The sequence below is a fragment of the Actinoplanes sp. NPDC026670 genome, assembly GCF_040638175.1.
GTDB lineage: Bacteria > Actinomycetota > Actinomycetes > Mycobacteriales > Micromonosporaceae > Actinoplanes.
Genome location: NZ_JBEZXU010000040.1, coordinates 47,124 through 97,741, shown reverse-complemented (window position 1 = coordinate 97,741; position 50,618 = coordinate 47,124). Strand labels below are relative to the sequence as shown.

Here is a 50,618-nt window from a genome sequence, read left to right as displayed (position 1 = left end):
TCTCCGCCCCCGTCCCCGGGGGCGGGCCACACCACCCCCCCCCCCCCCCCCCCCGGGGGGGGGGGGGGGGGCGCCCCCCCCCCCACCCCCCACCACGCATCGGCAACCGCGGGTGTGCGTGGCAACCTGCGGCGCAATCCGGACCACAGACCACCACGCGCCGCCACCCACGGACTGCGTGGTGACCCGTGGCGCAATCCGGACCACAGACCACCACGCGCCGCCACCCACGGACTGCGTGGGTGACCCGTGGCGCAATCCGGACCACAGACCACCACGCATCGGCAACCGCGGGTGTGCGTGGCAACCTGCGGCGCAATCCGGGCCTGAAGGCACCGCACATCGTCGGCAGCGGGAGTGCGTGGCGACCTGTGGCGTATTCCGGACCACAGGCATCCACATGTCGCTGGCTGCGGGTTGTGTGGTGACCGGCGGCGGATCTGCGTCGACTGAGCGCTCGGACTGGTCGAATCCGGCCCCACATGCGGCATGATCAGTGGCCCTGGATCGGCGAACGCGCTGCAGGCGGGCGGGCGCGGCAACGCCCCGCCCGCCCGCAGCGTTTCCGGGACACTCGGGTGGAAGCGTCCCGGTGGGACCGCACTCCGGCCAGGCGGTCCGGATCGACCACGCTCAGGGCGGTGAGCGTGGCCACGCCTTGCCAGGCAGTGTGCGCGCCGCTTGTTACGGAAAGCCACCCCTGCCACAGCGGACAAATAACTCAAAAGCCCCCTGAATCCGCATTTCTCCTGCGAAGATCAACTCCGTTGACGTGATCTACAGCGGGGGTTTGCCGTGCGCAACGAGGAGAGCCGGAGCACGCCGGTCATCAGCAGGCCGGTGCCGCGACCGGTAACCAGAGGGCCACAGCCGGCCCGCCTCCCCGTCGCCGAACCCGGCCAGACCGGCACGCTCCCCCTGGAACTCGTCCGCCGCGACATTGCCGGCGACCACCCCGGCGTCCCGCTGATGCTGCGAATCCGGGTACTTGACACATTCGACGGTGCCCCGGTCGCGGCGGCCGTTGTCGATCTCCGGCACCGGGAGCCCGACGGCGACGGCGAACTCCGCGGCGCTCAGGTCACCGACCCCGAGGGCTACGCCGAGTTCCGCACCGTCCACCCCGGCCGCGAACCCGGAAAGCCCGTCCAGATCACCACCTCGGTCCACGTGGGCGGCTACCTCGCCGGCGGCCGAACCGTCACCTACTCCGGCCCTCTTTACATCCCGGAACAGATCGCCGGCCAGGTGGCCGCCGGCCTGGCCCCCGTCGAGGACCCCCAGCCCACCGCCGGCGGACTGCTCAACGTGGTCCCTCGAGACCGGTTCGACCTGTCCGCCGGACTGCTCGCCACAATCACCGTGACCGTCGGCGACGAGATCACCGCCGACCGGGCGTCCTGGTGACTGACCGCCGCCCGCAGACGATTCTCTGGTCGCTCTCGAAGGCACGGTGATCAGCCCCGCAGGTAGGCGAGAACGGCGCGGACCCGGCGGTGGTCGTCGCTGTCCGGCGGCAGTTCGAGTTTGGCGAGCAGGCTGTTGATGTGTTTGGCGACCATGGCCTCGGTGACGACGAGTTCCCGGGCGATGCCGGTGTTCGAGCGTCCCTCGGCCATCAGCGCCAGGACCTCGCGCTCGCGGGCGGTGAGCCGGTGCAGCGGGTCACGACGCCGGCCCAGCAACTGCCGGACGACCTCCTGGTCGACCACGGTGCGCCCGGCCGCCACCCGCTCGAGCGCGTCGACGAACTCGGCGACCTCACCGATGCGGTCCTTCAGCAGGTACCCGACGCCCGCCTCGTATCCGGAATCGATCAGCTCGGCGGCGTAGGTCTGCTCCACATACTGGCTGAGCACCAGAACCGGAAGCTTCGGATCGGCCTTCCGCATCTCGATGGCGGCCTGGAGACCCTCGTCGCTGAACCCGGGTGGCATCCGCACGTCGGTGACGACCACGTCCGGCCGGTGCTCGGCAACCGCCGCACGCAGGGCGACGGCATCCCCGACCGCAGCGACCACCTCGTGCCCGAACCGCCGCAGCATGCCGGCCACCCCTTCCCGAACGATCACGCCATCCTCAGCGATGACCACTCTCATGCAGCCGCCTCCGGCACGATCACGCCACCGCCCACGATGACCACCCTCATCCGGCCGCCTCCCGCCCGTCCACGCCGTCCCCCACGATGGCCACCCTCATCCGGCCGCCTCCCGCCCGATCACGCCGCCCCCTCGATGACCACCCTCATCCGGCCGCCTCCCGCCCGATCACGCCGCCCCCCTCGATGACCACCCTCATCCGGCCGCCTCCCGATCACGCCTTCCCAAGATGGCCACCCTCATCCGGTCGGCTCCGGCACCGGGATCTCCACGCGCAGCAGCGTTGGGCCGCCGGCCGGACTCGACAGGTTTACCGTTCCGTCGAGGACCGCAACCCGGTCGGCGAGCCCCATCAGACCGGAACCGGCTGCCGGGTCGGCGCCGCCCCGCCCGTCGTCGTGGACCCGCACGATCAGGCGCCGGCCGGTCAGGAATGCCTCGACCCCCGCCCGCTCGGCGCCGGCGTGCTTGGCCACGTTGGTCAGCGCCTCGGACACCACGAAGTAGGCGGTCACCTCGACCGCCGACGGCAGCCGCCCGGGTAGGCGCAGGTCGAGGTCGACGGGCAACGGTGCGACGGATGCGACCTCCCCCACGGCCGCGGCCAGGCCGCGATCGGTCAGGACCTTCGGATGGACGCCCCGGATCAGCTCCCGCAGATCAGTGAGTGCCTGCTTGGCGAGCAGGTGTGCCGCGGCGAGCGGCTCGGCCCCGGGCGCGTCGGCCGGAACCTCCAGACGGGCCATGCCGAGCTGCATGCTGAGCGCGACGAGCCGCTGCTGAGCACCGTCGTGCAGGTCGCGCTCGATGCGCCGGCGCTCCACCTCGAAGGCGTCGACGAGCCGCGCCCGCGAACGGGTCAGCTCTCTCAGCCGCGCCTCGTCGGGCGGTGTCAGCATGGCCCTGGCCATCGCCGCGCGCGCACCCGCCCAGGCGATCACCGGGTAGATCAGGATCGGCCCGAGCAGCAGCCCGGCCAGTGTGGCCGGCAGGGTGGACGAGAGCGGCTCGTCGGCGATGGTCCACGGTGCGCCGATCGAGATCAGCAGTGTGTAGGCCACGCCGACCAGGACCAGCAGGTCCATCCAGCTCAGCATCGCCGCCGCGAGCGCCGCGTAGAACAGCTCTCGCCAGGTCGCCTCCTCCCGCAACCGCAGGGTGACCCAGGCCCGCAGGCCGGCCCGCGGAGGCGGCAGGTGCGGGTCGGGCAGCTCGTCGTGGTCGACCAGGCGGAGCCGGCGCCGCTCGACACGGGCCACGACGATGCCGGAGAGCAGACACCCCACGTAACCGGCGACGCCGACGACCACCGCGGCCAGCAGGGTGCCGACGACGAGCATGGCGACGACCGCCGCGATGGTCGCCGCACCGAGCAGCGAGCCGCTCGCCAGATAGGCGAGCGAACGCCATGGCCAGGACGAACGCAACAGCTCCGTCGGCCGCAGGGTGAGCGCTTCGAGCGCGTTGCGGGGCTGCATGACCGGCACGCTACCGGGCGGCCGGGCCGGTGTCGGTAGTGCTGGGTTTACCTTCGAGTGTGGACTCCGCGTGACTGTGCCGGGGCCGCCGAGCCGGTTTGCTGGTCGGCATGACGGATCACGCAACACCAGCGGTCGAGCTACGGGCGGCGACCAGGACGTATGGGACCGGCGAGCGCGCGGTGACGGCTCTCGACCGGGTGGACGCCCGGTTCGAGCCGGGCACCTTCACCGCGGTCATGGGCCCGTCCGGGTCGGGCAAGTCCACACTGCTGCACTGCGCGGCAGGGCTGGATCGGCTGTCCGGCGGTGAGGTGGTCATCGACGGCGTGCCGGTCGGTGGCCTGACCGAGCGGGCGCTGACCCGCCTGCGGCGTGCCCGGGTCGGCTTCGTCTTCCAGTCGTTCAATCTGGTTCCGGCGCTGACCGCGGCGCAGAATGTGGCGTTGCCACTGCGCCTGGCCGGGCGCCGTCCAGAGCCGGGCGCGGTGACCACGGTGCTGGCCGAGGTGGGTCTGGCCGGCCGCGAGGAGCACCGGCCGTCCGAGCTCTCCGGTGGCCAGCAGCAGCGGGTGGCGATCGCCCGTGCGCTGGTGTCCCGGCCGGCGGTGCTCTTCGCCGACGAGCCGACCGGAGCGCTCGACGCGGCGTCCGGCACCGCCGTGCTGCGCCTGCTGCGCGAGGCGGTGGACCGTCATCGGCAGACGATCGTGATGGTGACCCACGACCCGCTGGCCGCCGCCACCGCCGACCGGGTGCTGTTCCTGGCCGACGGCCGCGTGTTCGACGAGTTGCCCGGCGCGGCCGGCGCCGAGCGGATCGCCCTGCACATCGCCCACGCCCAGCACACGGTGGTGACCCGGTGAGCGCGGCGTGGGCGATGGTCCGGCACCGGTTCGCGAGTTTCGCCGGCACGTTCGTGGCGGTGTTCCTGGGGGTCGCGGTCGTCGCCGGGTCGGCGGCGCTCCATCTGAGCTCGCAGCCACAGGCGCCGGCCCGCTATGACCTGGCACCAGTGTTGATCACGCCACCCGACCCGGGCACCGGTGACGACCGTGACCGGCGGTCCTGGACCCCGGCACAGGCGACCGCTCTTGCCACCCGGCTGGCTGAACTGGAGGGGGTGACGGCGGCCGTCCCTGATCCATGGTTCTACGTGCAGCGCCTGGAGTCGGGCCGGCCAACCGGCGACGCCCAGGCTGCCCTGCTCGACGGGCACGCCTGGTCGTCCGCGGCCCTCGGCGGCTACCGCCTGACCGACGGCCGCGCCCCAACTGCTCCCGGTGAGGTGGTGATCGGCACCGGTAAGGATCCTCGCGAGATCACCACCGCCATCGCTGCTCCCGACGGGAAGGGAAGCGGCAGCACGACTGGTCCCGGCCAGGAGCGGGCCGGAGGCAGCACGACTGATCCCGGCCAGGAGCGGGCCGGAGGCAGGACAACTGGTTCCGGCCAGGAGCAGGCCGACGGCAGCACAACTGGTCCCGGCCAGGGGCGGGCCGACGGTGGCACGAATTCTGCTCAGGCCGGAAACGGCGACGCGACCACCGGCGCCAGCAGGAGCGGTGACACACCCGAAGCTCGCCGCAGTGAGAATGGTGGCTCGACCAGTGTCCGCGGAGAGTGGCAGGCAGCGGTTGCCGCGGGGTCGGTTACGGTGCTCACCTCGGCCGGGCCGGAGGAGTGGCGGGTCACCGGGACCGTGGACGGTCCTGGGTTCTATGTGGCGGACCGGGAGGCCGCGAGGCGGGCGTCCGGTGTTCGGGTGATCGGGCTGACGGTGAGCGGGGATCCGCAACGGGTGACCGATGCGGCGGCCGCCGTGGTGGCGGCGGAGGGGGTGGTCCGGGCCGGCGCTGAGCGGGACGCGCTGGAGCCGAACTCCGTCACCCGGATCCGTTGGATCGGCGCGCAGTTGCTGATCGCGCTGGTGACGCTGGGCGCGTTCGCGACCGTGTTCGTCGTGTCGTCGACGTGTGCGCTGAGTGCGGCACAACGACGGCGCGAGCTGGGGCTGCTGCGGGCGGTCGGTGCGACGCCGGGGCAGGTGCGGCGGATGATGTATGCCGAGACGGCTCTGATCGCCCTGATCGCCGGGTTGCTGGGCGCGCCCGCCGGGATGACGGCCGCTCCCCTGCTGGCCGGCCCGATGGTCAGCAACGGACTGGAGCCTGCCGGTTTCACCGTGACATGGCAGCCCGCGGCACTGGGCGGGGCGGTCCTGCTCGGGCTGATCGTGGCGCTGGGCGGGGTGACGGCCGCGGCCCGGCGGGCGAGCCGGATCGCTCCCCTCGACGCGCTGCGTGAGGCGTCCGCCGACCCCCGGTCGATGACGCCTACCCGCTGGGTGGTGGGGGTCCTCTGCGGAATCGGCGGCGGGGTTCTGCTGGCCGCGATGCCGTCGCTGCCGCTGGAGACACGCAGCTCGGCGGGGCTGGGCGCCGCGATGCTGCTGCTGTCGGGGGCGGCCTTGTTGTCGCCGGTGCTCATCGTTCCGCTGGTTCGGGTGGTGGCTCGCCCATGGCGGGACACCGCCACCGGAATGCTGGTCCGGGAGGGAACGCTGACCGGGGTTCGCCGGGTCGCGTCGACAGCGGCTCCGGTGCTGGCGACCGTGGGGCTGACCGTGCTGCTCGCCGGGACGGTCGCGACGATCGAGGTGGCAGCCGGCATCGACGAGACCGCCCGTTACCCGGCCGGCAACGTGCTGGTTCCGGACGGCACGCCCGGGCTGTCGGCAGCCGCGGTCACCGCTCAGGGGGCCGAACCGGCGTTCACCACTCGTCTGCTGATCACCCACGGCGACATGACCGCCGGACGGGATGCGACCGGGCGTGGCGACTCCCTGGTGCTCGACCGGCTCAGTGCCGCGGAGCTGGGCGTGCGAGCCGGTGATGGGGTGACGGTCCGGTTCGCCGACGGGGCCGAGGCGCGGCTGCCGGTGCAGGCTGTGGCGGACGAGACCAGCGTTCCGCAGGAGCTGGTCCGGCGGCATGACCCGGATGCTCTGACCAGCATGATCATGCTCGATCGGGAAGCCGTGCCGGTTCCGGGCGCGCAGAGTGTCGCGATCCACGAGTTCGTCATGGCGGAGATCGACGAGGAAGGCCGCCTGATCGACCTGTTCCTGCTGGCGCTGATCGGGCTCTCCGCGGGGTACACCGCCATCGCGGTCGGCAACACGTTGCTGATGGCGACGGCGGCTCGCCACGGCGAGTTCCGGGCGCTTCGGCTCGCCGGGGCCGGGACCGGCCAGGTGCTCCGGGTCGTCGCCGCGGAGGCGCTGCTGGCGGTCGCGGCCGGGGCGGTCCTCGGCGGGCTGGTCGCGGTTGTCTCGCTGGCCGGAGTCCGGGCTGCGGTGGAGGACGAGATCGGCCGCGACATCGACCTGGTCCTGCCATGGGGCGCGACCGCGGCGGTCACCACCGCTTGTGCGGCTCTCGCGGTTCTGGCCGCCGCGTTCCCGATCCTCCGAGGCAGACGCAGCGATTCCTAGACGGCCGGGTGCCAAGGAACGCTCACCCCAGAATGCCCGGCTCGCAGGCACGGCGAAGCACGAACACCGGACCGGCGTGCCGCCCGGGGACGGCGGGATCGGCGGACGGCCGGGAAGTCCGGCTGGTAGCCGCCGGCTGGTCCGTGAAGGTGACGGTCCGATGGTCCGTGAAGGTGACGGCCCGTTGCTCCTTGAAAGTGACGGCCCGATGGTCCGTCAACGTGACGGCCCGCTGGTCAGTGAAAAGTGACGGCCCGACAGTCCGTGGAAGTGACGGCCCGACGGTCCGTGCAAGTGACAGCTGGTCACAGCAACGAGAAGAGGCTTGGCGTGGGACGGTCAGACGGGGCGGGGGGCTGCTGGGCCCCGGCGGCGCTTGGTGGGGCTCGGAGAGAAGCGGTGGGCCGCGGTGAGGGTCCGGGTGGACCAGCGCATCGCGTCCAGGGACAGGCCCGCCAGGTCGCCGGAGCCCCATTCGCCCTCCTCGTAGGCGCGGACCGCCCGCAGGACGTCGCCGAGGCGGCCCGAACCCACGGTGAGGGCGTCGGAGACCTCGGTGGTCAGGGGCAGCTGCTCGGCCATGGCGGCCGGGGTCATGGCCATCAGCCGGGCCATGCCGGTGACCAGGCCGGCCACGAAGGCGGCGCCCGGGTCGGCACGGAAGCGCGGGGCCAGGCTCTCGCACAGACGGGCCTGGGCGAGAGCGGTGAGGAGCTGCTCCTCGGGGGCCTCGGCGACGTCGTCGACGACCATCAGAGTGGCCCAGCGGCGGATCCGGTTGAGGCCGACGAGCATGACCGCCTGCCGGACCGACGAGATGCGGCTGACCACGCCGGCCGCCACCGAGTTGCTGACTCGCAGCACGCGCAGGGCGAGGGCCGGGTCGCTCACGATGATCGAGGTGATCTTCTCGAGCGGCACGTCGGGGGACATCAGGGCGGCGACGAGTTCGAGGCGGCGCAGCCGGGACGGGGACAGGCTGGGGGTGCTGAGGACCTGGGGGCGGCTCAGCGCGTACCCCTGCCGCAGCTCCATGCCGTACCGGTCGGCGATGGCGACCTGTTCCTCGGTCTCGAGGCGTTCGGCGACCAGCTCGATGCCGGGATATTCGCGGCACGCCGCGACGATCTCGTCGAGGCGGCTGAGGTCGCCGTCGAGGAGGTCGAGTTTGACGTACGACGCGAGGCCGAGGAGCTGCTCGTGACCGGAGCCCCAGACGAAGTCGTCGAGTGCGATCTTGTATCCGGCCTCACGAAGGGCGGTGAGCCCGGTGATCACCTCGTCGTCGACATGGACCGTCTCCAGCACCTCGAGCACCACCTGTTCGGGGCCGAACGGCAACGGGAGCCGCCCGGTCACGAACTCACGGGTGAGGTTGATGAAGCACGGCCGGTTGCCGGCCACTTCGGCGATACCGAACTCGGTGAAAGCGTTCACCATGACGGCGCTGGTGGCGTATGTGTCCTGCCGCCCTGACGCGACGTCGTCCATACGGCCACGGAACAGCAGTTCGTAAGCCACGACGACGCCCTGGACGTCGAAGATCGGCTGACGTCCCACGTGTACCGCATCCAACACCGGGATTCCCACGCCGGTGCATTCGGCAGACAAGCAGCCGACCTAAAGAAAGACGCGATGAAACAAAGGCGAAACGGAGCCTTCCACCGGCGCCGCCACGCATGTTGGGATGAGACAGCCGTCACAACTCATCGGTAAGAAGGGTTCCACCACATGCTCAACCTCTCCGTGCTTCTGGAGGACAGCGCCCGTAACCACCCGGAGCGCGCCGCTGTGGTGCTCGGCCCGCAGCGTCTGACATACGCGCAGGTGAACGCAGCGGCGAATCAGGTGGCCGGACTCCTCCGGTCGCGTGGCATCCAGCCTGGTGACAAGGTCGCGCTGACCTGCCCGAACCTTCCGTACTTCCCGATCGTCTATTACGGCATCCTCAAGGCCGGCGCGGTCGTGGTGCCGCTGAACGTCCTGCTCAAGGGCCGCGAGATCGCCTATCACCTGCGTGACTCCGGCGCGAAGGCGTACTTCTGCTTCCAGGGCACTCCGGAGCTGCCGATGGGCGCCGAGGGTTTCGCCGGTTTCAACGAGGTCGACAGCACCGAGCACTTCTTCCTGATCACCGCGGACCCGGCGGCAGCGTCGCCGATCGAGGGCGCGGAGACGATGGGCGCGGGGCTGGCCGGGCAGTCGCCGGTCTTCGAGACGGTGCAGCGGTCGGAGACCGACGCCGCGGTGATCCTGTACACCAGCGGAACCACCGGTCAGGCCAAGGGCGCCGAACTGTCCCACTCGAACCTGGTGCTGAACGCGCTGACCTGCAACCGGCTGTTCGGCACGCAGCCGGCCACCGACACGCATCTGCTGGTGCTGCCGTTGTTCCACTCCTTCGGCTCGACGGTGAACATGAACGCCGGTTTCTCCACGGCGTCGACGCTGGTGCTGCTGCCCCGTTTCGACCCGGATGCGGCGGTTCAGCTGCTCCAGAGTGAGAACGTCACGTTCTTCGCGGGTGTGCCGACGATGTACTGGGGGCTGCTCAACGCGCTGAAGGAGGGCGTGGACGTCGAGCGGATCGCGGCGAACATGCGGATCGCGGTGTCCGGCGGCTCCAGCCTGCCGGTGGAGATCATCAAGGCGGTCAAGGAGCGGTTCGGCGTCACCATCCTGGAGGGGTACGGCCTGTCCGAGACCTCCCCGGTCGCGACGTTCAGTGCCCCGGGTCACGAGCCACGTCCCGGTTCGATCGGCATCCCGATCTGGGGTGTCGAGGTGAAGCTGATCGACGCGGACTGGAACAGCGTCGACAACCCGGACGAGATCGGCGAGATCGCGATCCGCGGCCACAACATCTTCCGCGGCTACATCGGCCGGCCGGAGGCGACCGCCGAGGTGATGCGGGACGGCTGGTTCCGCACCGGTGACCTGGCCCGCCGGGACAAGGACGGCTGGTACTACATCGTCGACCGGGCCAAGGACATGATCATCCGGGGTGGTTTCAACGTCTACCCGCGGGAGATCGAGGAGGTCCTGCTCACCCACGAGGCGGTGTCGCTGTCCGCGGTGATCGGCGTGCCGCACGAGAGCCACGGCGAGGAGATCAAGGCGTTCGTGATCCTGAAGCCGGGCGCCACGGCCACCGAGGAGGAACTGGTGGCCTGGGGCCGGGAACAGATGGCCGCCTACAAGTACCCTCGGGTCGTCAAGATCGTCGAGTCGCTGCCGATGACGGCGACCGGCAAACTGCTCAAGCGCGAGCTGAGCTGATCGACTCCGCGAGACGAGGCGTCCGGCGGTCCCCGCCGGGCGCCTCGTTCAGCAGCGGCGAGGTGGCGGGAATCGCCGTGGCGGGCCGGCGGGAAGCTTGCGCCGATAACGCACAGTGGACGTGCGATCCCACAGCGAGAGGCGACACAGCGTGACAGCAGTTCAGGCGCCACCACGTGCGGCGTTGACCCGCCTCGCAGGGCTACGGCACACCTCGCCCGGCCGCCTTCAGTTGCTGCTCGCCGTCCTGCTCGTCCTGGCCACCCTGACCGGCCTCGTCGCCGGGCTGACCGCCAGCTCGGCCGCGACCGGCACCGCCGATCTGCGTGATCGCGCCCAGCCGCTGCTCGCCGAGGCGGAGACCGTCTGGTCGTCGCTCGCCGACGCCGACGCCACCGCGGCCCAGGCGTTCATCACTGGGGGGCTGGAGCCCCCGCAGCTGACCCGCCGCTACGACGAGAAGCTCGCCGCCGCCGCGACCGCCCTGACCTCGGCTGCCCGCCGGGTGCCGGAGGGCAGCAAGGGCGCCGAGGCGATCCGGAGCATCTCGACCGGTCTCGGCGACTACACGGCGCTGGTCGCCACCGCGCGGGCCCTCAACCGGCAGGGCAAGCCGGTCGGCGCGTCCTACCTGTCGACCGCCTCGCAGCTCAACCGGGAGACATTGCAGCCGCAGGCACAGGCGCTGTTCCAGCAGGCCCGGCGGGAGGCCGCCGACGGTTACACCGACTCGCGCAGCTCCTGGTGGCTGATGCTGCTGCTGGTCCTGGGGGTGGTCCTGGGGGCGGCGCTGATCGCAGCGCAAGCGCACCTGAGCCGGACCACCCATCGCACGTTCAACGTGCCGCTGCTGACCGCGACCGGGCTGACCGTGCTGCTGGCCCTGGTCTGCACCGGGGTCTTCGCGCACCAGCAGGCCCGGCTGACCAGCGCCGACCGCGACGGCTCGGCGCCCGCGGAGGCGCTGGCCGAGGCTCGGAACCTGGTGTTGCGGGAGCGGGCCGACGAGGCGCTCACCCTGGCCGCGCGGGCCGGAAAGGGCCCGCTGGAGAAGGACTTCGCGCAGTTGCGGGAACAGTTCGTGGTGTCCGGGCCGGAGTTCGACGACGTGGCCGGGCTGATGACGAAAGCCGCGCAACAGCACGACGCCTACCTGGCGATTCATGACGAGATCCGCAAACTGGACGACAACGGCGACTACGAGGGCGCGGTGAAGCTGGCCGTCAGCGAGGGGACGGCGACGACGTTCGACGGGTTGACCACGGTTCTGGGCGAGGCGATCGCCGATCGGCGGGCTGCGTTCGACGACGAGGTCCGCTCGGCGGGGCGTGGGCTGGGCGCGCTGACCGTCCTCGGCCCGCTGCTGGCACTGGCGATCGCGGTGTTCGCGATGATGGGACTGCGAGCCAGGCTGGAGGAGTACAGGTGAGCGGCAGCGAGACTCCCGGCCAGGACAGCGGAATGCGGGCCCACGAAATGCACGACCGCGAAGTGCAGGCCCACGGAATGCAGGACCGCGAAGTGCCAGACCGCGAAGTGCCAGACCGCGAAGTGCCAGACCGCGAAGTGCCAGACCGCGAAGTGCCAGACCGCGAAGTGCCAGACCGCGAAGTGCAGGGCCGCGGCGCACAAGGCCGCGGTGCACAAGGCGAGGGCAGGACAGCGGGCCGGGTAGGAAGGGCGCCGGTGATCCGTACCGTAATGGCTCTTGCCCTCGCCGTGACCGGGCTGGCCGCCTGCACCGACGCCGGACCGGAGACGACGGCGAAGCCGGAGGCCAGCGCGACGCCGTCGGCGAGCGTGCCGGCGACCGCGACCGCGCCGTCCTGCGATGCGCGGGCGAGCTTCCGGCCGACGAAGGGCACCCAGATCACGGCCGGCAGCCACATGCAGACGATCAAGGACCGGGGCCGGCTGATCCTGGGCACCAATCAGGGCAATGTGCTGTTCAGTTCGCGTGATCCGTTCACCGCGAAGATCGAGGGTTTCGACGTGGACATGGGCCGCGAGATCGCGCGGGCGATCTTCGGCGACCCGGATCGTCTGGAGATCCGGGTGGTGGCGAACGCCGACCGGATGGACCGGGTCGCCGACGGCACCGTCGACCTGGTGATCAGCACGATGACCACCAACTGCGCACGCTGGGAGAAGGTCGACTTCTCCACCGTCTACTACGAGTCGGGGCAGCGGGTGCTGGTCGGCAAGGACTCGCCGGTGCAGAAGATCGAGGATCTGGGCGGCCGGCCGGTCTGTGCGGTGTCCGGTTCGACGTCGCTGGACAATCTGGCGAAGGTCGACCCGCCGCCGGTCCGGGTGACCCGGGCCGACTACGGGTCGTGCCTGGTCGCGTTCCAGCAGGGCGAGGCGGAGGCGGTCTCCACCGACGACACCATCCTGGCCGGGCTGGCGGCGCAGGATCCGTACGCGAAGGTGGTCGGCCCGAGGTTCACCGAGGAGCCGTACGGGATCGCGATCGCCAAGGACCATCGGGAGTTCACCGAGTACGTCAACGCGGTGCTGGAGCGGATGCGCTCCGACGGCACCTGGGCGAAGGTCTACGACCGCTGGCTGGGCGCCTCCGGCCCGGCCCCGCAACCGCCCGCGGCACGCTACATGCAATGCCCGCCGGCCGGAGCCGATCCACGGTGCCCGCGATGACGACGCATGCCGCCGAGACCGAGCCGGCACGGTGCCGATGATGACGATGCTTGCCGCCGAGACCGAGTTGGCGCGCCTGGAGAAGGCGGTCGCCGCAATCGCCGCGAACCTGGTCGAACTGGACCAGAACCCGGACCGTCAACAGCTGGGCCGGATCCAGCTGACCGGCCGGACCGCGACCGCGTGGGCCGACGCCGGCGACGCCCTGGCCCGGCTCTGGCAGGGCCACCGGCAGCTCGGCGAGGTGATCGACCGGGCGCGGGCGCTGCGTTCGCAGCGGCGGATGAGCGACGCCGACCGGGCCGCGTTCCAGCACGAGGTGCTGGGCAGCTCGATCACCCTGTCGACGGCGACGGTTCCGCTGGCGCAGCGCGGGCTCCTCGGCTCCGGCCAGGTGACCTCCACCAGCACTCCGGCGGAGTTGCTGGCCGCGATGGAGGCGGCGTTCGCGACGGCGGTCGCGGTGGTCACGAGCGCCGGCGACGCGTGGCGGCGGGCGACCCCGGCCGCCGCCGAGGCCGCCGACGCGCTGCTGCACGTGCGGGACCTGACCCGGCAGACCGCCGGCGGGCTGGCCGCCGAGACGTTCCGGCTGCTCGACGAGGCGGACCGGCTGCTCGGCGATCTGACCGGCACGCTGCTGTCGGATCCGCTGGGCGCGGACGTATCAGGCCTGGACCGGGTGCGCACGCTGATCGCCCGGGCGGACGCGGAGCGGACCTCCGCGGCCGAGCTGCGGGCCTCGCTGTCGCAGCGGCTGCGCGACGCCCGGTCGGTCGTCGCCGAGATCGAGGCGGCCCAGACGTCCGCGGACGCCTCCCGCGACGCGGTCGCCGGGCGTTTCCCACCAGACAAGATCATTACGGTACGGGGTACCGACCCGCGCCCGGAGCTCGCGGCGATCGACGCGCTCGCAGCCGCCGGGCACTGGGCGCTGATCAGCCCCCGTCTGTCGGCCTGGAACCGGCAGGCCCGGGAACGGCTGGCCGCGCTGCGGTCGGCGCAGGCCCACCACACCGGCCTGCTCGCCGAGCGCAACGAGCTGCGTGGCCGCCTGGACGCCTTCCGGGCCAAGGCGCTGAGCCGTGGGCTCGGCGAGGACCCGGTGCTCAGCCCGCTCGCCGAGACAGCACGTGACACCCTGCATCACGCGCCCTGTGATCTCGCGGCGGCGCGGGCCGCAGTCGAGAAGTACCAGGATGCCCTCTCCGCCACCATCGCCGCCCGGGAGGCCCGATGACCTGCCAGCGACCCAACTGTTCCGGCACGATCGAGGACGGCTACTGCAACGAGTGCGGTCTGGCGCCGGTAGCCGCGCCCACTCCGGTTCCGGCGACCCCGGTCGCGGCCCCCGTCTCCGGCGGGTGTGCGCGTGCCGGCTGCGACGGGACCATCGAGGACGGGTACTGCGACACGTGCGGGCTGGCCCCGGTGGGCGGCGCGCCGGCGGCGCCCGCGCCACGTCAGGGCACCGCCGCCTCGACCCGCAGCACCAGCGCGCTGTCCACCCGTACCAGAGGAAGTGGCCGGACCTCCGGAAGCTCCCGGACCGGATCGGCTCGCCGGTTCGGTGGCGGCCTGGTGGAGATCGCGCCGATCCGCACCGCGGATCCGGCGACCGCGGTGATGTCCGTGGCCGAGGTGCCGGAGTCGAAGCGGTATTGCGCGAAGTGCGGCAAACCGGTCGGCCGGGCCCGCGGCGACCGCCCGGCCCGCTCGTCGGGTTTCTGCGCCAACTGTGGCGAGGCGTTCAACTTCACCCCGAAACTGGCCAAGGGCGACCTGGTGGCCGGGCAGTACGAGGTGGTCGGCCCGCTCGCGCACGGCGGCCTGGGCTGGGTCTACCTGGCCGTCGACAAGAACGTGTCGGACCGCTGGGTGGTGCTCAAGGGCCTGCTCAACTCCGGTGACGAGGACGCGCTGGCGGCCGCGGTGGCCGAGCGGCGGTTCCTGGCCGAGGTCGAGCACCCGAACATCGTCAAGATCTACAACTTCGTCGAGCACGACGGCGCCGGCTACATCGTGATGGAGTACGTCGGCGGCAAGTCGCTCAAGGATCTGCTCAAGGAGCGCCGCGACAAGGGCGTGGTCGACCCGCTGCCGGTCGACCAGGCGCTCGCCTTCGTGCTGGAGATCATGCCGGCGTTCGGCTACCTGCACGACCGTGGCCTGATCTTCTGCGACTTCAAGCCGGACAACGTGATCCAGTCCGGCGACCAGATGAAGCTGATCGACCTGGGCGGCGTGGTGCACGTCGACGACCAGGAGGCGGCGATCTACGGCACGGTCGGCTACCAGGCGCCGGAGATGGCCACCGACGGCCCGTCCGCGCAGTCCGACCTCTACACCATCGGCCGTACGCTGGCCGTGCTCACCACCGACTTCCGCGGCTATCAGAGCACGTTCGCGCACAGCCTGCCGGACCGTGGCGAGTTCGACGTCTACCGCAAGCACGAGAGCTTCTACCGGCTGCTGCGGCAGGCCACCCACACCGAACCGGACCAGCGGTTCGCCGACGCCGCCGAGATGGCCGAGCAGATGCTGGGCGTGCTGCGGCAGGTCCTGGCCGAGGGCGGCACGCCGCATCCGGCGATCTCCCGGCAGTTCACCGGGGAGCTGCGCACCGACCTGCGCGACGACCGGGCCCGCTGGCAGGACCTGCCGATGCCGCTGGTCGACCTGGGCGACCCGGCGGCCGGCATGATCGCGTCGATCACCGCCGCCGACCCGGCCACCGTGCTGGCCCAGCTGGCGACCGCCCCGCAGGACTCGCCCGAGGTGGGCCTGCGGCAGATGCGGGCGCACATCGACCGGGGTGACGCCGAGTCGGCGGCGGCGGTCCGCGACACGATGGACCCGGACTGGCGGGTGGACTGGTACGACGGCCTGCTCGCGCTCTCCACCGGCGACCACGGCCGGGCCCGGCAACGGTTCGACGCGGTGTGGTCGGCGCTGCCCGGCGAGCTGGCCCCGCAGCTGGCTCTCGGGTTCACCGCCGAGCTGGCCGGGGATGCGGCGGCCGCGTGCGGGTACTACGACGTGGTCAGCCGCACCGATCCGGCGTACACGACGGCGGCCGCCGGGCTGGCCCGCTGCCGGCTGGCGAGCGGGGACCGGGCCGGGGCGGTGGAGGCGTACAACCGGGTGCCCGGGACCTCCTCGGCGTACCCGATCTCGCAGGTCGGCGCGATCCGGGCGCTGGTCCGGTCGCACCGGGAGGCGGTCGTCGACGTCGGCTCGCTGACCACCGCGGCCGGCCTGATCTCGCGGCTGGAGGTGGAGGCGGCGCAACTGGCCACCCTCCGGGCCGAACTGCTCGAGCAGGTGCTGCGTACTCTCGGCGGCGGCGCCAAGATCGCCGGGGCCGATCTGGCCACGGTGATCGGCGGCGAACCGGCCGAGCGGCAGCCGGAACGGGACGTGCGGTTCGCGCTGGAGTCGGCGTACCGGGAGATGGCCCGGGCGACGCACGGCACGGAGAAGATCCGCCTGGTGGACCTGGCGAACGCGGTACGGCCGCGGACGCGTACGTGAGAGGGGCGGAACCGCGCTCATGACCCTGACGACCGACTGTTCCTCCTGTGAGGACGAGCTGGCCTCCGGCGCTACCTTCTGCGAGGTGTGCGGGCGTAGGCTCGCCGAACCGCCCGTCCCCGAGGTCGCCGCCGAAGCCCCGACGGCGGCCCGCAAGGACTGCATGCGGTGCGGAGCGGCGGGCTCCGTGGGCGACGACGGGTACTGCGAGGAGTGCGGCATGATGGCCGGCCGGTCCCGCGATCATCTGGAGGCCGACGGCGGCGTGTCCGGGGCGGCGGTGAGCGACCGTGGCCGCCGTCACCACCGCAACGAGGACGCCATGTGGCTGGCCGTCGGTGAGGACGCCGCCGACGTGGTGGTCTCCGACGGGGTGTCGGCCTCGTTCGACCCGGACGCCGCCTCCGACATCGCGGTCCGCGCGGCTGGGGAGCTGCTGGCCGGCGCCCGGCACCCGGACGTGCCGTTCGTGGCGGAGAACCCGGACGAGACCGTCGACCTGGAGGGCCTGGAACGGCCGCCGGGCGCGGTCGGCCTGGCCGGCGCGGTCGCGCACGCCATCACCGGGGCGGCCGCTGCGGTCGCCTCGCTGGCGCACACCGGCGACCCGCGCCGCGCCGCCGCGAACCCGGCCTGCACGATCGTGGCCGCCGCGGTCCGTGGCCCGCACGTCGGCTACGGCTGGGTCGGCGACAGCCGGGTCTACTGGCTCGGCCCGGAGGGACCGGCCGAGCAGCTCACCGAGGACGACTCGTGGGCCACCCACGTGATCGCGATGGGCGCCGACCCGGTGAGCGCGATGAACGATCCGAAGGCGCACGCCATCACCGCCTGGCTGGGCGCCGACGCCGGGCCGGTCCGGCCGCGGGTGCGGTCGTTCACCGCGACCGAGCCGGGGCACCTGCTGCTGTGCAGTGACGGCCTGTGGAACTACCTGGTCGACCCGGGCGAGTTCGGCGACCTGGTACGGGAGTGCCTGAAATCGGCGAACAGCCTGCTCGGCGCGGCACGGGCGATGGTCGCGTACGCGAACGCGGCCGGCGGCGCCGACAACATCACGGTCGCGGTGATCCCGGTCCGCCCGGCGGTCACCGAACCGGAACCCGAGACCACCGACCTCGACACCACCAACGCGTAAGGAGTCCCGAGAGTGTCGTACACCGCCGAGGCCTTCCAGAACGAGTACCTCGCCCTGGGTGCGAGCGAAGTCAACGCGATCGTGACCGTCACGTCGACAGGTGGCGAGGGCGGCCGCCGGACCGGTGGCGCGACCGAGATCATCATCGTCGACGCGTCCGGGTCGATGCAGGCCGAAGGCCGGATCGGCGCCGCCCGGCAGGCCGCCAAGGCCGCCGTCGAGTGCATCGACGACGGTGTCAATTTCGCCATCATCGCCGGGGTGAGCACCGCCCAGCAGCTGTTCCCGGCCCCGGGCCAGCTGGCGGTCGCCTCACCGGAGACCCGGGCCGCGGCCGCCCAGTCCATCGACCGGCTACAGGCCAACGGCGGCACCGCGATGGGCGCGTGGCTGCTGCTGGCCGCCCAGCTGTTCGCGCAGCGGCCGGGTGACATCAAGCACGCCATCCTGCTCACCGACGGCGACAACGGCGAGCGGTACGGCTACCTGGACAGCGTCCTCGACCAGATCAAGGAGCAGTTCATCTGCGACTGCCGGGGTGTCGGCGCGAACTGGAAGGTCGCCGAGCTCCGCAAGATCGCCGACAGGATGCTCGGCACGGTGGACATCGTGGCCCGCCCGACCGAGCTGACCGCCTCCTTCCAGCAGATGATCACCGCGGCGATGGGCAAGACCTCGGCCGACGTGCAGCTGAAGGTGTGGACCCCGGTGAACGCCTCGGTCCGTTTCGTCAAGCAGGTCGAGCCGCAGGTCGCCGACCTGACCGGCAAGCGGGTCGAGGACGGGCCGCGGGCCGGCCGTTACCCGCTCGGCTCGTGGGGCCAGGAGAGCCGTGACTACCACATCTGCGTGGACGTGCCGGCCGGCGCGTCCGGCGACGAGATGCTGGCGGCCCGGGTGCACATCATGGAGGGCGACACCGAGCACGCCCGCGGCCTGATCCGGGCGGTGTGGACGGACGACACCGCCCTGTCCACCCGGATCAACCGGCAGGTCGCCCACTACACCGGGCAGGCCGAGCTGGCCGACGCGATCCAGGCCGGCCTGGCCGCGCGGGAGGCCGGCGACGACCGGACCGCGACCATCAAGTTCGGCCGGGCCGCGCAGCTCGCCCACGCCAGCGGCAACAAGGCGACCGAGGAGCTGCTGGCCAAGGTGGTCGAGATCGAGGACCCGGTGACCGGCACGGTCCGGTTGCGCCGCAAGGTGGCGGCCGAGGACGAGATGGCCCTGGACACCCGCTCGACGAAGACCGTGCGGGTGGGGCGCGGCCAGTGATGTACACCTGCCCGAAGGGTCACGCCTCGGCCGAGGGCGACTTCTGCGACACGTGCGGGACACGCATCGACGGCGCTGTCCCGACCGTGCCGCTGGTCACCGTCCCGGCCGGCGAGCAGACCGCCGCACCGGTCAAGGAGAAGTGCCCGAACTGCGGTTATCCACGCAGCGGCCCGTTCCGGTTCTGCGAGGACTGCGGGTACGACCACAGCACCGGCCGGGTCCCGCAGATCGACCCGCCGCCGGTGGTGGCGCCGGCCGGCCCGTGGACGGCGACCGTCGTCCCCGACCCGGACTACTTCGCACTCAACGACATCGAGGGCGTGGCCTTCCCGGCCGGGGCGGTCCCGCAGACGATCGAGCTGGCGCCGCCGCAGGTCCGGATCGGGCGGCGCAGCACGTCGAAGGGCACCTCACCGGAGGTGGACCTGGGCGCCGAGCCGTCCGATCCGGGGGTGTCGCACAACCACGCGCTGCTCACGTTCAGCACCGACGGCACGTGGCTGGTGTCCGACGTGGGCTCGTCGAACGGCACCTGGATCAACGACGAGGACCAGCCGCTCGGCTCCGGCCAGTCACGCACCCTGAAGGACGGTGACCAGGTGCACGTCGGCGCCTGGACCACCATCACCCTGCACGCGCCGGTCTAACGGAGCACGGCCAGGGCGGCGTCGCCGATCTCAGCGCTACGGCTGTAGAGCGACGCCCCCGGGCCGGGCGTGGTCCGCCCGTCCAGCCCGCGGTAGTCGCCGCCGGCCTCGGTGACGATCAGCGAGGTGGCCGCGAAGTCCCAGATCTTGCCGCTGGTCTGCACGGCGACGTCCAGGTCGCCGCGGGCCACCAGCAGACCGGGATGCAGCGACCAGGGCCGCTCGTCGGCGACGTCGATGAGGGCGGCGACGTCGTCGCGGTCCCAGTCGGGGACCACGCCGAGACGGCTCGACGCCAGACCGGCGGGGCCGCCGCCGGCGACCGTGATCTTCTGCTCGCCGGTGATCCGGCCGTCGACGACCCCGGCCTGCCGGGCCCCCTCGCCACGCACCGCCCAGAAGATCTGCCCCTGGGCGGGCAGCGCCGCGACCCCGACGGTGACCTCGCCCCGCTCCTCGAGGGCGATCAGCACCAGCCAGCGGTCGTCACCCTCGACGAACAGGTGGGTGCCGTCGATCGGGTCGATGATCCACCGGCGGCCCTCGGCGCCGAGGGTCTCCCCGTGCTCCTCACCGAGGACGGTGTCGGCGGGGCGGGCGCCGGCCAGGACCTCGCGGATCCGGTCCTCGACGGCCCGGTCGGCGGCGGTCACCACGCTGCCGTCCTGTTTCAGCTCGCGGGGCAGGTCAGCGAGGGCCGCGAAGTGCCGCAGCCCCTCGGCGGCGCCGGCGAGCGCGGCGGCATGGGCGATTTCCAGATCATCAACGTAGTCGGCCACGAGCTCCATCCTGCCCGGGGCGCCGCTCGGGGGTGGTCGGCTGAGCCGACAAGTTCATGAGAAAATCACCGCACCCATCGAGGAGTTCGCGTGACCGAGTGCACCGCCCCCGCGGCCGAGGAATCACTGCTCACCGAGTTGCGGCAGGACGGTCCGCCGTCGTTCGGCGCGATGTTCCTGGCGCGCGCCGGCCGTACCCCAGCTGAAGTCGCCTATCGAAGGCTACCGGGAGCCGGCGGCGGACCGTGGGTCCCGCAGACCTGGGCCGAGACCGCGCAAGCGGTCCGTGAGATCGCCGCCGGCCTGATCGCGATGGGCCTGCGATCGCAGGAACGGGTCGCGATCGTCTCGGCCACCCGCGTCGAGTGGATCGAGGCGGACTTCGCGGTGATGTGCGCGGGCGGCGCGACCACCACGGTCTACCCGTCGTCGTCGGCCGACGAGGTGGCGCACATCCTGACCGACTCGGGCAGCCGGTTCGCGTTCGTCGAGGACGAGAAGCACCGGGCCAAGGTGGCGCCGCACGTCGAGCAGGTGATCCTCTTCGGCGAGCTGGCGGAGCTGCGGGCCCGCGGCCGTGACGCCCTCGGCGTCGACGCGCAGCTGGTCGACCGGACGACCGCAGCGGTCCGGCCCGATGACCTGGCGACGCTGATCTACACCTCCGGCACCACGGGCAAGCCCAAGGGCGTGCGGATCGCCCACGGCGCGTGGGTCTATCAGGGGCTCGCGATCCAGGCGATGGGCATCGTGCGGCCCGACGACGTCGGCTATCTGTGGCTGCCGCTGTCGCACGCGTTCGGCAAGGCGCTGCTGGCCTGCCAGCTGTCGGTCGGGTTCGAGTTCGCGGTCGACGGCGACGTCAGCCGGATCGTGCAGCGGCTCGCCGAGGTGCGGCCGACCATCATGCCGGCCGTCCCGAGGATCTTCGAGAAGGTGTATGCGGCGGTCAATGCCACGGTCGGCGGCGGTCTCAAGGGCCGGCTGTTCGCGTGGGCGGTCCGGGCCGGGCACCGCAACCGGCTGGCCGACCGGCTCGTGCTGGCGAAGGTGCGGGCCCGGTTCGGCGGCCGGATGCGCTATTTCATCTCCGGCGCGTCGGCCCTCTCCCCCGACATCGCGGCCTGGTTCGGCGCGATCGGCCTGCCGGTCGCCGAGGGTTACGGCCTGACCGAGTCGTGCGCCACGACGATCTTCAACCGGCCGGACGCCCCGGAGTACGGCACGGTCGGCCGCCCGCTGCCCGGCACCCGGGTGCGGATCGCTGAGGACGGCGAGATCCTGCTGCGCGGCCCCGGCCTGATGAGCGGTTACCACCACCGCGACTCCGGCGACGTGCTGGTCGACGGCTGGCTGCACACCGGCGACATCGGCGAGATCACCGAGCGCGGCTCGCTGCGGATCACCGACCGCAAGAAGGACCTGATCAAAACCTCGAACGGGAAGTACGTGGCGCCGCAGGCGATCGAGACGAGGTTCAAGGCGCTGTGCCCGCTCGCCGGTCACATCGTGGTGCACGGCGACAACCGTAAGTACATCACCGCCCTGATCGACCTGGATCCCGACGAGGCGGCGAAACGGCCCGGCTCGGACGACTACGCCGCGTTCGTGGCCTCATCCGAGGTGCGAGCGGAGATCTCCCGCGCCGTCGACGAGCTGAACGCCGGCCTCAACTCGTGGGAGACGATCAAGAAGTTCGTGATCCTCGACCACCACCTCGACGTGGAGAGCGGCATCCTCACCCCGTCCATGAAGATCCGCCGGCGGGCCGCCGAGGACCGCTACCGGTCGCAATTGGACAGTCTCTATCAGTAGGGTGTGATCATGCATCGCAGCCGCCTCTTCGGGATCTTCATCGACACCCCCTCCGCCGAGACGCCGGCCGCCGCGTCGTTCTGGGCCGGCGCGTTCGGCGCCACCGCCACTCCGGTGCCCGGCGAGGAGGAGTTCATCGCCCTGGTCGGCGCGCTGCCCGGCCTGGCCGTGGACGTGCAGTCGGTCGACGACGCGCCCCGCTACCACGTCGACATGGAGACCGATGACGTGCCGGCCGAGACGGCGCGGCTGCTGGCGCTCGGCGCGACCATGGTCGCCGACCACGGCGGCCACAAGACGTTGCGGGCGCCCGGCGGCCACCTGCTCTGCGTGGTGCCGGTGCAGAGTGATCAACATCTGTTCGAAACCACCGCGCGCACCTGGCCGTCGATCGATTAGGCTCACCGCCGCAAATCGATCATGGGGGAAGTCTTGAAGTCGTACCACCCTGTCCTGGCCGCCGCCACCGTGCTGCTCGCCGCCGGATGCACCACCCCGTCCACTCCGGCGCCGGCCGCCGTTCCGATCGGGTCGCCGTCGGCCACCGTCGAGGCCTCGCCCAGCCCCACCGGGCCGGACGCCCGCGAGCTGCTGCTGGCCGCGCTGGAGAAGTCCAGGAGCACCAGTTACCGCTTCGCCACCAGCGGCGACGTGCCCGACAAGAAGAAGATCACCGGCTCCGGCGTCTACGACCCGAAAGCCAAGCGGATCTCGGTGAAGTACAAGCTGACCGGGGACGGCTCGGCCCAGCGGATCGTGGTCGGCACCGACCTCTACTCCCGCTCCAAGGACGGCGAGACCTGGGTCCACCTCAACCTCAAAAAGATCAAAAAGGATTCACTGTACGCGTACGACATGACCGACCCGACTGGAATGTCGCGTTTCGTGGAAGCGGTGGACACGGTCGCCAGCACCGGGCCGAACACGTACAGCGGCACCCTGGACATCGAAGGCGACCGTTTCAACGAGGGTTTCCTGCCGGTCGGGACCCCGGCGATCTCGGTGCTGTTCGGCGGTAACGCCACCTTCACGGCGACCACCAACCCGGGCGGCTGGGTCACGTCGATCAAGGTGACGCTGAAGGACAGCAAAGGCGCGCTGAACATGACCACCACCTTGAGCGGCCACGGCAAGCCGTCAGGCATCAAGAAGCCCGCAAACTACGGCGAGGCAATGGACTTCTACTACGACTGATTCCCCCGCCCGCCCTCGCCACGGTCGGACCTGTCGGCGCCGGCCAAGACCACGAGCCGTCGCTCACCACCGGAAAACCAGCGCCACAACCGCGGTGAGCGACGGCCGAGACCACCAGCCGTCGCTCACCACCCGAAAACCAGCGCCACAACCGCGCTGAGCGACGGCCGAGACCACCAGCCGTCGCTCACCACCCGAAAACCAGCGCCACAACCGCGCTGAGCGACGGCCAAGACCACCCAATGCCGCTTAGCTTAAGTTGATCAAGGCTGTGAACTGCAGGTTCTCGGCGAGTACCGTCGGCGGCCGGCGCGGCCACAAATTCATGCCGCAGCCGCATGCGTGCAGGTCAAGCCCCCTAGAACCCGAAGTGCGCCCGAGCAAGATCAACTTAAGCTAAGTGGCATTGAAGACCACCAGCCGTCGCTCACCACCCGAAAACCAGCGTCATTACCGCGCTGAGCGACGGCCGGTGGGCATGTGCGGGACGATGTCGCAGCGTCGCCGTGACCGGCACCGATGGACCGGATGCTCTCCAGCCGGTTGGTCAGGGGTCGTCGAAGAGGTCGGCGGCCCGGGTGGCGTGCAGCAGCCAGCGCAGGTGTGGCTGCGGATCGTGCAGATGGCAGGTGGCCTGGCGGGACTCCGCCACCCGCCGGGCCGCCACCAGCATGCGCAGCCCGGCCGCGTCGCAGAAGTCCACTCCGGCCACGTTGATGTGGATCTGCCGGACCGGGTCGCTCAGCCCGATCAGATCGTGCACCCGGGTCAGGTCGTACAGCTGGGTCTGCAACGCGTCCACCGACACCGCGTCGAGGCTGCCGTGCAGGGTGATCAGCAGACGGTCGCCGTCGCGTGCCCCGTCGATCCGGGTCGCTCTCACCAGGGTGCCTCCTCCGGCCGGGAACGGACGATGGCCCACACGAGCTTGCCGCCGCGGGCCGGGAGCGCACCCCACGACGAGGCCGCCGCGCTGACGATCCGCAGGCCGAGGCCACGGTCGGACAGCGACGGCCCGAGCGGCCCCGGAACCGGGTCACGTACCCGGGGCAGCACCGTGTCACCGTCGTAGACGGCCAGATGCAGCGCTGCCCCGGAGCCGGCGCCGCGCACCGACACGATCACCTCGACATCGGTACCCGCGTGCTCGGCGGCATTCACCACCAGCTCGGAAATGACCAGCCTTGCCCGTTCACACAGATGACCGAGACCCCAGCCGGTGCAGGCCTCGGTGACCAGGGAACGGGCCTGCAACGCCGCGCCCGGGTCGGGTGGCAGCGCCAGGTGCATCCGGTCCGGCAGCGGATGCCCGCCGGCGAGCGCGGCCCGGGCCTGCGGAACCGTCGCGTGCAGCACGAGCCAGTCGCGCGCCCCGAGCCGTCGCAGCCGGCGGGCCAGTGGGGTGTTCGCCGGAACGCAGACCGCGATGGCGATCGGCGGTTCCATGGCGGCGCCCTGGGAGCAGGCGGTCAGCCATAGCGGGGCGCTCACCGCGTGTGGGTCGCGGAGGTGCTGGAGGTCGACGATCACCCCGGTGGGATGTTCGGCGAGGCACTTGTCGAGGACCATGCGGGCCTGCGCGGAGAGCCGCCGGTCCCAGCCGCCCCACACCGTGAGCTCGATGACCGCGGTGTCCGCGTCGATGACCGCCAGCACCGAGTCCGCCACCGCGTCACCGGACCACCCGATCAGATGCGGTGAGCCCGCGCTCATGTCCCCTACTCCCGGACCTCCGGTGTCTCGCGGTGCGCCGCGACAACAGTTGAACCCCGTCAATGCCGCCGCCGCAATTCTTGAATCATGCGAATGACAGCGTCAACGGAGATTCACCATCCGCGACGATCGCTCCGGCACCCGGCACCCGTGGCCGCTGCTCACCCCGCAGGACAGACAGCAGCCACGTGGCCCGAGTCACAACGCCGTGAGCAACCGCCGACGCGCCAGCCGATCTTGTGGAGTTCAGCGAGACAGGTGTGCCCCTCGAGTTTCGCCATTTGTGAAGCGACATTGCAGGTCAGGCCCGCAGCCGAAGTGAGTCTTGCGTTCGTCCTGGTCAGCGTCATCTCCACCGAACTCCGCAAGATCATCGCGAGGTCTCATGGCCGTGGACGGGGCCGCCCAGGGGTGATGCCGGGAGCGGACTGCCGAGGGCGGGCCCGCCGCCCGCAACGGTGGTCAGCGCACACGTTCGCCTGGGCGCAGCAATGGTCAGCGCACACGTTCGCCGATCGTGTGCGCCTGCTTCGCTCCGACGGGGACAGGCGCACACGTTGTGCCGTCCGTGTGCGCCCATCGTCGTCCCGGCGAGGATGAAATCGCACATTGCAGCATTGTGTGCGCTGGTCGTCGCACACCGGCCGAACACCGGCGACCACGTCCGGCCGCCCGCCGGCGACCACGCCGACCGAACACCGGCGACAGACGGCGGAAGAGCGACAGCGGAAACGGCAGGGCCAGCGGCGGCGCGCGCCGCCGCTGGCCGAAGACAAGTGGCCGCAGGTCAGAGGGCGCTCTGCAGCGCAAGCACCCCCCGATTGACCGCCGCAATAGCCTTACGCGCCGTCTCCTTGACGCTAGGCGAAGCCGCCGACGCCTCCTTGACCTGGCCGAGCAGATCGAGAACCTGCCGCGCCCACCGGACGAAGTCACCCGCCGGCATGTCGGCGTCGTGATGCCCGCTGGCCAGCACCCGGCCCAGCGGCTCGCCCCGCGCCCACCGGAACATCGGCCAGACGAACCCGGGATCGGGCTCGCGGGTCAGCGACAACCCGTGCTCGCTCTCGTCGGCGGCGATCTCGCCCCACAGCTTGGCGCAGGCGTCGACGGCGGCGCTGATCGGGCCTTTCGGCACCGACGCCCGGTCGTCGCCCTCGCGGCGGGACTCGTAGAGCACCATCGACACGGCAGCGGCCAGCTCGTCGGGGGCCAGACCGTCCCACACCCCCTGGCGCAGGCACTCGGCGACCAGCAGATCGGCCTCCGACCAGATGCGCCCGAGCATCCGGCCGGCCTCGGTCACCTCGCCGTCGGAGGACAGATAGCCGCGTGTGGTCAGCACCGCGCACACCTGGTCGAAGGTGCGGGCCAGCGACCCGGTCCGCCCGGCGACCTTGTCACGCAGCGCGTCGGTGTCACGCTGCAACCGGTGCCGCCGCTCGGCCCAGCGGGCATGATCCTCCCGCTCCGGGCAGGCGTGGCACGGGTGCTGCCGAAGCTGCACCTTGAGCAGGGCCACCTCGGCGTCCTCGCCGGGGTTGGCCCGGCTGCGGCCGTTGCGCCGGCGGTCGGGATGCCGGTCCAGCCCGGTCGCGCTGATCTGGGCGGCCAGGTCGCGGCGGGCGCCGGGCGCACGGTGGTTGAAGTTGCGCGGCACCCGCACCCGGGCCAGCACCTCCACCTCACCGCCGAAGTCGCCGGGGCTGACCCGGCCGGCCCACCGGTCCTGGGTGAGCACCAGCGGCCGTGGCTCACCGAACCCGGCGGCGGCCGGCTCCAGCACCACGGCGAGCCCGGCACGGCGGCCCTGCGGCACCCGGATCACGTCACCGACCCGCAGTTTCTCCAGCGACGAGACGGCGGCCGAACGACGCTGCTGGACGCCCTGGCGGGACAGCGACTTCTCCCGGTCGGCGATGGCCACCCGGAGCCCGAAATACTCGTCGAAGTCGCCGTGATGGCAGGCGGCGTCATCCCCGTACGTCTGCATGGTCTCGACGTTGCGCTGCACCTGCCGGGCCAGACCGACCACCGAGCGGTCCGCCTGGAACTGGGCGAACGAGGACTCCAGCAGCTCCCGCGACTTCTCCGCGCCGACCGTGCCGACCAGGTTGACCGCCATGTTGTACGACGGCCGGAACGACGACCGCAGCGGATAGGTCCGCGTGGAGGCGAGCCCGGCCACGTGCCGCGGGTCGACGTCGGGGCTCCACAGCACCACGGCGTGGCCCTCGATGTCGATGCCCCGGCGCCCGGCCCGGCCGGTCAACTGCGTGTACTCCCCGGGGGTCAGGTCGACGTGTGCTTCACCGTTGAACTTGACCAGCCGCTCCAGCACCACGCAGCGGGCCGGCATGTTGATGCCCAGCGCCAGTGTCTCGGTGGCGAAGACCGCCTTGACCAGGCCTTTGACGAAGCACTCCTCGACCGCCTCCTTGAAGACCGGCAGCATGCCCGCGTGGTGGGCGGCGACGCCCCGCTCCAGGCCGTCGAGCCACTCCCAGTAGCCCAGCACCGACAGGTCGTCGGCCGGCAGGTGCGCCACCTTGGCCGACACGATCCGCCGGATCTCGGCCCGCTCGTCCGGGTCGGTGAGGCGCAGCCCCGCGTTGAGGCACTGCTGGACGGCGGCGTCGCAGCCGGCCCGGCTGAAGATGAACAGGATCGCCGGGAGCAGCCCGGCCCGCTCCAGCCGGTCGACCACCTCGGCCCGGGGTGGCGGCTGCCAGCGCTTGCCGCGCCCGCCGCGCCAGCCGGAGGCGGCCCGGTCGGTGAACTCCATCCGCCGGTCCATCTCGCGCGTGTAGCGCAGCAGCTCGGGGTGGACGTCGTGTTTCTTCGCCGCGTCGGCGTCGTGGAACAGGTCGAACATCCGCCGCCCGACGAGCATGTGCTGCCAGAGCGGGACCGGCCGGTGCTCGCTGACCACGACCTCGGTCTGGCCGCGGACGGTGACCAGCCAGTCGGCGAACTCCTCGTAGTTGCTCACCGTCGCCGACAGCGAGACGAGCGTGACCGAGGCCGGCAGGTGGATGATCACCTCTTCCCAGACCGCGCCCCGGAACCGGTCGGCGAGGTAGTGCACCTCGTCCATCACCACATAGGCCAGGTTGCGCAGCTGGTCGGAGCCGGAGTAGAGCATGTTGCGCAGCACCTCGGTGGTCATCACCACCACCGGGGCGTCGCCGTTGATCACGTTGTCGCCGGTGAGCAGACCGACCTTGTCGGCGCCGTAGCGCGACACCAGGTCGTGGTATTTCTGATTGGACAGCGCCTTGATCGGTGTGGTGTAGAAGCATTTGCGCTGCCCCGAGCGCAGCGCCAGGTGCACCGCGAACTCGCCGACCACGGTCTTGCCGGCGCCGGTCGGCGCACACACCAGCACGCCGCTGCCCCGCTCCAGGACCTCGCACGCCTCACGCTGGAAGTCGTCGAGGTCGAACCCCACGTCGAGCATGAAATCTTCGAGCGCCGGATAGGTGGCGACCCGCGCCGCCCGCCGCTTGGATGCCGAATATTTCTCGGCGGGACTCGTCATGAGCACAAGGCTAGTTCCTGGGTATGACAAAACGCAGCACGGTTATGGGGCCGTCAGGGGCGGCGGCGCGAGTCGGTAAGGTGCACCACGTGCCGCATGCCTCGAATCCCCCAGCCCCACCGGTGCGGCCCGTCGAGGCGGTGCTGTTCGACTTCCACGGCACGCTGGCTCAGGTGGAGGACTCGCTGACCTGGGTTCTCGCCGCGGCGGCCACGTGCGGGGCACAGTTGGACAGGGGTAAGGCGACCATCCTGGCCGACCGTCTGACCACTGCGGGCCGGGCCGGCGGGCCGGTGCCGCACCGGGTTCCACCGCACCTCGCGGAGCACTGGGCCGATCGTGATCTCTACGCGCACAGCCACCGGGCCGCCTACACCGGACTGGCCGCGACCGTGCCGACCGACGTGGAGGGTCTGGCCGACGCGCTGTATGAGAGGTTGCTCGTCCCGGACGGCTGGGTACCGTACCCGGATGCCGAACCGACCCTGCGCAAGCTGCACGAGGCCGGGGTCAGGGTGGCGGTGGTCAGCAACATCGCGTTCGACGTCAGGCCGCTGTTCGCCGCGTGGGGACTGGACGGGCTGGTCGACGCGTTCGCGCTCAGCTACGAGGTCGGGCGGATCAAACCGGACCCGGCGATCTTCTGGCGCGCCTGCGGCATGCTCGGCGTGGACGCGGAGCAGGCGCTGATGGTCGGCGACACCCCGGCCGACGCGGGCGCGGTCAAGGCGGGCTGCGCCGCCTACATCGTGCCGGCCGCCGACGCCGGCAAGCCGAACGGCCTCTCCGCGGTGCTGTCCCTGGCCCTGCCGAATCAGGCGTAACGGTCCAGGACGGTCCCGCGACGGCCCCGCTTCGCCGCCTCCTGGGCGACCGCGGCCGACGACTCGGCCTGGGTGTTGACGGCGGCCTCGGCCATCGCCTTGAAGGCATCCTTGGTGCTTCCCAGCAGCGAGGACGCGTTGCCGAGGATCGAGGTGGCGCGGGTGCCGATCGTGTTCGTCATGCCCTACCGTTCGGCCCGCCCCGGAGAATCTGACCCTCAACTCAACGCAGCAACCGGACCGCACCCGGCACACAGCTCACGTCGAGCGGCAGCGGGCCGAGCCGCTCGCCGTCCGCGTACGAGATGATGCCCTCGGCCTCGATGCGAACCTCGCGCGCCCGCACCACGGTGACCCGCGGATCACGAACGTGGGTGCCGTGGCGCAGCCGCGGCTTGAGCCGCATCAGGTCGAGCCGCCCCAGCGGCGCGGCGAACAGCACGTCGAGCAGCCCGTCGGCGGGGTCCGCGTCGGGCAGCATCCGCATCCCGCCGCCATAACTCGCACAGTTACCCACCGCAACGATCTCCGCCGGGAACGTACGCCGCTCACCATCCAGCGTCAGCGTGTAGGTCCGGGCCCGCACCTTGGCGAGCTCCAGCAGGATCGCCAGGTCATAGCGGCGTGCTCCACGCGGCCGGCGCATCCGGTTGGCCCGCTCGTTGACCAGCGCGTCGAACCCGGCGGCCAGAACCGCACAGAACCACCGTTGCTCACCGTGAGCGTCAAGGGTCCGGGCGAGATCAAACCGGTGGTCCCGGCCATCCCGCAACGCTCCGGCGATCCCTTCGGCCGCTTTCAACCCCTCATGCGGTACGCCCACCGCGCTCGCAAAATCATTGCCGGTGCCGGCCGGAACCACGCCGAACCCGACGTCGCGCCCGGCGACGGACTGCAGGGCCCGGTGCACCGTGCCGTCCCCACCGACCGCGACGACGGCCGCCGCCCCGTCCGCAACCGCAGCGTGACAGGCCTCCTCGGCCTCGTCCCCACTGCCCGCGGTGAGGATCCGCACGTCCCGCCCGGCCGTCCCGAGCGTTTCGACGACCCCGGGAAGCAGACCGCGGTGCCGGCCCTTCCCCGCCGAGGGGTTGGCCAGCACCGCGATGAAATCACTCACGATCCCGAATTAGATCAGGTCATGTCGTCGAATCTGCGCTCGATCGACTGCGGTTTCTCCACCGGGCTGGGCGCGTCGATCGCGGTCGGGGCTTCGATCGGGTCGGAGGCGCCGACCGGCACCCGCTCCTCAGGCAGCTCGGAGATGGTGTCGTCGTCGAGACCGGCGTAGATCTCCTTGCCGCGGCCCTTGCGCTTGTCGTTGAGGAACGCCACCCCGACAGCCATGAAGTAGAGCAGCGACAGGCAGGCGGCCAGCAGCGTCATGCCGAACGGCCCCGGGTCCGGGGTGGCGATCGCGGCGAACGCGAACGACAGGAACACCACGGTCCGCCACCAGCTGAGCAACCGCCGAGCGGTGACCACACCGGTGAAGTTGAGCATGAGCAGGACCAGTGGGAACTCGAACGCCGCCCCGAAGATCATGATCATGCTGGTCACGAAACCGGTGTAGGCCGTGATCTCGAGCTGGGTGGTCTGGCCGACGATGCCGGCCGTCATGATGAACTCGAGGCTGTGCTTGACCACGAAGTAGGCCAGCGTCGCGCCACCCATGAACAGCGGGGCCGCGATCGCGACGAACACATACGCCCACTTGCGCTCGTGGCGGTGCAGGCCGGGGGCGATGAACGCCCACAACTGATAGAGCCAGACCGGAGCTCCGACGATCAGACCCAGCCACAAAGCGATCTTCAGCTTCAGGATTAGCTGGTCGGCCGGTGCCAGGATGAGGAAGTTACAGTCGCCCTGACCGACCTTACCCAGCGTCCATGACGAGTCGAGACCGCAATAGGGCGACTTGAGCAGGTCGAAGGCCCACTCGGAGAGGATGAAGCCGACGATCAGGCCGGCCACGATGCCGAGGGACGCGAAGAACAGCCGGTTACGCAGCTCCCGGACATGCTCGATGAGCGTCATGGAGCCGTCGGAAGCCTGCTGGAACTTGGTGGGTCCCTTGTTCTTACGCAGGCTCAGTGCCATCGGCCCGGGTCAGCGGTCGTTGGTGCGGTGCTGCACCGGGTCGACGAAGGGCTGAGCCGGCGGCGGCTGGTAGCCCTGCGGCGCCTGCTGCTGGTAGCCCTGCGGCGGCGGCGCCTGCTGGTAGCCCGGCTGCTGGTAGGGCTGCTGGACCTCGCCCTGCAGCGGCGTGCGGCTGTGCTGCGGCTCCGCCTTCTCCGCGACGTTGTTGTCGTCGTCGACGAGGCCCTTGGTCTCCGCCTTGATGATCCGCAGCGAGCGGCCGAGGGACCGGGCGGCGTCCGGCAGCCGCTTCGCGCCGAAGAGCAGGATCAGCACAACAACGAGGACGATGATGTGCCATGGCTTGAGGGCGCCCATGGGATGACTCCAGTCGGTCGGATCAGTTTGCGGGGTCCATCGTACGTGTGGATCCTGACGATTTTGCCGTGCGGATCCCTCAGGTTTCTTATGATCTTGGTAAGCCCAGGACAACAGGGCGGTAACTGCCCGTCACCGGCCGCGGCCCGCTTTGATCTCCTCGACCTTCTCCTGAGCACGCTCGGCCCGCTCCTGGAGGCCCTGCACCGTGGCCTGGAGCCGCTCGGCGCTCTGCTGAAGCTGCAGCGCCTCGTCACGGCGCTTCTCCAGCTTGCCCGCGGCCCGGCGCAGCGCCGGCAGCCGGCCCAGCACCCGCGACGCGGCGAAGATCAGGACTAGCAGCGCGATCACCACCACGGCGATCCAGACCCACATCAGCACGCGGCCCACCCTATCGGCCCGCGACCGGGTCGGCTCCGAGCCCGGTCGGCGCGGCGTACTGGTCGAGAGCGGTGGCGGCCTGCGCCCGGATCCGGTCGAGCAGCTCGGGCGGGCCGATCACGGTGACGTCGCGGCCCTGGCCGGTGAGGAAGCGCTGCGCCCAGCCGAGGTCGGTGACCCGCATCGTGACCAGCCACTCGGCGCTGTCCTTGACCACCTCCTCGACCGGGTAGTACTCGGTGATCCACCGGCCGCCGCGGCCCACCCGCAGGGTGACCAGCGGCAGCTCCGGGCCGGGCCGGAAGACGCCGCCGGTGACGTCGTGCGGCACCGCCTCGACAGGTGGCGCGGACGGCTCGTCCAGCTCGGTGAACCCGTCGATCCGGTCGATCCGGAACATCCGGGTCGCCTCGGCCCGGCGGCACCAGGCCTCCAGGTAGTTGAAGCCGCCGACCATCAGCATCCGCATCGGGTCGATGACCCGGTCGGTCGTCTCGTCCCGGGCCGCGGTGTAGTACGTGAGCCGCAGCGCGTGGCCGGAGTCGACGGCGGCACGGACCGCGGCGAGCTTCTTCTGGTTGGCCGGCAGCCGGACCGCGACAGGCGCGTCGGCCAGGTCGCCGGCCGCGCTCTCGATCTTGGCGAGGGCCCGCTCGATGGCGTCGCGGGTGTCGATGCCGGGGGTCTCGGCGAGCATCCGCAGCGCCACCACCAGGGCCAGCGCCTCGTCCGGGTTGAGGCGCAGCGGCTTGTCCATGCCGGCGTCGTGGCTGATCGTCACGTGGTCGCCGTCGATGGCCATGTCGATCAGGTCGCCGGGGCCGTAACCGGGCAGCCCGCACACCCAGAGCAGCTCCAGGTCCTCGCGCAGCTGCTTGTCGGTGACGCCCAGGTCGGCGGCCGCCTCGGAGATCAGGATGCCGGGCCGGGCCAGCAGGTACGGCACCAGGTTGAGCAGCCGCCCGAGCCGGTCCCCGGAGGGTGTCCGCACCGTGCTCATGCCGTGCCTCCCCGGGCGTGCCCACCCGTTCCCGGCCCGCGGCGCCGGCCGGTCATGCCGTCACCGCCGGGATCTCGTGCCTGGTGATGAGTTCCTTGAGGTGCTGGATGACGGCGTCACGCAGCTCGGGCGGGCCGTCGGCGCGGGCATCCGGACCGTACCCGGCGATGCGGGAGGCCAGCCAGTCGGCGTCGCCGTAGACGATGGTCAGGCGATCGCCGTCCGGGCCCGGGGTGATGTCGGCGGCGAGCCGGCGCAGCCCGGCGGCCCGGCCGTGGCGAACCGTGACGGTGGCCCGGCCGTTGCGGGCGATCGGGCCGGACGAGCGGGCCACGTGGCTGATCAGGTCGGCGCCGGCCGGCGGCTCGAAGGCGTCGCCCCGGCCGGTGGCGCGGACGTCGCCGACGATCCGGGACAGCCGGAAGCAGCGGGTGGCGGCCCGGTCACGGTCGTGGCCCACCACATACCACCGGCCGCGCCAGCAGACCACGCCCCACGGCTCGAGACGGCGGGTGCTGGGCTCGTCGACCTCGGGTACCCGGTACTTGAAGGTGACCGCGCGGCGCTCCCGGGCCGCCGAGGTGAGCGGGCCGAACGCCGGATCGACGGTGACCACCGGCTCCACCCCGAGCGTGGCCTGCGGATCCACCTCGACTCCGGCGGCGCGGAGTTTGGCCAGCCCGGACGACGCGGCGGCGGCCAGCCCGGCGTGCTGCCACAATCGGGCGGCGATGCCGACGGCCGCGGCCTCGTCCGGTTCGAGAAGGATGTCGGGCAGCGCGTACTCCCGCTGCGCGATCCGGTAGCCGGGCTCCTGGTCGAAGATGCTGGCCGTCCCGGTCTCCAGCGGCACGCCCAGGTCACGCAGCTCGGCCTTGTCCCGCTCGAACTTGCGCTGGAAGGCCTCATGATCGCGTGGGTCGGACGGGTCGTGCTCGTAACCGGGCACGGTCGCAGCGATCTGCGCGGCGGTGAGGAACCGTCGCGTGGACAGGAGGCAGATGACCAGGTTTACCAGGCGCTCGGTACGAGTGCGCGACACGGCCGCAACGCTAGCAGGCGCCCCGGGGCGACGGTTATCCGTCACTGTGCCGGGGGACGACGGACCCGACCCAGGGGCGGGCGGGCAGCGGCGGATAGGGTCGCGGCCATGGTGCGATGGCGGTCCGGGACGGTCCAGGCGGTACGGCGGAGCTGGCGCGGCGCCGTCGAACTGGACGTGCTCACCGCCGACGGCCCGGTGCGCGCGCTGGCGTACCCCGATCTGGTCGGTGTCCCCGAGCCCGGCGACCGGGTGCTGCTCAACGTGGGCGCGCTGGTGATGGGTCTGGGCACCGGCGGTTACGCGCTGGTGGTGGCGATCCCGGACCGGCTGCCCGCCGACCCGGCCGACGACGGCGCCACCCGCGACGCCGGTCATCTGGTGAAAGCGCGGTACACACCGCTGCAGCCGATCCGGCTCGGCGTCGACGAGGAGGCGTCCCCTCATCGGGCGGTTCTGGCCGCCGCCGAGTCGATCGAGGGCATGCCGGTGGTCACGGCCGATCTGCATTCGGCGCTGCCGGCGATCCTGGCCGGGATCCACGCCGACCGGCCGGCCGCCCGGGTGGCGTATCTGATGACCGACGGCGGGGCGCTGCCGGCCTGGTTCTCCCGCACGCTGGACGGGCTGCACGGCCACCTCGCCGGGACGGTCACCACCGGCCAGGCGTTCGGCGGCGACCTGGAGGCGAGCACGGTGCACACCGGGCTGCTGGCCGCCCGGCACGTGCTGCACGCCGACGTGACCATCGTGGCGCAGGGGCCGGGCAATCTGGGGACCGGCACGACCTGGGGATTCTCCGGGGTGGCGCTGGGTGAGGCGGTCAACGCGATCACCGTGCTCGGCGGGCGGCCGGTCGGCTCGCTACGGATCTCCGACGGCGACGGCCGCGATCGGCACCGCGGAGTCTCACATCACAGCCTCACCGCGTACGGAAGAGTGGCCCTGGTCCCCGCCGACCTCCCGCTGCCGGACCGCCTGCCGCAACCGCTCGCCGCCGAGGTGGAGGCCGCGCTCGCGCCGCTGACCGCGCGGCACCGCATCGTCCGCGTGCCCTCCGACGGTCTGGACGAGGCGCTGCGTGCCTGCCCGGTGCCGCTGTCGACGATGGGCCGCAAGCTGGACCAGGATCACGCCTACTTCCTGACCGCCGCGGCGTCCGGCCGTCACGCGGCGAGCCTGCTGGCCGGGTGACCGGCCACCACACGCCGGTCCTGCCGGCCGGGTGACCGACGGGGCCAGCGGTGACCGGCCGCCACGCGGCGAGCCTGCCGGCCGGGTGAGCGGACCGGACCCCGCGGTGACGGTGGCCGCGCCGGTCGGGTTCAGTCCCGCCGGCGGATCAGGGTGACCCCGTCACGGACCGGCAGCATCACCGACTCGACCCGGTCGTCGGTGACGATCCGGTCGTTGAGGCCCGCCACGGCAAGGTCCGATTCGTCCTGCGGGTCGAGGACCCGCCCGTCGCGCAGCACGTTGTCGAGGACCATCAGGCCGCCCGGGCGCAGCCGCGGCACCAGCTCGTCGTAGTAGTCCGGGTAGCCGGTCTTGTCGGCGTCGACGAACGCGAAGTCGATCACCGGGTCGGCCGGCAGCGCCCGCAACGTCTCGAGGGCCGGCGCGATCCGCAACTCGATCCGGTCGGTCAGCCCGGCCCGCTGCCAGTAGTCGCGGGCCACTGCGGTCCACTCCTCGGAGACGTCGCAGGCCAGCAGCCGTCCACCCGGGCGCAGGCCGCGGGCGATGCAGATCGACGAGTATCCGGTGAACGTGCCCACCTCGACGGCGTTCGTGGCGCCGGTGAGCCGCACCAGCATGGTGAGCAGGGCGCCCTCGTCGTGCGAGACCTGCATGCCGGACGGGCCCGGCAATTTCGCCCGGGTCTCGGCGGCCAGGTCGCGCAGCACCTCGTCGGCGGGTGTGCAGTGGGTCAGCAGGTAGTCGCCGACGGCGGGATCGATGATGTCAGCCATACCGGACAGCTTTCCGCAAACCCGGCGGCCGCGTCTGCCCCGGGGCTCAGCTGCTGAAGATCAGGTAGGCCCAGCCGCCGATGAGGAGAACGAGGATCAGGGCGAGCACCCAAGTCGGCACCCGGTGGTTGCCCTCGCGGTTCTTCTCGATCTCGGTGCGGATCTTCTCCCGGCGCCGCTCCAGCCTGTTGAGCCGGACCTCGGAGTCGGTGCGATCAGTGGGTTCAGGCAGGCCAAAGTTCGTCATAGCGGAGCCAGCGTAGCCTCCACCGGTGACCGGCGCCCACCCAGCGGTGAGGTGGACGCCGGACGCCGGTCACATGCTGGCGATCAGGCGCTCCACCCGCTCGTCGTAGGCACGGAACGGGTCCTTGCAGAGGACCGTCCGCTGCGCCTGGTCGTTGAGTTTCAGGTGCACCCAGTCGACGGTGAAGTCGCGCCGTTTCTCTTGGGCGTGCTTGATGAACTCGCCGCGCAGCCGGGCCCGGGTGGTCTGCGGCGGAGTCTCCTTCGCCTCGAAGATCTGCAGATCGTTGGCGATCCGGTCGACCGTCTTGCGCTTCTCCATCAGGGCGTAGAGGCCGCGGCCCCGGCGCACGTCGTGGTAGGCCAGGTCGAGCTGCGCGATCCGCGGGTGCGACATCGGGATCTCGTGCTTGGCCTGGTAGCGCTCGATCAGCTTGTACTTCGACACCCAGTCGATCTCCCGCGCGACCGGGTCGAGGTTTTCCGACTCGATCGCGTTGAGCACCCGGCCCCACAGCTCGACGACCCGCTTGGCGACCGGGTCGCCGCCGCGCCGCTCGACGAACTCGGTCGCCTTCGCCAGATACTCCTGCTGGATCTCCAGCGCGGAGACCTCCTTGTTGTTGGCGAGGCGGATCTTGCGGCGGCCGGTGACGTCGTGGCTGACCTCGCGGATCGCCCGGATCGGGTTTTCCAATGTCAGGTCACGCATCACCACGCCGGCCTCGATCATGCGGAGCACGATGTCGGCGCTGCCCACCTTGAGCAGGGTGGTGACCTCGTTCATGTTCGAGTCGCCGACGATCACGTGCAGGCGCCGGTAGCGCTCGGCGTCGGCGTGCGGCTCGTCGCGGGTGTTGATGATCGGGCGGGACCTGGTCGTCGCGCTGGAGACGCCCTCCCAGATGTGCTCGGCCCGCTGCGACAGGCAGAACACCGCGCCGCGGGGCGTCTGGAGCACCTTGCCGGCGCCGCAGATCAGCTGGCGGGTCACCAGGAACGGGATGAGCACGTCGGCGAGCCGGCCGAACTCGCCGTGCCGGCTCACCAGGTAGTTCTCGTGGCAGCCGTACGAGTTGCCGGCGGAGTCGGTGTTGTTCTTGAAGAGGTAGATCTCCCCCGCGATGCCCTCGTCGTGCAGACGCTTCTCCGCGTCGACGAGAAGGCCTTCCAGGATCCGCTCGCCGGCCCGGTCGTGGGCGACCAGATCGGTGACGGAGTCGCACTCGGGGGTCGCGTACTCAGGGTGGGAACCGACATCGAGGTAGAGGCGGGCGCCGTTGCGAAGGAACACGTTGCTGCTGCGTCCCCAGGAGACCACTCGGCGGAACAGGTAGCGGGCCACCTCGTCGGGCGACAGCCGCCGCTGCCCCCGATAGGTGCACGTGACTCCGTACTCGGTCTCGAGGCCGAAAATTCGCCGTTCCATGTCAGAACACTACCGGCAGAAACCGGTTCAGCGGCACCCACAACCGGCCCTTTCCATGATTGCGGGGCGTGGTCGTCATGACCACGCCCCGCAACCGTCGTGCGAACGCTACTTCTCGGTGTCCTCCGAGGCCGCCGACTCGGTGGGCTTGCCCTCGGCCGGCGCGGGCGGGGCCGCGTCGACCTCGCCCAGATCCGCGTCCGACACGGCCTCGTGCCCGAGCAGGGTGGTCAGCGCCGCCCCGGTGAGCCGCCGGAACGCCCGGCCCGGCCGCCGCCGGTCCAGGACCGCCACCTCGAGCTGCTTGTCGGTGAGCTGGCGCGGCTGCCCGTTCTCCCCGCCGACACTGCCCAGCGCCTCCGCGGCCAGCGCCAGCGCCACGGTCAGCTCAGCCGTCGCGTCGTGCCGGTCACGCAGCACCGTCGCGATCGCCTCGGCCTGGCCGCCCATCGCCATGAAGCCCGGCTCGTCCATGACCGAACCGTCGTAGGTGATCCGGTAGAGCTCGTCGGCCGCCGGCGTGGCGCCGACCTGCGCGACGCAGATCTCCACCTCGTACGGCTTCTGCGTCTCCGAGAAGATGGCGCCGAGCGTCTGGGTGTACGTGTTGGCCAGCGCCCGGCCGGTCACGTCCCGCCGGTCGTAGCTCAGGCCGACCATGTCGGCCATCCGCACACCGCCGCGCCGCAGCGCCTCGAACTCGTTGTACCGCCCGACCGCCGCGAACGCGATCTTGTCGTAGATCTCGCTGATCTTCCGCAGGGTGGTGATGTTCTCGGCGACCAGCAGGATGCCGCCCTCGTAGGTGAGCACCACAGCCGACCGGCCGCGGGCGATGCCCTTACGGGCGTACTCCGAACGGTCCCGCTGAACCTGCTCGGGTGATGCGTAGAACTGCATGGCCACGGGTGGCTACCTCTCTTCCTCGAAGTACGGGTCAGCCGCCCGGGTTATCGTGACGCCCCGCGACGACCCTCTCGGCCACCGTGGCGATCTCTTCGTCGCTCAGCCGGTGGGTGCCGGCCGCCGAAGCGGTCATCACCACCGGGTAGATCTTGCGGATGACGTCCGGCCCGCCGGTCGCGGTGTCGTCGTCGGCCGCGTCATACAGCGCCTCGACCGCCAGCGTGATCGCGTCCTCGGTGCTCACGCCCGCCCGGTAGCGCTTCTTGAGCGCCGATTTCGCGAACAGCGAGCCCGAGCCGATCGCCTCGTAGCCGGTCTCCTCGTAGAGGCCGCCGGCCACGTCGAAGCTCCAGATCCGGCCGGGGCTCACACCCTCGGCCGGGGCCAGGTCGAACCCGGCGAACAGCGGCACCACGGCCAGGCCCTGCATGGCCGCGCCCAGGTTGCCACGCACCATCGCGGCCAGGCGGTTCGCCTTGCCGTCGAGGGAGAGCATGGCGCCCTCGATCTTCTCGTAGTGCTCCAGCTCGACCTGGAACAGGCGGATCAGCTCGATGCCGATGCCGGCCGTCCCGGCGATGCCGATCAGCGAGTAGGCGTCGGCCGGGTGGACCTTCTTGATGTCCCGGCTGGCGATCAGGTTGCCCATGGTCGCCCGGCGGTCACCGGCCATCACCACGCCGTCGGCGGTCGCGATCGCGACGATCGTGGTGCCGTGCGGCGCGATGTCGGCGGACAGGCCCGGCGGCAGCGGCCGGCGGCCCGGAAGCAGCTCCGGGGCGGCCTGACTCAGGAACTGCGTGAAGGAGGACGTCGAAGTGCTGGTGAAGAAATCCGGTAGACGCCCGGATGGATCAAAGCCCGTCGCCACGTGGTTCCTTTCAGGTACGTGCAGTTGAGGCACACTATCCCGCTGGAGCCCGCGGGGCGCTCAACATCATCGACATGTCTTGGGGAAATGGCGGACGCCGCCGAAACGGCGGCGCCCGGTCATTCAGAAACGGACAAAACCCTCACTGGCCGCCCTTTTGGACGTAGCCGCGGACGAACTCCTCGGCGTTCTCCTCCAGGACGGAGTCGATCTCGTCCAGGAGATCGTCGACGTCCTCGGTGATCTCGGCGTGCCGTTCCGCTACCTCGGGACTGGCCTCGACGGTGACGTCCTCGATCTCCTGGTCGCTGCGGCCCTTTCCGCTCTGCGACTGACCACCTGTGTCTCGGGTTGCCATGGATGTCCCCCTTCTCAGCCGTCCCCGAAGTCCTGCAACATCGGGTTGGGAAAAACCTACCTCGCGCCTATGACGAAACGGCCCGCCGGAACGGGTGTTTTATTACCGGCTCGTGATCACCTCGAGCAGATCCTTCGCGCTCTCACACGTGTCGAACAGCGCGCCGACATGCTTCTTGGTACCGCGTTCCGGCTCCATCATGGGCACCCGCACCAGCGACTCCCGGCCCACATCGAAGATCACCGAGTCCCAGCTGGCGGCGACCACCTCGGAGGCGTACTGCGCGAGGCAGCGGCCGCGGAAGTAGGCCCGGGTGTCCTCCGGCGGCTCGTACATGGCCCGCTGCGTGGTGTCCGGGTCGAGCAGGGTCTTCATCGACCCGCGCGCCACCAGGCGGTGGTAGAGGCCCTTCTCCGGCCGCACGTCGGAGTACTGGAGGTCGACGAGCTGAAGCTTCGGCGACGACCAGCCCAGGTTCTCCCGCTCCCGGTAGCCCTCCAGCAGGCGTAGCTTGGCCACCCAGTCCAGGCTGTCGGAGAGCAGCATCGGGTCGCGGCCGAGCTTGTCGAGCGCGTCCTCCCACCGGTCCAGCACGTCGGCGGTCTGCTCGTCGACGTCGGCACCGAGCCGGTCGTCGACGAACTGGCGGGCCCGCTCGAAGTAGGCCCACTGGAGGTCGAGCGCGGTGAGCCGGCGGCCGTCGCGCAGGCGCATCAGGTGCTTGAGCGCCGGGTCGTGGCTGACCGCCTTGAGCTCGCTCACCGGGTCGGCGATGCCGAGCTCGCCGGTGAACACCTTCTCCTCGATCATGTTGAGGATGAGGGCGGTGGTGCCCACCTTGAGGTAGGTGGAGATCTCCGACAGGTTCGCGTCGCCGATGATCACGTGCAGGCGGCGGTACTTGTCGGCGTCGGCGTGCGGCTCGTCCCGGGTGTTGATGATCGGCCGCTTGAGCGTCGTCTCCAGGCCCACCTCGACCTCGAAGAAGTCGGCGCGGGAGGAAATCTGGAAACCGGCGCCGCTGCCGTCCTGCCCGATGCCGACGCGACCGGCGCCGCAGAAGATCTGCCTGGTCACGAAGAACGGCGTGAGGTGGGCGACGATGTCGGCGAAGGCCGTCTGCCGGCGCATCAGGTAGTTCTCGTGCGCCCCGTACGACGCGCCCTTGTTGTCGGTGTTGTTCTTGTAGAGCTGGATCCGGTGCGTGCCGGGGATCGTGGCGGCGCGGCGGGAGGCCTCGGCCATCACCCGCTCGCCCGCCTTGTCCCACTTGACGACGTCGAGCGGGTTGGTCACCTCGGGCGTGCTGTACTCCGGGTGGGCGTGATCGACATACAGGCGGGCGCCGTTGGTCAGTATCACGTTGGCCAGGCCGAGATCCTCGTCGGCGAGCGCCTCGGCCGGATCGTAGGCGGCCCCGGAGTAGGTGAAGCCACGGGCGTCGCGCAGTGGCGACTCCTCCTCGTAGTCCCAGCGGGCGCGGCCTTTGCTGCTGAGCTCGGGGCGGGCGCCGTAGGCGTTGACCACCTGGGAGGACGTGACCATCGGATTGGCACCGGGCTGGCCGGGAACCGAAATGCCGTATTCGACCTCGGTCCCCATAATCCGTCGAACGCTCATGCGACCACCCTGTCCGCCACGAAGCTGCGCCTGCTCATGTATCGAGCCTAGACGCTCCGCCCGGCCTTTCCGAGACTCCCCGTACCCGCGTCGGAACCTTGAGTGTCACCGGCGGGCGCATCCTCCTGGTGATCGACGGCGGGTCACGAATCAGAATCGGTCAGACGGGCACCCGGTCGGCGGGCCGCGGCCCCTCCGCCGCGCCGGTCCGCGGCCGGGCCAGGGCCTGCGCCGGGCGTTCCACCCAGCGGTGCCCGGCCCACGCCGCGGCCAGCGACCCGACGACGAAGGCCACCGCGGTCAGCAGCGGCCGCTGGGTGTGGTGGCGGATCACCGCGAGGACCGGGATGTGCAGCAGATAGAGCGAGTAGCTGATCATGCCGAGCCGGACCAGGACCACCGGCACCCGCCGCTCCCGGAGCCCGAACGCGACCCCGAACGTCACCGCGACCGCGACCGCCACCGCCGGGGTGACGTGCACCGCGACGCCGGCGCCGACCAGGAGCAGCACCAGCACGGCCGGGATCCGGCCGAGCCGCCGGTGCTGGACCCGGTGGACCACCGTGCCGGCGAACATCACCGCCAGCATCTGCGCGGCCTGCCCGGACGACGCGCTGGTCACCTGATCGGTGGCATGGCCGTTAAGGAGCGGCAATGCGAGGAAGACGATGCCGGCCAGGCCGGCGGCGAGCGTGAGGGGCCTCCGGCCGAGGTGGTACGCCCAGAGCACGCACCCCAGGAGCACCAGCGCCGCGACCGCGACGATCCGGCGGTGCCCGGCCGTCCCGCCGAGCAGATCGTCCGGCAGCCCGAACACCGCCACCACGGTGAGCCCTGCCGCCCACCAGGCGCCGTCGCCGTTGCGCCGCCACACGAACAGGCCGGCGACCATCAGGTAGAAGACCATCTCGAAGGAGAGCGTCCAGAACGGCCGGAGCACGCCACGGGTGCCGATCAGGTCCTGGAGCATCGTCACGTGCCCGAGGACGCTGGCCGTGGTCTCCCCGGACAGCTGGGCGGGCATGCGCATGATCCCGGCCGCGCCCAGCCCGATCGTGACCAGCACGGCGAACAGGTAGGCCGGATAGATCCGCAGCAGCCGGCCGGTCCAGAACCGGCGCAGGTCACCGTGCCGTTCCAGCGACATCGGGATCACGTAGCCGCTGACCAGGAAGAACAGCAGCACACCGTACTTGCCGAGGTCGATGACCTGGAAGATCCGCAGGTGCCGTTCGGAACCGAGCACCAGCGGGCTGACGTGGAAGGCGGCCACGACGACCGCGGCCCAGCCACGCAGCGCGTCCAGCCAGGCCAGGCGGGGGGTGATCACACGGGGTTGAACGAGGCCGGGGCCGGAGGGAAACCCCTCCGGCCCCGGTCGTGGTACGTCCTACAGGTACTGGCCGGTGTTGGTCGCGGTCTCGATGGACCGGCCGGCCTCGGCGCCCTTGCCACCGGAGACGAGCGTGCGGATGTAGACGATCCGCTCGCCCTTCTTGCCGGAGATCCGGGCCCAGTCGTCCGGGTTGGTGGTGTTCGGCAGGTCCTCGTTCTCCCGGAACTCGTCGACGCAGCTGTCGAGCAGGTGCTGGAGACGCAGTCCCTTCTTGCCGGAGGTGAGGAACTCCTTGATCGCCATCTTCTTGCCACGGTCGACGATGTTCTGGATCATCGCGCCGGAGTTGAAGTCCTTGAAGTACAGGACCTCCTTGTCACCGTTGGCGTAGGTGACCTCCAGGAAGCGGTTCTCCTCCGTCTCGGTGTACATCCGCAGGACGACCGCCTCGATCATCGCGGCGACCGTCGCGTCCCGGTTGCCGCCGTGCTCGGTGAGGTCGTCTCCACTGAGCGGCAGGTCGGCCAGGATGTACTTGGCGAAGATGTCCTTCGCCGCCTCCGCGTCCGGGCGCTCGATCTTGATCTTCACGTCGAGCCGGCCGGGACGCAGGATGGCCGGGTCGATCATGTCCTCCCGGTTGGAGGCGCCGATCACGATCACGTTCTCCAGGCCCTCGACACCGTCGATCTCACTGAGCAGCTGGGGAACGATGGTGTTCTCCACGTCACTGGAGACACCCGAGCCACGGGTCCGGAAGATCGAGTCCATCTCGTCGAAGAACACGATCACCGGGGTGCCCTCGCCGGCCTTCTCACGAGCCCGCTGGAAGACCAGGCGGATGTGCCGCTCGGTCTCACCCACGTACTTGTTGAGCAGCTCCGGGCCCTTGATGTTGAGGAAGTAGCTGGTGTGCTTCTCCTCGCCACGCCGCTCGGCGATCTTCTTGGCCAGTGAGTTGGCCACCGCCTTGGCGATCAGGGTCTTGCCGCAGCCGGGCGGGCCGTAGAGCAGGATGCCCTTCGGCGGGCGCAGCTGGTGCTCCCGGAACAGGTCGGCGTGCAGGAACGGCAGCTCGACCGCGTCGCGGATCTGCTCGATCTGCGAGTGCAGACCACCGATGTCGGTGTAGTCGACGTCGGGGACCTCCTCCAGGACGAGCTCCTCGACCTCGCTCTTCGGGATCCGCTCATAGGCGTACGCCGAGCGGGGCTCGATCATGAGCGAGTCACCGGCGCGCAGCTTGTCGATGTCGAGCGAGTCGGCGAGGAACACGATGCGCTCCTCGTCGGCGTGCGACATGACCAGCGCCCGATCGCGGGGGCCGCCGGACGGGTTGTCCAGCACCTCCTTGAGCGAGACGACCTCGCCGGTGCGCTCGAACCCGAACGCGTCGACGACGTTGAGCGCGTCGTTCAGCAGGACTTCCTGTCCCCGCTGAAGCTCGTCGGCGGCGAGCGACGGCGAGACCGCCACCCGCAGCTTGCGGCCACCGGTGAACACGTCCACCGTGCCGTCCTCGTGCGCCGCCAGGAAAACGCCGTAGCCGCTGGGCGGCTGGGCGAGCCGGTCAATCTCTTCCTTGAGAGTGACGATCTGGGCCCTGGCTTCCTTGAGGGTCGCCACGAGCCGCTCATTGTTCTCTGTCACTCGGGAGAGCTGCGCCTGCGTCGCCGCGAGCCGTTCCTCGAGCTGCCGGACGTGTCGGGGGCTCTCCGTCAACTTCCGCCGAACCAGAGCGAGTTCCTCTTGCAGAAACGCGACCTGACTGGAGAGATCGTTGACTTCCTTCTCCGCTCGCGCGGCGCGGGAGTCCGCTTCGTCGCTACGTGCCACGTCCCACCTCCCCGGGGGGCTTGAACGTCTTGGGTTAACACTAGCTGTTGCGAAGCGGTTTTCGACCCATGCAACACCCTCGTCACCGACTCTTGATCGATTGGTGCGACCACGGCTGAGCCGGTCGGACATAGTTCGGGTACCGTCGGCCCCGACGGGTTGCGGGAGGTAGACGTGTCAGCCGACACTGATGAGCTGCGGGTCTGGATCGATCAGGATCTCTGTACCGGTGATGGACTCTGCGTTCAGTACGCCCCGGAAGTGTTCGAACTGGACATCGACGGCCTCGCGTATGTAAAAGACCACACCGGCGAGTTGTTGCAGGCCCCGGGTGTGCGGGCGGACGTGCCGCGGCAGTTGTTGCTCGAGGTCATCGACTCGGCCAAGGAGTGCCCGGGCGACTGCATCCACGTGGAGCGGGCCGCCGACGGGGTCGCCGTCGCCGGCCCGTTGAGCTCGGTTGAGTGAACCTGACTGAAACTCAGAGGGTGGGACGGCCGACCAGTGAGGCGACCACCCGGGAGAACTCCTCGAGCCGGGCGATCTGGCCGGCGCCGCCGTCGTCGAGCGTCTTGCCGAAACGCAGCGCGTCGTGGCGCAGCGGCGCCCGGCCCTCGTCCTCACCCACGCCGGGCGGCGGGACCGCGTCGTCGACCGAGCTGAGCAGCAGGTAGACGTCGATGCTGTCGACCCGGGCCTGCCCGTTCGGGGTACGGGTGAGCCGCCGCCGGCAGCCCACCTCGGTCACCGTCGACAGCGGCACCACCCGCAGTGACGACGTCATCGCGCCGACCGGGCCGTCACCCGGCGCCACGTCCTCGCCGTGCCACAGGACCAGGCGGCTGCCGTCACAGACGACGACCTCCTGCCACACCCCGTTCACCTCGTTGACGAACCGCTCCAGGGTGAAACACAGCACCTGCGCGCCCCGCAGCACCCCGAACAGCGCCTCCAGGGCCACCTCGGGGTCACGCAGATAGGCGCGGGCGGCCGAATCCAGGTCCGGGTACGGCGACCAGTCGGGGAAGACCGCCGGCATCTCGTTGCTGCCGCCGAACGGTGGAGAACTCATCGCGCGCCCACTCCTGTCCTCCCGACCCGGAAACCATCAGGGAACCTACCGGATTCCAGATACGACGGTCACTCCCCCGCTGCTTCCACGGCCTGAGCCGCCAGCGCCGCCTGGGTGGCCTTGCGGATCGCGTACGCCTCGGCGCCCTTGCTCGGCTTGCGCCGCCGTGGCGGCGCGGTGACGCCCGGGGCGAGCTTGCGGGCCGAGACCAGGAAGGCGGTGTGCGCGATCATCCGGTGGTCCGGGCGGACCGCGAGCCCGTCGGCGTGCCAGTCGCGGACCAGCGACTCCCAGGCCCGCGGCTCGGTCCAGCCGCCCCGCTCACGCAGCGCCTCGACCAGCTCGGACAGCTGCGGGGTGGTCGCCACGTAGCCGATGAACACGCCACCCGGGATCAGCGACTTCTCGACCATGTCGAGAGCCTCCCACGGGGTCAGCATGTCCAGGATGATCCGGTCGAAACCGGTGATGTCGTTGCCCGCCACGTCGCCGTTGTGCAGGTGCCACGCCGGGTGCGGGCCACCGAAGAACGCCTCCACGTTCTTCCGGGCGATCGCCGCGAAGTCGTCGCGCAGCTCGTAGCTGTGCACCTCGCCGGAGCTGCCCACGGCCCGCAGCAGCGAACAGGTCAGCGCGCCCGAGCCGGCCCCCGCCTCCAGCACCTTCGCGCCCGGGAAGACGTCACCCATCGCGACGATCTGCGCCGCGTCCTTCGGGTAGATCACCTGCGCGCCCCGCGGCATCGACAGCACGTAGTCCGACAGCAGCGGGCGCAGCGCCAGGTAGGCGGTGCCGCTGGCGGCGGTGATGACGCTGCCGTCCGGCAGGCCGATCAGCTCGTCGTGCGACATCGCGCCGCGGTGCGTGTGGAACGCCTTGCCGGGCTCCAGCACGATCGTGTGCATCCGGCCCTTCGGGTCGGTGAGCTGAACGCGGTCGCCCACCCGGAACGGCCCACGGTGCGCGGGAACGTCGTCGACGGTGGTGGCTGGGATTGTGGTCACTGCTCTTCTCTCAGGAGATCGCTAATTCCGGCCGGCGCGCCTGGGTTCCAGCACGGCGGCCACGTCGGCGACCCGCAGGACGCCCACGACATCCTCGCCTGCGGTCACCAGGTACTGCGCGCCAGGGTGGGCCTGCAGCGCGCGAACCACCTGCTCACCGGTGAGCCCGAGCGGCAGCGTGGTCAGCGCGTCACGGGACCGGGCCACGCTCTCCACGCTCACCCATGGCCGCCGGTCGACCGGAATCCGCTCGGCGGCGACCGGATCGACCAGTGCGGTGAGGCTACCCGCCGAGTCGGCGACCGCGAGCACCACGTCCGGCCTCGGGTCCTCCGCGCGGCGCCGCTGCGCCTCACCCAGCGGCGTGCCGGCCGGCACCGCCAGCACCGGCCGGACCAGCGCGCCCAGGTCCACCAGCGGAAACCGCCCGGTCATCCGGCCCAGCCGGATCGACTGCCCGGCGCCCTGCCACAGGGTCAGCACCACCAGCAGCACGAACACCAGCCCCAGCCCGGTGATCACGTCCAGCCGGTACAGCACCAGCGCCAGCGACCCGGTGACCAGCGCCAGCACCCGGCCCGACCAGCCGGCCGCCACCGTCGCCCGGTTCCGGTCCTTCATCAGCGCCCACAGCAGCGCCCGCAACGCCCGGCCACCGTCCAGCGGCAGGCCCGGCAGCACGTTGAAGAACGCCACCAGCACGTTGCTCAGCGCCAGCTGGAAGGCGATCTGCCCGGACACCGTGTCATTGGGCAGCGCCAGCGCGGCCACCGTCGCCACCCCGCCGAGCAGCAGCGACACCGCCGGGCCGGCCAGCGACACGAGCGCGTCCACCCGGGGGGCCGGCGCGTCCCGGTCCATCTCGGTCCACCCGCTCAGCAGCTCGAGAGTGATCCGGCGCACGCCGATGTCGAACCGGCGAGCGGTCAGCGCATGCCCCAGCTCGTGCAGCAAGACCGAGCCGAGAAGACAACCCACAAACCCGAGCCCCACCAGGTACGCCCACGGCTGCGCCAGATTCAGCTCGGTGCGGGCGTAGTTCCCATACACCACCGTGACCAGCACCGCGAGCAGCAGCATCGACCCGTTCGCATGCACCGGGATGCCGGCCACGTGCCCCACCGGCCGCCCGGCCCCGGGCGGCGGCCCCTGCACTGCTCGGCTCTGCTCCACGCGATCGATGCTACGGACACGCACGCGCGGGACCCACCCCGCGTTTTTCGTCGTACCCCTGGCCTAGCCTCTTTGACATGACGGCGCTCTCTCCCATGGCGGCCCAGCCGGTGTCCCCGACCCCGCAGCCGGTCCCGGCCCAGTCCGGCGACCGTGCCCGGCGCCCGGAGACCCCGGCCGGGCCGTCGCTGTCGCCCTCCCGGGCGGCCGACTTCAAGACCTGCCCGCTGCTGTTCCGCTTCCGCACCGTGGACAAGCTGCCCGAGACCCCGTCGGCCGACCAGATCCGCGGCACCCTGGTCCACGCCGTGCTGGAGCGCCTGTTCGACCTGCCCGCCGCCGACCGCACCCCGGAGGCGGCGGCCGCCCTGGTCACCCCGGAGTGGGAGGGTCTGCTCGCCCGGGAGCCGGAGCTGGCGGCGGTCTTCGCCACCGACCCACCACCCAGGGGCCGCCCGGCCCGCCCCGCAGCCCCGGCGTCGTCCGCCACTCCAGCCACCGGCGTCGGCCGCGCCGCACCTGCCGTCTCCCCAGCCACCTCAGGCGGCCACCCAACCGCTGACGTCGCGGCCGGCGCTCCGCACGCTGCCACCTCCGGCGCCGCGGACGGTAGCGGGCGTGCTGCCGCCTCCAACGCCACCACCGGCATCCCAGGCCACCCCACCCCCGCTCACGCCACCACCGGCACCCCGGGCCACCCGACCTCCGCTGACGGCACTGCCGGCACCCCCGGCCACCTCACCTCCGCTGACGCCACCACCGGCACTTCAAGCCACCTCACCTCCGCTGACGCCACCACCGGCACGCCTGGCCACCTCACCTCCGCTGACGCCGCCACCGGCACCCCGGGCCACCTCACCTCCGCTGACGCCATCACCGGCACCCCGGGCCACCCCGCCTCCGCTCATGCCATCACCGGCAACTCGGGCCACCCCGCCTCCGCCGCCGCAGACGGCCACGGTTTCGGCGAAGGTGCGGTCACCTCGGCCGTCGGCCAAGGTGCCGCCGCGTCGGGCGCCGCGGGTGGAGAGTCGGCCGCGGCCGGCGGGCTGATGCGGGATCCAGCCGCGGTCGAGGCCGAGATCGACGCGACCGGCCAGGCCGCGCTGATCGATCTGCCGGGTGGCGCAGGCGAGGCGGCCCGGATCGCCGCCTTCCTGGCCGGCGCCCGCGACCTGCTCGCCGGCTACTTCGCGGTGGAGGACCCCCGCCGCCTGCAACCGGCCGAGCGCGAGACCCTGATCTCCACGACGATCGGCGACGACCTGCTGCTGCGCGGCTACATCGACCGTCTCGACATCTCACCGGCGGGCGACATGCGGGTGGTCGACTACAAGACGGGCGGCGCCCCCAGGGAGGCTTTCGAGGGCCGGGCCCTGTTCCAGCTGAAGTTCTACGCCCTGGTCCTGTGGCGCGCCCGGGGCGTGGTCCCCCGAGCCCTGCGCCTGCTCTACCTGAAAGACGCCGAGGCCCTGGACTACAGCCCCGAGGCAGGCGAGCTGGAACGCTTCGAACGCACCTTGATCGCCCTCTCCACCGCGATCGAGCGGGCGAAGCGTGACAGAGACTTCCGCCCCAAGCCGAGCCGCCTGTGCGGCTGGTGCAGCCACCAGGCTCTGTGCCCCGAGTTCGGAGGCACGCCGCCCCCGTTCCCGGAACTGCCCGTAACCACCTCGTTCACCCCGGACACCGAACCCGACCGGGTAGGCGCCCTGCTCCGGGACGATCCCCTTGGCTGACCCCCGCCCCGCGCGGTCTCTACCCCGCCCCGCGCGGTCTCCACACCGCCCCGCGCGATCTCTACCCTGCCCGCGATATCGCCTCGCGCGGTCTCCACACCGCCCCGCGCGATCTTTACCTCTCCCCGCGATACCGCCCGCGCGGTCTCCACACCGCCCGACCAGCTACCCGGGTCCGCAGCCAGCAACACGACACGCACTGCGCGCCGATCAGAGGCCTTCGTATGAGCGACCGAGATCGCGTTCCCGAACCCGCCTCGACAACGTGCCGGACCGAGGCCGTCATATGAAACTCGGATCTCCTTCCCGTAGCCGCCCCGACAGCACGCCGGGCGAAGGCCGCCAGGAACCGCGTTTCCGCGCCCGGCCTGGCAGAGGCCACCGCATGAACAACCCGGATCGCCTTCCCGCAGCCGCCCCGACAGCACACCGGGCGAAGGCCGCCAGAAGCCGCGTTTCCACGCCCGGCCTGGCAACGGGCCGGGCAGAGGCCATCGCATGAGCGGCCCGCTTCGGGTGCTGCTTGCGGATGCGGCACCCCTGCAACGGGCCGGGCTGCGGGCGGTGCTCGTCGGTGGCCGTACCGGTTCGCCGGGCACCGAAGGTTCGGCAGGTGGCGGGACCGGTTCGCCGGGCGGGAACAGTCAGGCGGGCGGCTCCGGTTCGCTCGACAGGAACGGTTCGGTGGGTGGCTCCGGA

At 71.2% G+C, this 50,618-nt stretch carries 44 protein-coding genes and 3 pseudogenes; 20 read left to right on the top strand and 27 right to left on the bottom strand.

The genetic code is table 11. The features are described from left to right. Positions 1–777 precede the first annotated feature (777 nt). The gene (locus AB0E94_RS33000) at positions 778–1,170 is read right to left on the bottom strand and encodes a hypothetical protein (RefSeq protein WP_360334432.1); all 393 of its coding nucleotides are present in this window, start codon (positions 1,168–1,170) and stop codon (positions 778–780) included. On the opposite strand from AB0E94_RS33000, the gene AB0E94_RS32995 reads away from it, so the two are divergent. Then, positions 1,171–1,407 (top strand): hypothetical protein, encoded by a 237-nt coding sequence (locus AB0E94_RS32995; RefSeq protein ID WP_360334429.1) that lies wholly within the window; start codon positions 1,171–1,173, stop codon positions 1,405–1,407. A gap of 50 nt (positions 1,408–1,457) precedes the next feature. Here the strand turns inward: AB0E94_RS32995 and AB0E94_RS32990 are convergent, their stop codons facing one another. Further along, positions 1,458–2,099 carry a response regulator transcription factor gene (locus tag AB0E94_RS32990; RefSeq protein WP_360334426.1) on the bottom strand — a complete coding sequence of 214 codons (642 nt, stop codon included), beginning with the start codon at positions 2,097–2,099 and terminating at the stop codon, positions 1,458–1,460. Positions 2,100–2,338: 239 nt separating this feature from the next. Then, on the bottom strand, positions 2,339–3,577 hold the full coding sequence (locus AB0E94_RS32985; RefSeq protein ID WP_360334423.1) for a sensor domain-containing protein: 1,239 nt from the start codon (positions 3,575–3,577) through the stop codon (positions 2,339–2,341). A 110-nt stretch (positions 3,578–3,687) separates the two neighbouring features. Here AB0E94_RS32985 and AB0E94_RS32980 point away from each other — a divergent pair, with 110 nt between their 5' ends. Both AB0E94_RS32980 and AB0E94_RS32975 read left to right on the top strand, forming a co-directional pair. Beyond that, positions 3,688–4,443, top strand: coding sequence for an ABC transporter ATP-binding protein (locus tag AB0E94_RS32980; protein WP_360334420.1), 756 nt, complete (start codon positions 3,688–3,690; stop codon positions 4,441–4,443). Then, entirely contained in the window at positions 4,440–7,073 is a 2,634-nt protein-coding gene (locus tag AB0E94_RS32975; RefSeq protein WP_360334417.1) for an FtsX-like permease family protein, read from the top strand. The genes AB0E94_RS32980 and AB0E94_RS32975 overlap by 4 nt, the downstream gene beginning before the upstream one ends. 339 nt (positions 7,074–7,412) lie before the next feature. On the opposite strand, the gene AB0E94_RS32970 is transcribed toward AB0E94_RS32975, so the two are convergent. After that, positions 7,413–8,633 (bottom strand): HDOD domain-containing protein, encoded by a 1,221-nt coding sequence (locus AB0E94_RS32970; RefSeq protein ID WP_360334414.1) that lies wholly within the window; start codon positions 8,631–8,633, stop codon positions 7,413–7,415. Between the two features lie 171 nt (positions 8,634–8,804). On the opposite strand from AB0E94_RS32970, the gene AB0E94_RS32965 reads away from it, so the two are divergent. The 8 genes from AB0E94_RS32965 (at position 8,805) to AB0E94_RS32930 (ending at position 19,610) form a co-directional block, all read left to right on the top strand. After that, positions 8,805–10,352: a long-chain fatty acid--CoA ligase gene (locus AB0E94_RS32965; RefSeq protein WP_360334412.1), complete on the top strand. Its 1,548-nt coding sequence runs from the start codon at positions 8,805–8,807 to the stop codon at positions 10,350–10,352. Between the two features lie 184 nt (positions 10,353–10,536). Further along, entirely contained in the window at positions 10,537–11,781 is a 1,245-nt protein-coding gene (locus tag AB0E94_RS32960; protein ID WP_360334409.1) for a hypothetical protein, read from the top strand. A 257-nt stretch (positions 11,782–12,038) separates the two neighbouring features. Next, positions 12,039–13,010, top strand: coding sequence for a glutamate ABC transporter substrate-binding protein (locus tag AB0E94_RS32955; RefSeq protein ID WP_360334406.1), 972 nt, complete (start codon positions 12,039–12,041; stop codon positions 13,008–13,010). A gap of 40 nt (positions 13,011–13,050) precedes the next feature. Next, entirely contained in the window at positions 13,051–14,250 is a 1,200-nt protein-coding gene (locus AB0E94_RS32950) for a hypothetical protein (RefSeq protein WP_360334403.1), read from the top strand. Further along, positions 14,247–16,544 carry a tetratricopeptide repeat protein gene (locus tag AB0E94_RS32945; RefSeq protein ID WP_360334401.1) on the top strand — a complete coding sequence of 766 codons (2,298 nt, stop codon included), beginning with the start codon at positions 14,247–14,249 and terminating at the stop codon, positions 16,542–16,544. Before AB0E94_RS32950 ends, AB0E94_RS32945 begins: the two co-directional genes overlap by 4 nt. A 19-nt stretch (positions 16,545–16,563) precedes the next feature. After that, positions 16,564–17,682, top strand: a complete 1,119-nt coding sequence (locus tag AB0E94_RS32940; protein ID WP_360334398.1) for a PP2C family serine/threonine-protein phosphatase — start codon at positions 16,564–16,566, stop codon at positions 17,680–17,682. A gap of 12 nt (positions 17,683–17,694) precedes the next feature. Next, positions 17,695–18,960, top strand: coding sequence for a VWA domain-containing protein (locus AB0E94_RS32935; protein ID WP_360334395.1), 1,266 nt, complete (start codon positions 17,695–17,697; stop codon positions 18,958–18,960). After that, entirely contained in the window at positions 18,960–19,610 is a 651-nt protein-coding gene (locus AB0E94_RS32930; protein ID WP_360334393.1) for an FHA domain-containing protein, read from the top strand. Before AB0E94_RS32935 ends, AB0E94_RS32930 begins: the two co-directional genes overlap by 1 nt. Here AB0E94_RS32930 and AB0E94_RS32925 read toward each other — a convergent pair. Next, entirely contained in the window at positions 19,607–20,389 is a 783-nt protein-coding gene (locus tag AB0E94_RS32925; RefSeq protein ID WP_360334390.1) for an inositol monophosphatase, read from the bottom strand. The genes AB0E94_RS32930 and AB0E94_RS32925 overlap by 4 nt on opposite strands. Positions 20,390–20,479: 90 nt before the next feature. Between AB0E94_RS32925 and AB0E94_RS32920 the strand changes: the two genes are divergently transcribed. Genes AB0E94_RS32920 through AB0E94_RS32910 form a run of 3 tightly spaced genes read left to right on the top strand, consistent with a single transcriptional unit; the run spans position 20,480 to position 23,398 of the window. Next, entirely contained in the window at positions 20,480–22,204 is a 1,725-nt protein-coding gene (locus tag AB0E94_RS32920; RefSeq protein ID WP_360334387.1) for a long-chain fatty acid--CoA ligase, read from the top strand. Between the two features lie 9 nt (positions 22,205–22,213). After that, positions 22,214–22,603 carry a VOC family protein gene (locus tag AB0E94_RS32915; RefSeq protein WP_317792200.1) on the top strand — a complete coding sequence of 130 codons (390 nt, stop codon included), beginning with the start codon at positions 22,214–22,216 and terminating at the stop codon, positions 22,601–22,603. A 33-nt stretch (positions 22,604–22,636) separates the two neighbouring features. Then, positions 22,637–23,398, top strand: a complete 762-nt coding sequence (locus AB0E94_RS32910) for a hypothetical protein (protein ID WP_360334384.1) — start codon at positions 22,637–22,639, stop codon at positions 23,396–23,398. Positions 23,399–23,945: 547 nt separating this feature from the next. On the opposite strand, the gene AB0E94_RS32905 is transcribed toward AB0E94_RS32910, so the two are convergent. The 3 genes from AB0E94_RS32905 to AB0E94_RS32895 all read right to left on the bottom strand — a co-directional run bounded on the left by AB0E94_RS32905 (position 23,946) and on the right by AB0E94_RS32895 (position 28,652). After that, on the bottom strand, positions 23,946–24,281 hold the full coding sequence (locus AB0E94_RS32905; protein ID WP_360334381.1) for an STAS domain-containing protein: 336 nt from the start codon (positions 24,279–24,281) through the stop codon (positions 23,946–23,948). Further along, positions 24,278–25,111: an ATP-binding protein gene (locus AB0E94_RS32900; RefSeq protein WP_360334378.1), complete on the bottom strand. Its 834-nt coding sequence runs from the start codon at positions 25,109–25,111 to the stop codon at positions 24,278–24,280. The genes AB0E94_RS32905 and AB0E94_RS32900 overlap by 4 nt, the downstream gene beginning before the upstream one ends. A 787-nt stretch (positions 25,112–25,898) precedes the next feature. Next, positions 25,899–28,652: a DEAD/DEAH box helicase gene (locus tag AB0E94_RS32895; RefSeq protein WP_360334375.1), complete on the bottom strand. Its 2,754-nt coding sequence runs from the start codon at positions 28,650–28,652 to the stop codon at positions 25,899–25,901. Positions 28,653–28,741: 89 nt separating this feature from the next. Here AB0E94_RS32895 and AB0E94_RS32890 point away from each other — a divergent pair, with 89 nt between their 5' ends. Further along, complete coding sequence (locus AB0E94_RS32890) at positions 28,742–29,476, top strand: HAD-IA family hydrolase (protein ID WP_360334372.1); 735 nt, start codon at positions 28,742–28,744, stop codon at positions 29,474–29,476. Here AB0E94_RS32890 and AB0E94_RS32885 read toward each other — a convergent pair. The 7 genes from AB0E94_RS32885 to AB0E94_RS32855 all read right to left on the bottom strand — a co-directional run bounded on the left by AB0E94_RS32885 (position 29,467) and on the right by AB0E94_RS32855 (position 34,356). Further along, positions 29,467–29,658, bottom strand: coding sequence for a hypothetical protein (locus AB0E94_RS32885; RefSeq protein WP_360334369.1), 192 nt, complete (start codon positions 29,656–29,658; stop codon positions 29,467–29,469). The two genes, AB0E94_RS32890 and AB0E94_RS32885, sit on opposite strands and share 10 nt — an antisense overlap. Before the next feature lie 41 nt (positions 29,659–29,699). Beyond that, on the bottom strand, positions 29,700–30,599 hold the full coding sequence (locus AB0E94_RS32880; RefSeq protein ID WP_360334458.1) for a YegS/Rv2252/BmrU family lipid kinase: 900 nt from the start codon (positions 30,597–30,599) through the stop codon (positions 29,700–29,702). 11 nt (positions 30,600–30,610) lie between these two features. Beyond that, on the bottom strand, positions 30,611–31,576 hold the full coding sequence (gene tatC / locus AB0E94_RS32875) for a twin-arginine translocase subunit TatC (protein ID WP_360334366.1): 966 nt from the start codon (positions 31,574–31,576) through the stop codon (positions 30,611–30,613). Between the two features lie 9 nt (positions 31,577–31,585). Continuing rightward, positions 31,586–31,933, bottom strand: coding sequence for a Sec-independent protein translocase subunit TatA (gene tatA / locus AB0E94_RS32870; RefSeq protein WP_360334363.1), 348 nt, complete (start codon positions 31,931–31,933; stop codon positions 31,586–31,588). A 132-nt stretch (positions 31,934–32,065) separates the two neighbouring features. Beyond that, a complete protein-coding gene (locus AB0E94_RS32865) occupies positions 32,066–32,308 on the bottom strand; it encodes a hypothetical protein (protein WP_360334455.1) in 243 nt (80 codons plus the stop codon). 16 nt (positions 32,309–32,324) lie between these two features. Beyond that, the gene (locus AB0E94_RS32860; RefSeq protein WP_360334360.1) at positions 32,325–33,314 is read right to left on the bottom strand and encodes a YafY family protein; all 990 of its coding nucleotides are present in this window, start codon (positions 33,312–33,314) and stop codon (positions 32,325–32,327) included. Positions 33,315–33,366: 52 nt separating this feature from the next. Continuing rightward, positions 33,367–34,356: a WYL domain-containing protein gene (locus tag AB0E94_RS32855; RefSeq protein WP_360334357.1), complete on the bottom strand. Its 990-nt coding sequence runs from the start codon at positions 34,354–34,356 to the stop codon at positions 33,367–33,369. A gap of 108 nt (positions 34,357–34,464) precedes the next feature. On the opposite strand from AB0E94_RS32855, the gene AB0E94_RS32850 reads away from it, so the two are divergent. After that, positions 34,465–35,550, top strand: a complete 1,086-nt coding sequence (locus AB0E94_RS32850; protein WP_360334354.1) for a DUF3866 family protein — start codon at positions 34,465–34,467, stop codon at positions 35,548–35,550. Between the two features lie 131 nt (positions 35,551–35,681). Here AB0E94_RS32850 and AB0E94_RS32845 read toward each other — a convergent pair whose 3' ends face one another. The 9 genes from AB0E94_RS32845 to arc form a co-directional block, all read right to left on the bottom strand. Beyond that, positions 35,682–36,329, bottom strand: a complete 648-nt coding sequence (locus AB0E94_RS32845; RefSeq protein ID WP_360334351.1) for a class I SAM-dependent methyltransferase — start codon at positions 36,327–36,329, stop codon at positions 35,682–35,684. A gap of 46 nt (positions 36,330–36,375) precedes the next feature. After that, the gene (locus tag AB0E94_RS32840) at positions 36,376–36,576 is read right to left on the bottom strand and encodes a hypothetical protein (RefSeq protein ID WP_360334344.1); all 201 of its coding nucleotides are present in this window, start codon (positions 36,574–36,576) and stop codon (positions 36,376–36,378) included. 69 nt (positions 36,577–36,645) lie between these two features. Beyond that, a complete protein-coding gene (pafA, locus tag AB0E94_RS32835; protein ID WP_106320375.1) occupies positions 36,646–38,004 on the bottom strand; it encodes a Pup--protein ligase in 1,359 nt (452 codons plus the stop codon). Between the two features lie 108 nt (positions 38,005–38,112). Then, positions 38,113–38,910 (bottom strand): proteasome subunit alpha, encoded by a 798-nt coding sequence (gene prcA, locus AB0E94_RS32830; RefSeq protein ID WP_360334341.1) that lies wholly within the window; start codon positions 38,908–38,910, stop codon positions 38,113–38,115. Between the two features lie 31 nt (positions 38,911–38,941). Then, positions 38,942–39,781 (bottom strand): proteasome subunit beta, encoded by an 840-nt coding sequence (gene prcB / locus AB0E94_RS32825; protein WP_360334338.1) that lies wholly within the window; start codon positions 39,779–39,781, stop codon positions 38,942–38,944. 142 nt (positions 39,782–39,923) lie between these two features. After that, complete coding sequence (locus AB0E94_RS32820; RefSeq protein ID WP_109588753.1) at positions 39,924–40,139, bottom strand: ubiquitin-like protein Pup; 216 nt, start codon at positions 40,137–40,139, stop codon at positions 39,924–39,926. Between the two features lie 102 nt (positions 40,140–40,241). Further along, on the bottom strand, positions 40,242–41,759 hold the full coding sequence (gene dop, locus AB0E94_RS32815) for a depupylase/deamidase Dop (protein WP_360334334.1): 1,518 nt from the start codon (positions 41,757–41,759) through the stop codon (positions 40,242–40,244). A gap of 160 nt (positions 41,760–41,919) precedes the next feature. Then, positions 41,920–43,089, bottom strand: a complete 1,170-nt coding sequence (locus AB0E94_RS32810; RefSeq protein ID WP_360334331.1) for an acyltransferase — start codon at positions 43,087–43,089, stop codon at positions 41,920–41,922. Positions 43,090–43,149: 60 nt separating this feature from the next. Then, a complete protein-coding gene (gene arc / locus AB0E94_RS32805) occupies positions 43,150–44,931 on the bottom strand; it encodes a proteasome ATPase (RefSeq protein WP_360334329.1) in 1,782 nt (593 codons plus the stop codon). 174 nt (positions 44,932–45,105) lie between these two features. On the opposite strand from arc, the gene AB0E94_RS32800 reads away from it, so the two are divergent. Beyond that, positions 45,106–45,399 (top strand): ferredoxin, encoded by a 294-nt coding sequence (locus tag AB0E94_RS32800; RefSeq protein ID WP_360334326.1) that lies wholly within the window; start codon positions 45,106–45,108, stop codon positions 45,397–45,399. Positions 45,400–45,412: 13 nt separating this feature from the next. On the opposite strand, the gene AB0E94_RS32795 is transcribed toward AB0E94_RS32800, so the two are convergent. The 3 genes from AB0E94_RS32795 to AB0E94_RS32785 all read right to left on the bottom strand — a co-directional run bounded on the left by AB0E94_RS32795 (position 45,413) and on the right by AB0E94_RS32785 (position 48,120). Continuing rightward, on the bottom strand, positions 45,413–46,003 hold the full coding sequence (locus tag AB0E94_RS32795) for a hypothetical protein (protein WP_093611934.1): 591 nt from the start codon (positions 46,001–46,003) through the stop codon (positions 45,413–45,415). A gap of 68 nt (positions 46,004–46,071) precedes the next feature. Further along, positions 46,072–47,007, bottom strand: coding sequence for a tRNA (adenine-N1)-methyltransferase (locus tag AB0E94_RS32790; protein WP_360334323.1), 936 nt, complete (start codon positions 47,005–47,007; stop codon positions 46,072–46,074). 21 nt (positions 47,008–47,028) lie between these two features. Further along, the gene (locus tag AB0E94_RS32785) at positions 47,029–48,120 is read right to left on the bottom strand and encodes a site-2 protease family protein (RefSeq protein ID WP_360334452.1); all 1,092 of its coding nucleotides are present in this window, start codon (positions 48,118–48,120) and stop codon (positions 47,029–47,031) included. A 155-nt stretch (positions 48,121–48,275) separates the two neighbouring features. Between AB0E94_RS32785 and AB0E94_RS32780 the strand changes: the two are divergent. The 3 pseudogenes from AB0E94_RS32780 to AB0E94_RS32770 form a co-directional block, all read left to right on the top strand. Then, positions 48,276–48,611 (top strand): annotated as a pseudogene (locus AB0E94_RS32780) (PD-(D/E)XK nuclease family protein); the annotation flags it as partial. A 627-nt stretch (positions 48,612–49,238) separates the two neighbouring features. Further along, positions 49,239–49,919 (top strand): annotated as a pseudogene (locus tag AB0E94_RS32775) (PD-(D/E)XK nuclease family protein); the annotation flags it as partial. Positions 49,920–50,417: 498 nt separating this feature from the next. Then, positions 50,418–50,618: pseudogene (locus AB0E94_RS32770) on the top strand (hypothetical protein); the annotation flags it as partial.

What these genes read in the sequence shown, in the direction of transcription:
- AB0E94_RS32990 (WP_360334426.1), bottom strand. Translation starts at nt 2,099, where the DNA reads ATGAGAGTGGTCATCGCTGAGGATGGCGTGATCGTTCGGGAAGGGGTG.
- AB0E94_RS32985 (WP_360334423.1), bottom strand. Translation starts at nt 3,577, where the DNA reads ATGCAGCCCCGCAACGCGCTCGAAGCGCTCACCCTGCGGCCGACGGAG.
- AB0E94_RS32980 (WP_360334420.1), top strand. Translation starts at nt 3,688, where the DNA reads ATGACGGATCACGCAACACCAGCGGTCGAGCTACGGGCGGCGACCAGG.
- AB0E94_RS32965 (WP_360334412.1), top strand. Translation starts at nt 8,805, where the DNA reads ATGCTCAACCTCTCCGTGCTTCTGGAGGACAGCGCCCGTAACCACCCG.
- AB0E94_RS32950 (WP_360334403.1), top strand. Translation starts at nt 13,051, where the DNA reads ATGACGATGCTTGCCGCCGAGACCGAGTTGGCGCGCCTGGAGAAGGCG.
- AB0E94_RS32945 (WP_360334401.1), top strand. Translation starts at nt 14,247, where the DNA reads ATGACCTGCCAGCGACCCAACTGTTCCGGCACGATCGAGGACGGCTAC.
- AB0E94_RS32940 (WP_360334398.1), top strand. Translation starts at nt 16,564, where the DNA reads ATGACCCTGACGACCGACTGTTCCTCCTGTGAGGACGAGCTGGCCTCC.
- AB0E94_RS32930 (WP_360334393.1), top strand. Translation starts at nt 18,960, where the DNA reads ATGTACACCTGCCCGAAGGGTCACGCCTCGGCCGAGGGCGACTTCTGC.
- AB0E94_RS32915 (WP_317792200.1), top strand. Translation starts at nt 22,214, where the DNA reads ATGCATCGCAGCCGCCTCTTCGGGATCTTCATCGACACCCCCTCCGCC.
- AB0E94_RS32900 (WP_360334378.1), bottom strand. Translation starts at nt 25,111, where the DNA reads ATGAGCGCGGGCTCACCGCATCTGATCGGGTGGTCCGGTGACGCGGTG.
- AB0E94_RS32895 (WP_360334375.1), bottom strand. Translation starts at nt 28,652, where the DNA reads ATGACGAGTCCCGCCGAGAAATATTCGGCATCCAAGCGGCGGGCGGCG.
- AB0E94_RS32885 (WP_360334369.1), bottom strand. Translation starts at nt 29,658, where the DNA reads ATGACGAACACGATCGGCACCCGCGCCACCTCGATCCTCGGCAACGCG.
- tatC (WP_360334366.1), bottom strand. Translation starts at nt 31,576, where the DNA reads ATGGCACTGAGCCTGCGTAAGAACAAGGGACCCACCAAGTTCCAGCAG.
- tatA (WP_360334363.1), bottom strand. Translation starts at nt 31,933, where the DNA reads ATGGGCGCCCTCAAGCCATGGCACATCATCGTCCTCGTTGTTGTGCTG.
- AB0E94_RS32865 (WP_360334455.1), bottom strand. Translation starts at nt 32,308, where the DNA reads ATGTGGGTCTGGATCGCCGTGGTGGTGATCGCGCTGCTAGTCCTGATC.
- AB0E94_RS32860 (WP_360334360.1), bottom strand. Translation starts at nt 33,314, where the DNA reads ATGAGCACGGTGCGGACACCCTCCGGGGACCGGCTCGGGCGGCTGCTC.
- AB0E94_RS32850 (WP_360334354.1), top strand. Translation starts at nt 34,465, where the DNA reads ATGGTGCGATGGCGGTCCGGGACGGTCCAGGCGGTACGGCGGAGCTGG.
- AB0E94_RS32845 (WP_360334351.1), bottom strand. Translation starts at nt 36,329, where the DNA reads ATGGCTGACATCATCGATCCCGCCGTCGGCGACTACCTGCTGACCCAC.
- AB0E94_RS32840 (WP_360334344.1), bottom strand. Translation starts at nt 36,576, where the DNA reads ATGACGAACTTTGGCCTGCCTGAACCCACTGATCGCACCGACTCCGAG.
- pafA (WP_106320375.1), bottom strand. Translation starts at nt 38,004, where the DNA reads ATGGAACGGCGAATTTTCGGCCTCGAGACCGAGTACGGAGTCACGTGC.
- AB0E94_RS32820 (WP_109588753.1), bottom strand. Translation starts at nt 40,139, where the DNA reads ATGGCAACCCGAGACACAGGTGGTCAGTCGCAGAGCGGAAAGGGCCGC.
- dop (WP_360334334.1), bottom strand. Translation starts at nt 41,759, where the DNA reads ATGAGCGTTCGACGGATTATGGGGACCGAGGTCGAATACGGCATTTCG.
- AB0E94_RS32795 (WP_093611934.1), bottom strand. Translation starts at nt 46,003, where the DNA reads ATGAGTTCTCCACCGTTCGGCGGCAGCAACGAGATGCCGGCGGTCTTC.